The following is a 57,671-nucleotide window of genomic DNA, read 5'->3' as shown; positions in this document are numbered from 1 at the left end:
CTTCAAAATGCTGACCAAGTTTCAGATATTGAACAAAGATCAAATGAACGTATTATCATTAAAGACAGCTGTGACATTAAAGTATCAACAACTGATACTCAAGTAGCAGTTTCTATTCAAGCAGCTATCCAAATCGCGATTGCACTTGTCATCAACATCACAATTGCAGATGATGAACAAGCTGAATCAATCACACAAGATTTACTTCAATTCTCACAAATCCAACAAGTTAATCGTCAAACAATTTGCATTGAAAACTCCCGTGATATCGAAGTATCAACTACTGACACAGACGTAGCAGTATCTATCCAATTATTACTTCAATTATTAATCGCTATCCTTATCCAAGTGGATATTCTTTAATCTTATACCCAGTTGAGGCATAGCCAAAACGTAATTTTTCCCGTATGTTAGTAACCCAAACAACCCAAACCTCCTATATATATAAAGTAGCATGTTCACTTCACATGCTACTCTTCTTTTTTATTTGGGGCTCACGTTTCTTAACTTAAAGGATAAATTCCTTCCACTCCTGGATAAAGGGAGCAGTGATTTCGTTTGGATGTTCAATTACATCTAAGGTGTTCCCTAATTGCTTGATTTCCCCATCCATAAGTATGGCAAGTCTATCGGTAAGGTACTTTATTTCTAATAGGTCATGACTAACAAATACTGTCGTTGTTTCGGTTGCTTTTAAAATCTCCTTCAATTCTTTCAGAAGCTGCACCTTTGTAGGGAAATCGAGGGCAGAAAATGGTTCATCTAAAAACAATACTTCAGGCTCGATCACCATTGCTCTTGCAAGATTGACCCTTTGAGCTTCTCCACCAGATAAATGATAAGCATGCTTTTTGGCAAGGTGAGCAATATTAAATTTGTTTAGCCAGTATTCGACCTTCTCGTTAATTTCTCTCTTCGGTAGCTTGCGAATTTTTAAACCGAGGGCCACATTTTGATAGACTGATGTGTTTAGTAATAAGGATTGTTGTAAGGCTATCGCAAATTTTCGCTTCATTTCGATCGTGACCTTATGGGCAGAGAGCTTCGTATCCTTAAAAAATAGAGAACCATCTCTTGGGGAATCGAGTAGAGATAAAATTTTTAATAGAGTACTTTTTCCAGCTCCATTTGGACCCATAATCCCAATGATTTCTCCTTGTTCAATCGAGAGAGAAGGGATCTGAAGAATGGTTCTATCCTGAACACCATAGGTCATATTTTCTAATTTTAGTAGTGTACTCATATTTTTCGACTCCTTTGTTGCAGGAACGTTAAGCAAAATGTCACAATAAAGGCTAATGTCATAATAATGAAGGAAAGGGCAAAGGCAACATCAAAATTCCCTTTGGAAACCTCCATCACGATTGAAGTCGTTAAAATTCGTGTATCTCCTCGGATGTTACCACCAACCATCATCGCAGCTCCAACCTCAGCGATGACTCTACCAAAGCCAGCAATGACAGCTGCTAGAATAGCAACCTTTGTTTCCAACAGTAAAATTTTCAACATTTGCAGCTTGGTCGCCCCTAATGCCCGAATTTGCATCAGCATTTTTTCATCAATTTCCTGAAAAGCGCTTGAGGTGAGCCCGATTAATATCGGCAAGGATACAAGCACTTGGGCCATGACGATAGCTATCGGAGTATATAAAAGAGAGAGGTGTCCGAGTGGACCTGCCCGCCATAGGAAGATGGTAATCCAAAGACCTGCGACAACGGGAGGCAGACCCATGCCAATATTAATGAATACTAATAGTAGCTTTCTTCCAGGAAACTTGGTTAGCCCAAAAAGAATGCCAAGCGGAATTCCTATGAGAGTACTAATCAAGATTGCTGTCAAAGAAATACGTAGGGTTCTCCATGTAATTTCATAGATTTCTGGATCACCAGAAGCAAGCATTTCCATTGCGCGTCTTAATCCATTAAGTAGTAAGTCCATCGGTCTTCAACTCTCTTTTTTAATCAAAGTTCAAATGTTTTTTGGTTTTTCAAAAAAAGCCTAGCATTATTATTACACTAAGCATTTTTGTAACTATTACTCTGTATATTTATAGAACAAGGATTCTCCGTATTCTTCTTTACCAAACTCTTCAATGAAGTTTTGTGTATCCTCGTCTACGATAAATTCAACAAATGCTTTCGCGCCGTCATTATTGATTTGTTCATTTTTAGCAGGATCAACTTCCATGACATGATAAATATTTAATAAAGCATCGTCACCTTCAATGGCAATGTCCATATCTGGATAGTTTGCTTTTTGCGCTAAGTAAGTAGCTCTATCTGTTAAGACATAGCCTTGCTTTTCAGCAGCAACTTGTAGAGTATTACCCATTCCTTGCCCTGTTTCTAAATAAGAAGCATTTTCTGTTGGCGTAACATTGATTGATTTCCAAATTTCTAATTCTTTCTTATGTGTACCAGAATCATCTCCACGAGATGCAAAAACAGCGCTGCTATCGAACAATTTTTGGAAAGCTTCATTAATTGCAAGGCCTTTTACACCAGCAGGATCAGCTTTTGGACCTACGATGATAAAATCGTTGTACATGACACGCTTATAATTTTGAACATCGCCATTATCGACGAGTTCTTGCTCAGAAGCAGGAGCGTGAGTTAAAAGCACATCAGCTTCTCCGTTAACACCCATTTCCAGCGCTTGACCAGTACCTACGGCAACAGTTTTTACTTTGTAAGGGAAGTTTTCTTCAAACATTGGTATAAGCTCATCAAGCAATCCACTATCTTGCGTACTTGTTGTTGTTGCTAAAATTAAGTCAGTGACTTCTACCTGTTCTTCTGTTGCTGCAGTAGCTTTCTCTGCTTCTTTAGTCTTGTTGCTGTCTGTATTCCCACATGCTGCTAGGAATAGGAGTAAGAATGCGATTAAGGATGTTGATAATAAACGTTTAAAATTCATTTTGATATTCCTCCTATTTTTTCTCAAAAATGATTTTCCCAAATTCTTCTGTGTTATAGCCTTCAAGATTGCGAATGCTTTCTTCAAAGCTAGTCAATTGGATAATATCGAGTAAATGCTGTAGTGCTTCTTCATTCTTTTTGTTCCAGCGAAGGACTAAATCGAATTGCTCATTTTTAATTGGAATAAAGTCCAAGTTAAGCTGTTCGGCTGCAGAACGTATGCCTAAAGCAGTATCGGCAATTCCACGACTGACTTGTGAAGCTGTGGAAAGATGATTCCATTCTTCATTTTCATAACCTTTGATAGAAGAAGGTGCTATATGCTCGTTTGCCAATGTATAGTCCAATAAGAACCTAGTTCCAGAGCCCTTTTGCCGATTGACAAAAGTGATATCCTTACGTGTTAAGTCCCGGCAATCCTGAATACCTTTTGGGTTTCCTTTTGCGATCATGAGCCCCTGTTCCCGACTTGCTAACCGAATAACCGTTAGTGGTTCATGAACAAAGAACATCTTAATAAAAGGAAGATTGTAATCACCCGATGACGGGTCAAGGAGATGAAGAGCCGCTACATCACAGCTTCCCCGATAGAGCATCAACAAGCCCTCAAGACTTCCAATATAAGTAGGCTGAATCGTTAGGAAATCTGCCTGTTTCGTTACATACTTGATTAAATGCTCAATTAAAAAATCATGACTACCAGCGATTTGTAAACTAGTAGAATACTCATGTTTTTTTCCTGATGATGAATCGAGATTTTTAAATCGTTCCACCTCGGTTTTTTCAATACGCATCTTATTGCCTACACGAAAAGCTTGAAGCTCTCCTCGTTTAATAAGCTCGTAAACCGTATGCTTGGATATCTTAAATAACTTGGCAAGTTCATCTGGTGTATAGGTTTCTTCTTGCAATACAAGCCCCCCCAGCATTTTTCTCATTCCCAACTTACTAAACTTTTTGTTTAGGCACTGTGACTTTAGTTACTTTTCGTTAAGTTTTGTTTAGTTTTGTTTAAAGAGTTCACATGTTGTTCACATTATGCACTTGGATTGAAAAGCTCGCGAAAATGAAAAATATCCAATACAATAAAGAAAAAAATATAATCATATTATTAACCTGAAAAATAAAGTGGGTGAGGGAATGAAGGATACACATTTATTGTTTAATACATCAATAGGGGTACAGAAACCGGAAAGTATTCGCAATAAAAATACAAGTTGTCCATTTTGTGCGAGAGAAGAGCTTACCGATATTATTGCTGTAGAGGATTCTATTATTCTCTTGAAAAATAAGTATCCAGTGCTAGAAAATGCTTATCAAACGGTTTTAATTGAAACGGATGATTGTTCGAGTGAGCTTTCGATGTACTCAAAGGAACATTTAGTAAAATTGTTTACCTTTGCTATTAAGCACTGGTTTGAAATGGAGAAAAGTGGACGTTTTGAGTCTGTTCTATTTTTCAAGAACCATGGCCCTTTATCCGGAGGAACGATTGCCCATCCGCATATGCAACTTGTTGGATTGAAATCGATCGACTATATGGAAAATGTGACAGCTTCCGTTTTTGAAGGAAATGAAATTCACGAGGAAAATGGTGTTGTTTTTTCTCTATCAACCGAGCCAAAAGTTGGATTTTATGAATTTAATGTAAAAATGACGGACCTCAACCAAATTGAGTCCTTTGCGAACTATATCCAAGTAGCAGCCCACTATATTTTGAACGATTTTATTTTTCGAGCGAATAGCTATAACATCTTTTTTTACCATGTGGATAATGCAATATTCGCGAAAATTGTCCCGCGTTTTGTGACAACACCTCTTTATATTGGGTATTCTATCCCGCAAGTTCCAACGAATTTGGAACAGGTTAGGGACGATGTAATTAGAAGATATTTTGTAAAAATAACCAACACTTTATAAAAAGTTGTGATTTCTTTCTTAAAAAAATATAATGAAGTATTGTACAAGACCTTAAGGAGAATTCATCATGACTACCGATAAGAATACGTCCTCCAAGTTAGACTTTAATTTAATCTTTATTTTGTTTTTATTATTTGTTGCAAGCTGTATTTCGATATATAGTGCCCAATCAACAGGGCAGTATGGTGAAAACTTTTTACTAAAACAAATTGTTTGGTATGTTATTGGCGGCGGAATTATTGCTACTGTCATTAACTTTGATTCAGACCAACTGAAAAAACTATCCTGGTATGTATATGGGCTCGGTTTAGCATTGCTTGCGTTTTTGATTGTGGCGCCGGACAGTATCGCACCGGTTATCAATGGGGCAAAAAGTTGGTTCCGAGCACCAGGTATAGGTTCCCTACAGCCTTCGGAATTTGTAAAAGTGTTTTTAATTCTCGCATTGGCAAGAACGATCGTCGATCATCATGAGAAGACGTTGGATAAGACGATCCAAACAGACTTATGGCTTCTTCTGAAAATCGGGATTGTTACAGGAGCACCACTGTTGCTTGTTATGCAGCAGCCTGACTTAGGGACTTCCTTGGTACTCCTTGCGATTATGCTTGGAATGGTCTTTATTTCAGGAATCACATGGAAAATCCTTGTTCCAATCTTTGGGGTTGGCGTGTCACTGATCTCGGTTATTTTTTATTTTGTGTTGTGGAAGCCCGATTTGTTAGAGAAATATCTAGGAGTAAAAGAGTATCAGTTTGGCCGTATTTATTCCTGGCTTGATCCTTATAATTACTCCAGTACAACTGGTTACCAACTGACGAAATCACTTCTTGCCATAGGCTCAGGTCAGACGGGTGGAAAAGGCTTCGGAACGAGAGAGGTTTATTTACCTGAGAGTCATACGGATTTTATCTTTAGTATCGTTGGAGAAGAGTTCGGTTTTATCGGCTCAAGCGTTTTAATCAGCTTATTCTTTTTGCTCATTTATCACATCACAAGAGTAGGCATGGAAACGAAAAACTCTTTTTACACGTATATTTGTGTAGGAGTCATTAGCATGATTACATTCCACGTCTTCCAGAACATCGGTATGACGATTGGGGTTCTTCCAATTACAGGTATTCCTCTGCCGTTTATTAGCTACGGAGGAAGTGCGTTGATGGGGAATATGCTAGCGATTAGCTTAATCTTTTCGATTCGTTATCACTATAAAAAATACATGTTTTCGGAGTAAAGTTTTTAGAGCTTCCAGAAATAAGGGAACGGGCATCGCTTAGGATGCCCGTTCTTTTGCTTTGTCCGAAAAAAGGAACCATATCAGTAGAAATTTTCATATACTCCCCGTTTGATGCCAAGATTGGCTGAAACCGAGCAATCGTAGTCAATCAAAAGAAATTCATATAAGCGCTCCTCAAAAAACTTCTTACTCAATCACCCCAGCTTCTGTAATCATTACATGGGGCACAACCTTGACTGTAAGATTTTGCAAGTCAGACTCGAGCCATTTAGACAAATCATAATTTCTCGTCCGTGTCTTGACGAAATGACCAAATCCAACTGGATCAATTTGTTTCTCTTTAAAAATTTCAACTAATTTTGTACTTTGTTCTTTTATTTCTTCTGTAAAGGCTTTTTCTAATAGTTTAATCTGATCTGGCCTCACTTCATTTCCTGTGTACTCATTGACGATTCCTTGAACTTTTATTTTTACAGTGATCTCCAACGGAGAATGTTGACTCAAATCAAAATTATGGGTAGAACGAATACTTCGGATTGCCGCTTCCCCGTCCTTAGTTTGCACCCGATGTAATCCATTGCTGTATTTATCTACGAGAAGGCGGAAGAAGAACATTTGGTCCGGGTTAATGGTTTCAACGACTTTCCCGTGTTTAAAAAAACAAATTCCGTTTAACTCAATCTTTTCATCTGATATTTTCTTTAACTGTGGCATAAAAGGAGTTTGTCCCTCTTGATAATAAGAAAAGAGGAATTTTTGCAAATTGGTTTTTGGAAGATCCTCATTATCAATATTATTCTCTAATAAATTGGAGATAAAAGTAGCGTTGCCTCTAACTCCATAATTGCCTTCCATCAGCTCTCTTGCCTCTCCATCAACAACCGCTAAATAAAGTCCTGATCCCACGCCAGGGTCACGTTGAAAGGCATCAATTAATTCGAGAACTCCATCTTTACTAGCCAGTTCTTTTGCGAATAAGACAGCCTCCATACTTCCCGTTACGATTGGGTTGGCTGACTGAAGCTGAATATCCTGTAGGATTGATTTTTTAATCAGTGCTTTCGCCGTCAATGTTTTGTTTTCAGGAGGTTGATCCGGTTGGTAAATGGGATAAAGAATTGTCCCGCTCGTCATACCCTCTCCTGCATAATCGAATCCAATTGCCTCAATGAGATTAATATCATCTAATATTTCTTTCTTGACGCATCCGTTTAACAAAAATGCGATAGATGTCAAAATGATGATTTTATGAACCAACTTCATTTTTTTTCACCTTCTTCGCAATCAAGGTAGCTACCAGTAATAATGGAAAATAGATGAAATTAAGGTAGAACCCAACTTGTCCAACCATGTCACTCAGAAGATTAACCTGTTTACGAGTGAATAGAAAGCTAGTCGCGATTAAACAAATGATAGCTAAAATGGGGACAGTTGTTCTTTGTTTAATCGAAAATAATCTTTTAACGATACGGCTAGAGCACCATAAGGCGATACTAGCATTCGGCAAAATAATTAAGCACCAATTGGCAATGCCAATATACTCAAATCTCTCCACAAACGGCATCATAATGATTTTCCACATCGTTAAGGTTGGCCAAATGTTTTTTTGCAGTTGGTTTTCTGGAAAATATGCAAATGTCAGAATGGCCAGGTATAGACAAATCATAGTTGTGGAAAAAACAGCCAGGTGAGCCCATTTTTTCGATTTTTTTGGATCCTTTATAAAAGGATAAAAGATCAGTAGAGACTCAAACCCTAATACAGTAAGGGACATATTTTTACTACCTAAAAGAATATCGGAAATAGAATGATCTAAGATTGGAAGCAGGTTATTAAATTCGGCATATGGTAATGTGAATAAAAAAAGTGCAAATACGTAGAAGGGGAGGACAATCCCGAAAAAAGCCATCCCTGTTACCGTTCTGAAGCCTCCAAAAATAATGTAGACAACTACACTGAGAAGGACTAAGGAAAACCAAAAGGTCGCTAAGTCAGTAAACATCCATACTTGAATAATTTCCACATAGGTTCGAATGACGGTCACTGTTAACAAGAGGTAGTAGAGAATAAAAAAAATGCCGAATATTTTACTGACGATTTTGCCAAAGACAAATGTATGGATGGAAATCATATCGCCATTTACGGTTTCTAACATTTTAAAAAGAGCCCATAACACGATATGGACACCTATTCCGACAAGGATAATCGATATCCAGGCATCGTGCCCAGCGTTTTTGGCGATAATTCTTTGAAACCCTAAAATACCGATCCCGAATTGCATCTTTTGCACGACAAAGAAGACGAGAAAAGGAGAGATTTTTTTGTTTTCAGGAATGCTTATACTCATGATGCAAAACCTCTATTCATCGATATCTTGTTTCTGTTTAGCATCTCTTTCATTCAATCGTGCCGGTTGCTTCGAACGTAAAAAAACTGGGCGTTTGGCTTGGTTTTTAAATGACAGCCTCACAAGAGCATCCTTCATATCCTGTCCCCTCGGTGGATATAAGGGTTCTAAATAGGGTCTCCCGAGGGAGGTTAAGCGGATAAGATGAGTCAACATGATACAAAAAGATAATACTATCCCAACCAATCCCCACAACTCTGCAAATAATAGAAATGGAAACCGCAGTAGACGAATTGTATTACCCATTCTATACACAGGGGTTGTAAAAGAGGCAAGGGCAGCTAAGGCAATGATAATCAAGAGGACATTGCTTGTTAAACCAGCCTCTACGCTTGCTGTTCCAATAACAATCCCTCCTACGATACCGATTGTTTGGCCGACCTTGGTCGGTAGTCTAGCTCCGGCTTCTCGCAATAGTTCAATCGTTAACTCAAGAAAAAGTGCCTCAAGTATCGGTGGAAAAGGAATCGCTCGTCGAGACGCAACCAATGCACTCAATAGATCCCGAGGGATAAGCTCATAATGATAACTTAACGTTGCCACATAAATCGGTGTTACCAAAATGGAAAAGGTTACGGCAAAAAGGCGAATCAATCGGAAAAAGGATGATACGATCCAGTTAAGAAAATAATCTTCAAAAGAACTGAACAATTCTACTAACGTCGTTGGTCCGATTAAAGCGTGGGGTGAACCGTCAACGATGATGGCTACTTTTCCTTCAATAATACCCGCGGTTACACGATCCGGCCTTTCGGTATCCAATATCTGTGGAAATGGAGAATTTTGATTATCTGAGATGATTTGAACAATAAAGGAACTATCCGTAATTCCGTCAATGTCAATATCCTGTAACCGTTGGCGTACCGTATTTACATTTTCTTGATTGGTAATCTCTTCAAGATAAATGATCGCGACTTTTGTTTTTGACACTTTTCCGATCGTTAATTCTTCAATAATCAGCTCTTTTACAGGAATTTTTTTTCTGACAAGATTCAGATTTTGTTTCATTGATTCGACAAAGGCTTCCTTCGGTCCAATGACGCTAAATTCGACCTCAGGTATACCAATGTTTCTTCCTACTTCTCTTTGCGCAGAAAAGAAACACAATTGTTCCTCGTTTCCCACGACTTGGACAAGAACATTACCATTAAACAGTTTATTTTCAATATCTTTTGCATTCGTAGAAATCTCTGTTTCAGCAATGGGAATCAATTCTGGAACATCATCAAGGTGGTAAAGCTCCCCATGTAGCAAATAGGGAAGAGCCTCTTTGTGAATGATTTTTTCATCGGTGAGGCTTGCGATGAAAGTTAAATAAAACTCAACTTTTGTTTTTTCGTTTGTAAAATGAAGATGCCTGTAATCATTAGATTTGGACAAGACTTTTACTAGGGCTTCTTTTTCAGTGTTCTTTTTCTTGAATGGAATTTTCATTGGAACAGGTCCCCTTATCCAAAAAGCTACCCATATTGTTTCCTTTTTTGGTATGATTATCCGAATTCTTGCTTGAAAAAAAGACAAGAGCCCGTTGTCTAAACGGACTCTCCGAAATATGAGCGGTATCTAAATGATTAAAGATGTGGACCCCCTTGGATGAGGGAAGGGCGATCTTGAGCAAAAATCTCTGATTTAATCTTTAGCGTTTAAATTGATCGTTCTGGCTGTTCTTTTTATCCTTATGTGCCTTTTCAGCTCCTGGACCTGCATTGCCTTCCACACTAGCGGCACTGACTCCTGCCTTGGATGGATCTTTCTGTTTTTTACTCATTTGAACACCTCCAAATACAAAGTAACACCTATAACATTTCCTAATTAGCATGGACTTATGAATCAAGAAAATTTTCAAAAAATTTATTGCGGAAAAAGTCTAAATATTTTATGATGAGATTATCTAGAATGTTTCATGATGTCCTTTTTTGAAGTGAAGTCATGAAATAAAATTTATGCCAAAAATTTTTTTATCACAAAAATGAATGAGTATTCATTCAAAAATAAAAGGAGGAGAAGTCATTGGTCCAACAAATCAAAAAAGCAGCAGTTTTGGGCTCTGGTGTCATGGGTTCTGGGATTGCCGCGCATTTAGCAAACATTGGAATCCCAACCTTGTTATTGGATATCGTACCTCGTGAATTAACAGATGCCGAAAAAGTAAAAGGGTTAACCCTAGAAGATAAGCAAGTACGTAATCGAATTAGTGAAACAGCTATTCAAAAACTATTAAAGCAAAAACCTGCACCACTTACTTCAAAGAAGAATCTTACCCTTATTCAAGCAGGGAACTTTGAAGATGACCTTGTGCTCTTAAAAGATGTGGACTGGGTAATCGAAGTCGTTGTTGAAAATCTTGCAATCAAAAAGCAGATTTTTGAAAAGGTTGATAAGTACCGTAAACCTGGAAGCATCATCAGCTCCAACACATCAGGGATTTCTGTTGAAGCGATGGTAGAAGGTCGCTCTGAGGACTTCCAAAAGCATTTCCTAGGAACGCACTTCTTCAATCCACCACGCTACTTGAAACTATTAGAAGTGATTCCGACAAAGCATACAGATACTGAAGTTCTTTCTTTTATGAAAACATTTGGCGAAGACGTTCTTGGCAAAGGTGTTGTTGAGGCAAAGGATACTCCGAACTTTATTGCGAACCGCATCGGTACGTATGGGTTACTCGTGACTGTTCGCGAAATGATAAAAGGTGGCTACAGTGTCGGTGAAGTAGATTCTGTGACGGGTCCACTAATTGGAAGAGCGAAGAGTGCAACCTTTAGAACCCTTGATGTAGTCGGTCTTGATACATTTGCTCACGTGGCAAAAAATGTGTACGACCAAGTAGAGGGAGCAGAAAAAGAAGTATTTGAAATTCCAACCTTTCTTCAGAAAATGATCGAAAATGGCTGGTTAGGAAGCAAGTCTGGCCAAGGATTTTTCTTGAAGCAAGGAAAAGAAATTCTCGAATTAGATCCAGCAACACTAGAATATGGACCACGGAAAAAACTGCAAGCACCGTCAATTGAATTAGCAAAGCAAACAAAAGGCGTAGCGAATAAATTGAAAGCGCTTGTTTATGCAAAAGATCGCGCAGGAGAGCTTTTATGGAGTATTTATAGTCCAGTATTAGTATACTCAGCAGACCTCCTTGGGCAAATTGCAGACGATGTCGTTGCAATCGACCGGGCGATGAAGTGGGGTTTCGGTTGGCAGCAAGGTCCATTTGAAGCATGGGATGCGATTGGCGTTGAGAAATCCGTGCAAAAAATGGAAGAACAAGGCTTAACCGTTCCTGCTTGGGTGAAAGATATGCTTGCCAAGGGCTTTACTTCTTTTTATAAGGAAGAAGAGAATGGAGACTTATATTTCTACCAAAATGGTGAGTATAAATTAGTAGAAGAAAATCCAAAGGTTATGAATCTGGCAAAAATCAAAAAGCAAAAAGGTGTCATTAAAAAGAACACTGGTGCGAGCTTAATTGATATTGGCGATGGCGTAGCGTTACTTGAATTCCATTCAAAGAGCAATGCAATCGGCTTGGACATTTTGCAGATGATTAACTTTGCTATTGATGAAGTGGAAAAGAACTACAAAGGGCTAGTGATTGGAAACCAAGGCAAGAATTTCTGTGTAGGTGCGAATCTAGCGATGATCCTAATGGAAGCACAGGACGATGTATTTGAACTTGATATGGTTGTTCGCCATTTCCAACAAGCGAGCTTAAAAATTAAGTACAGCAGTAAACCAGTTGTGGCCGCGCCGTTTGGCATGACACTCGGTGGAGGAGCAGAAGTATGTCTTCCTACTGCACATATCCAAGCTTCGTCTGAAACGTATATGGGTCTTGTTGAAGCAGGAGTTGGTCTAATTCCTGGTGGAGGCGGAAACAAAGAGCTTTATATCAAGCATTTGAACAGCCTGCCAAATGGAGTTGAATTTGATCTTCAAAAGGTAGCGAACGCTGTATTTGAAACGATTGCGATGGCGAAGGTCTCTACTTCTGGTGAGGAAGCACGGGATAACAACTTCTTAAACAAGGCTGATGGAATCAGTGTAAACGGTGACCATCAAATTTATGATGCTAAGCAAGCCGTTTTAGCCCTTTCTGAGCAAGGGTATACACCGCCAGTACGTAAGAAAGTACCAGTTGTTGGCGAACCTGGTTACGCAACGTTATTACTAAGGGCACAAGCAATGCTCTACTCAGGCTATATTTCGGAGCATGACATGAAAATTGCGAAGAAGCTTGCGTATGTAATTGCAGGTGGAAAGGTTCCATATGGCACAGAAGTAGATGAGCAATATTTGCTAGATTTAGAGAGAGAAGCTTTCTTAAGCCTAGTGGCAGAGCCGAAATCTCAGCAACGTATGCAGCATATGCTTTTAAAAGGAAAGCCATTGCGCAACTAATTAATGCCTATAATCATAAAAGAATTTCATATAAATAGGTGTATTCACAGTCTATAGATAGATAGTTTCGTAATATGAATGAAAGAGAGGGAATGAGATGAGAGAAGCGGTAATCGTAGCAGGAGCCCGTACTCCGGTCGGAAAAGCGAAAAAGGGCTCACTTGCGAATGTACGACCAGACGATTTAGGGGCTCTTGTGGTTAAGGAAACGTTAAAAAGAGCGGGCAATTATGAAGGAAATATCGATGATTTGATAATTGGGTGTGCGATGCCAGAAGCGGAGCAAGGTTTGAATATGGCCCGCAATATCGGGGCACTTGCTGGACTTCCTAACACAGTACCGGCAGTAACGGTGAATCGTTATTGTTCATCAGGCCTTCAAACGATTGCTTATGCTGCTGAAAAAATTATGATCGGTCATGCAGACACTATCCTAGCTGGTGGAGCCGAATCCATGAGTATGGTACCAATGATGGGGCATGTGGTTCGTCCAAATGCAAAATTGGCTGAAACTGCGCCTGAGTACTACATGGGTATGGGACATACAGCTGAAGAAGTGGCGAAGAAGTATGGAATTTCCCGCGAGGACCAAGATGCTTTTGCTGTACGCAGTCATCAAAAGGCAGCTAGAGCCATTCAAGAAGGAAAATTTGTGGATGAAATTGTTCCTGTTGAAGTAACGAATCGTTATGTGGACAGTAACAACAAGCTTGTAGAAAAAACATTTTTATTCAGCCAAGACGAAGGTGTCCGTGCTGATTCTACAGTTGAAACACTAGCGAAGCTTCGCCCAGCCTTTTCTGTTACAGGTTCTGTTACAGCAGGGAACTCTTCACAAACAAGTGATGGAGCAGCGGCGGTTTTAGTGATGGATCGAGAAAAAGCTGAAGCACAAGGCTTAACTCCTCTCGTGAAGTTCAGATCCTTTGCCGTTGGTGGCGTACCACCTGAAATCATGGGTGTTGGTCCTGTTGTAGCGATTCCAAAAGCGTTGAAGCTTGCTGGATTAGAGCTATCTGATATTGGCTTATTTGAGTTAAATGAAGCATTTGCTTCTCAATCTCTTCAAGTTATTCGAGAGCTTGGCTTAGATGAAGAAAAAGTGAACGTCAATGGAGGCGCCATTGCACTTGGCCATCCACTTGGCTGTACAGGTGCAAAATTAACGCTATCTCTCATTCACGAAATGAAACGTCGTAACCAACAATTTGGTGTGGTCACGATGTGTATTGGTGGAGGAATGGGTGCAGCTGGAGTATTTGAATTATTGTAGTCAAATTTTAGGGGAGTGATTCTTGCTCCCCTCCTAAATAGAATGGAGGAATAATCACATGTCAAATCAAACTGAAAACCTAATTAAAGGTGGAAGCTTTCTAATTGAAGACGTGAACTACGATCAAGTATTCACACCAGAGGATTTTTCTGATGAGCAAGTAATGATTGCAAAAACAACAGAGGATTATGTTGTCAATGAAGTATTACCTGAAGTACCTTATCTTGAAAAGCATGAATTCGATCGTTCTGTAAAGCTATTAAAATCAGCAGGAGAATTAGGACTTCTTGGTGCAGACGTACCTGAAGAGTACGGCGGTCTTGCATTAGATAAAGTAAGCTCAGCCCTTATTGCTGAAAAAATGGCGATTGCTGGTGGTTTCGGAATCACACACGGAGCACACGTAGGAATTGGATCACTTCCAATCGTGTTATTCGGAAACGAAGACCAAAAGCAAAAATATCTTCCAGAACTTGCAACTGGTGAAAAGATTGCAGCTTACGCATTAACAGAGCCAAGCTCCGGATCAGATGCACTAGGCGCAAAAACTGTAGCGAAATTAAATTCAGCTGGTACTCATTATGTGTTAAATGGAGAAAAACAGTGGATCACAAACGCTGGATTTGCTGATGTATTCGTAGTTTATGCAAAAATTGATGGAGATAAATTCTCTGCATTTATCGTCGAAAGAGAATTCCCAGGAGTTTCTACTGGTGCGGAAGAAGATAAGATGGGGATTAAGAGTTCATCTACTCGTACATTGATTCTTCAGGATGCACAGGTACCTGTGGAAAACCTTTTAGGTGAAATTGGCAGAGGTCATATCATTGCCTTTAATATCTTGAACATCGGTCGTTACAAGTTAGGGGTTGGTGCTCTTGGTGGAGCGAAACGTGCTTTAGAAGTAACGATTCCATACACAAACCAACGTCAACAATTCAAAACACCGCTATCTTCTTTTAACTTAACAAAAGAGAAGATTGCTACTATGGCTTCCAAGCTATATGCGGCTGAAAGCTCCATTTATCGTACGGTTGGATTATTTGAAGAGCGTATGAGCAAACTGACTGAAGAAGAGGTTAACGGTGGAAAAGCTGTTGCTGCTTCAATCGCTGAGTACGCAATTGAGTGCTCATTAGGTAAGTTCTTCAACACAGAAGTTCTTGACTATGTTGTGGATGAAGGTGTTCAATTACACGGCGGTTACGGCTTCATGGAGGAATATGAAATTGCGCGTGCGTACCGTGATTCTCGTATCAACCGTATTTTCGAAGGAACAAATGAAATTAACCGTTTACTAGTGCTTGGAACATATTTGAAGAAAGCTCTAAAAGGTGAACTTCCATTATTCCAAAAGGCAATGGCGCTACAAGAAGAATTGATGATGCTAATGCCTGAAGAGCCAGGTGATGAGCCGTTAGCGCAAGAAAAAATGTTAGTGAATAATGGTAAGAAAATTGCCCTACTTGCTGCGGGCTTAGCTGCTCAAAAATTCGGCAAAGAAGTTGAAAAAGAACAAGAAATCTTTGTTAATATTGCTGATATTGTGGCGAATGTATATGCAATGGAATCTACAGTGCTTCGTACGGAAAAAGCGATTGCGAAGAACGGCCTAGAAAAGAGCAACCAAAAGCTTCTTTACACTCAAATCTTCTGCCAAGAAGCATTCAATAAAATTGAAGCAGATGCAAAAGAAACATTAGTTGCTGCTGAAAGTGGAGATATGCTACGCATGATGATTTCTACCCTTCGTAAGCTAACTCGCCACACACCAATAAATGTGATTGCGAAAAAACGTGAAGCTTCTGTAAAACTTATTGATGCTGAAAAGTACGTGCTGTAAGAAAAAAATTATGTTCCGAGGCTCCCCTTTTACAAGGGGAGCTTTATAATTTTCGTGAATCATTGTGATGATTATTCCAATATGGTACTATGCAAATAGAAACTTTTAGCTAAGGCTGTTTTCGTAAAGAGTGTTGTTAAAATCCTACTGCCGATTTTAACGTAGAAATAGCTATTTGGTGCATCGTAACTAGTTTGCAAGCTCTTTTCTAAATGATTTACGACTAATTATCATTGACAACAAAGATATTGTTTTTTTGCTCCAAAGCAATAAAGTTTGAGAAAAGAGCTTTAGCAAAATGGATAACATTACAGGGGTAGGTGAAATTATGGGATTAACCTTTTACTGGTATCCGAAATGTGGGACATGCCGTAATGCGAAGAAATGGCTAGATGCCCACAATGTTTCGTATCAAGATGTACATATTGTTGAAAATACGCCTTCTCGAGAAGAGCTTGAGAAGCTGTATAAAAAAAGTGGTTTAGACCTTAAAAAGTTTTTTAACACAAGTGGTATGAAGTATCGTGAACTTGGGTTAAAGGATAAGGTGAAAACTGCCTCTGATGAGGAACTCCTTGATATTCTTGCTTCTGATGGCATGCTGATCAAGCGTCCATTACTTACTGATGGAGAAAAGGTGACATTAGGCTTCAAGGAAGAGGAGTATGAGAAGTTCTTTAGTTGATGGGTATGGTAAGACACTTATATCAAAGTATGTAATGTAAAACTACATATAACAATCAATTGATAATGGAGGGGTTAACATGGCTACACCAAAAGAATTACGTTATTCAAAAGAACATGAATGGGTAAAGATTGAGGGAGAACAGGCACGTATAGGGATTACTGATTTTGCACAATCAGAGTTAGGTGACATCGTTTTCGTTGAGCTTCCTGAAATAGGAGATGAAGTGACAGCGAACGAGCCTTTTGGAAGTGTGGAATCCGTTAAAACTGTTTCTGAGTTATACGCTCCAATCAGCGGAAAAGTTGTTGAAATTAACGAAGAATTAAACGACAGTCCTGAATTTGTTAACGAATCTCCATATGAAAAAGCATGGATGATTGTAATTGAACCAGCTGATGCTTCTGATGTAGAAAAATTAATGTCTGCAGCAGAATATGCAAGCATGATTAATGAAGACTAATTTAAACTGCGCTCCTTTTTAGGAGCGTTTTTCATTTATTTTGTCATTTTTTGAAACACTAACTAAAAACAACCTGTCAGTTGTTTAAAAGAAGGAGAAAAGTATCATTCCTTGTATTTTTTACAAAAAGGCAGGAGATGAACTCTCCGTTCTCGAAAACATATAATAGTAGTTACCATAATGGCAAAAGGTGATATAGATGAATGATATGTACGCAGAGAAGATTATTATCGTTGAAGGAACGACTGATAAGCGAAAAGTACAAAGCATTGTCAAAGAACCTGTTGAAATTATTTGTACAAACGGAACGATAAGCATCTCACGATTAGATGAACTAATCGAGTATATTACGGGAAAAGATGCGTACATTTTAGTGGATGCCGATGCTGCTGGCGAAAAGCTAAGGAAACAATTCATACGTGAGCTTCCAGAGGCAGAACATCTTTATATTGATAAAATGTATCGGGAGGTTGCCACGACGCCGGAACATCACTTAGCGACTGTTCTTTTGGCAGCAAATATCGATGTCCATGCTGAATTTTTGGATAAATGAGATGGTGAGGAACTAAATGCAAGAATGGAATAAAGATGAAATCAACGAAAAATTAAAGGGAGAGGGCAATTTTATCTTATACCTCTATACTCCCTTGTGCGGCACTTGTCAGGTTGCTGGAAAAATGATTGAAGTTGTAGCAGAGTTATTTCCTAACCAAATGTGGGGGAAATGCGATTTAAATTATATTCCCCAATTGGCATTAGAGTGGGAAGTGGAAAGTGTCCCCTGTTTGCTGATTTTCCGGGAATCAGAAATTATTGAGAAATTATATGCGTTTCATTCGGTACCATTTTTATATGAAGTGATTAAACAAAAGACTCTTATCTAGGGTCTTTTATTTTTGTGAAAATTTTGTTTACTTTCGGATGTGGAGAGATTATGATATTTAGGAATACGAAATAATCACAAGGAGATTACTCTCATGCCATTTTTGAAAGAATGGTCTTCACAAATAAAAAGCTACAATCAAAACATAAGATTGACGATATTAGCCAATGTTTTTGTACAAATTGGTTTAGGCGTTTTTATGGTGATTTATAACTTTTACGTTCGGGAGCTTGGTTATGATGAGCAAGTAAATGGCCAGGTTATTTCAATGACATCATTAGCGACAGCTTTGATCCTTGTCCCAGCTGGGATATTCAGTGACCGTTTTGGAAGAAAGAAAATGATGCTTTTTGGAGTAGTCCTATCAGGACTCATCTTAATAATGAGAGGAATTTTTGAAGGGCAATCCTTATTGGTTAGTTTGGCTTTTGCAACGGGTTTAACGATAGCGTTCTTTCAGGTGTCAGCCATCCCTTGGTTGTCGGAAAACTCCAAGCCTGGTCAGAGAGTATACCTATTTAGTATTTTTTCAGCCGTCATGACAGGTGCGAGTGTGATCGGGAATTTATTCGGTGGAATATTAACGGATTTCTTCGCTGTTTATTTTTCACAATTGGTAAGTATTCGCCTCACCTTACTAATCGCAGGAGGAATTTTTCTTATTGCCTTAATCCCAATCGCAAAATTTCATGAAGTAAGGGAAGTGAAGAAGGAAAGAGAAATAAAGATTCCATTTAGGGAAAAGTTTCGCTCACAACGGGAGGGTTTCAAAATTATTCTCTTGTTTGCCGTAGCCCAATTAATCATCGGTGTCGGAGCTGGATTAGTCATTCCTTATTTGAATCTCTATTTTGCTGATCGATTCTTCGCATCCAATTCAGTCATTGGACTCATTATATCTCTAGGTCAAGCAGCTACTGCGGTCGCGATGATTATTGGTCCATTAATGGTAAAACGGTTCGGAGAAGTTAAAGCGGTTGTAATCTTACAATTGTCATCATTGCCGTTTCTTCTATTAACCGCCTATACCGAAAATTTGTGGCTCGCTGCCGTTGGGTTCTTGTTTAGACAAGCACTGATGAATGCAGGTAATCCAATTCAGACGTCGTTAATGATGTCGAGAGTCGACAACTCGGTAAAAGGCTTAGCTAATTCTGTAAACCAGATGGTTTTTAATCTTGGATGGGCCATTATGGGACCTGTCTCAACGGGAATTGTGATAGCGCACGGTGCATATTGGGGCTACGCGATCGTTTTCTCGATTACGGCTAGTCTTTATTTAGTTGGCTCACTTTATTTTTTAAGAGTGTTCAAAAGTCTAAAACCAAGTGGAACTCCTTCGACAGTAAAGGCTGCTCAATAGCATGAAACTACATATTTCTTGGGAAATGTTGTAGATTCTTCATCCCTTACGAAATGTTTGTCGAACAAAAATAAGAGGGAATGAAAGAGAGCTAGCCGAATATATGTATGAAACCAGCAACACTTAGGAGGACTTACCTTGTTGGAATTATTGCGTGTAATGGTGGAGGAAGTAAATACAAGAGGTCATCTTACCTCATTATTAAAAGGCAATCAATTGACCGTTCTTTTACGTTCAGAAGAGGAAGAAGTCATATTAAAAATAGAAGATAGTCAGTTATTCTTGAGTCAAGATCAGGAAGAAAGAGTGGATGTTATCATCTCGGGAACGCATTCAGTACTAACCGAGTTGGTTTCAGGGAAGATAAAACTTAGGACTGCCAGTAAAAATAATGAGATCGAGCTAAAGTCTACTATGAGAGCTTCGTTATTCATAGAGTCTTTGTTCATACTCGCTATTCCGAAACAAAATCAATTCATTTTGGGATAAAACTTTTTCGTTGACACCCTTATTTTCGCATGATAATATAACTATCAGATTATTATTTCTATAAAAACAATTACATAGCTCGCTCTTATCAAGAGAGGTGGAGGGAAGTGCCCTATGAAACCCGGCAACCGTCAATGTGCGACATTGAAATGGTGCCAATTCACACAAAGCAGATTGCTTTGATAGATGAGAGAAAGGAATATTGATATTTCATGCCTTTCTGCTTGTCTGCAGAAAGGCATTTTTAATTTTAGGAAACTTGAAGTACAGCTCCTAGAATTTTGAATGAAAATGAATTGGGTGCTAAAGATAAGTTTAGCAAGATAGTAATTGCTTATAATTCTGGGCAAATTGATGAGGATAATCGGAAATATGCAAGGGGTGAACAACACTTGATTTCAATACAAAATGTTAAAAAGATCTATTCTTCTATTCGCGGAAAAGTGACAGCTGTTGATGATGTCAGCATTGAGATAAATGAAGGCGAAATATTCGGAGTGATCGGCTACAGTGGTGCAGGGAAAAGTACATTAATTCGAATGTTGAATGGACTCGAGCTTCCAACTGAAGGTTCCGTGACAGTAGCTGGTAAACAGGTTTCAAAGATTAGAGGCAATGAGTTAAGAAAGGCTCGCCAAGAAATTAGTATGATATTTCAGCATTTCAACTTATTGTGGTCTCGTACAGTCAGAGAGAATATCGCGTTTCCATTAGAAATCGCTGGTATTCCAAGAAGTCAGAGACAAAAACGAGTGGATGAGTTAATCAAGCTTGTTGGCTTAGAAGGTCGAGAAGATTCATATCCTTCCCAACTAAGTGGAGGTCAAAAGCAAAGAGTTGGAATAGCAAGAGCATTAGCAAATAATCCAAAAGTTTTGCTGTGTGATGAAGCGACATCAGCCTTGGACCCACAAACGACTGATTCGATTCTAGATTTGTTAGTTGATATTAATAAACGCTTGGGATTAACGATTGTTTTAATCACTCATGAAATGCACGTCATTCGTAAAATCTGTCATCGCGTTGCTGTCATGGAAGAGGGAAGAGTTGTAGAATCAGGGCCGGTTCTTGAAGTATTTAAGAACCCACAGCAGCAAATCACGAAACGATTTGTTCAGCAGGTGACAGAGCCTGAGGAGACAAAAGAAACGATTGAACATTTACTTGAGCAATATCCACAGGGAACGGTTGTTCAACTTGGATTTGTCGGAGAATCAGCAGAGCAACCGATAATGACCAATTTGATTCGTAAGTTTGATGTAACGGTTAATATATTGCAGGGGAAAATTTCGCAAACTCAGAATGGTTCTTATGGAACATTGTTCATACATCTAGATGGAAATGGAACTGAGGTATCTAATGCTATTGAATTTATTAGAGCCCAGCAGGTTGGAGTAGAGGTGATAAAAAATGGTTAATGAACTCTTTCCAAATGTAAAATGGGACAGAATGTGGGAAGCAACTGGAGAAACGCTCTATATGACAGGGATCTCCGTTCTAGCAACCTTTATTCTAGGTATTCTATTAGGGTTATTACTGTTTCTCACTTCTAAGGGAAACATCTGGGAAAATGGCTTTATTAATAAAATTATCAGTGCTTTTGTGAATATCTTCCGTTCAATCCCATTCATCATTCTTATTGTATTACTGATTCCTTTTACAAAGTTATTGCTTGATACAATGATTGGGGAAAATGCTGCACTACCTGCATTAATTGTTGGATCTGCACCATTTTATGCAAGAATGGTTGAAATTGGTCTAAGAGAAATCGACAAAGGCGTGATTGAGGCAGCAAAATCAATGGGAGCAAAGACTAGCACAATTATTTTCAAAGTATTGCTTCCGGAATCAATGCCAGCGCTTGTCTCAGGGATTACCGTTACAGCGATTGCCCTTGTTGGCTACACTGCCATGGCCGGTGTCATCGGTGCTGGTGGTCTAGGGAATCTTGCTTACCTCGATGGGTTCCAACGTTCTCGAAATGACGTAACTTTAATGGCAACCATTATTATTTTGATAATCGTTTTTATCCTCCAAATTATTGGAGATTTAATAACAAACAAATTAGACAAAAGATAAGGAGTGGAAAGAAATGAAAAAATGGCTTACGATTTTATTGCCTTTTGCACTAATTCTATTTTTAGCAGCTTGCGGGACAAACAAAGATGAAGAAGCAACTGATGGTGGCAACGCTGATGATGCAAAAACAGAGGAAACAAAACTAGTCGTAGGTGCTTCTAACGTGCCTCACGCAGAAATTTTAGAAGAAGCAAAGCCTTTACTTGAAGAAAAAGGCATCGAGCTAGAAATTGAAACATTCCAGGATTATGTTCTTCCAAACCAAGCATTAGATGCAGGGGATTTAGATGCAAACTATTTCCAACACATCCCTTACTTAAATGCTCAAATTGCTGAAAATGGTTATGATTTTGTGAACGCTGGCGGCATTCATATCGAGCCAATCGGTGTGTATTCTAAGAAATATAAGAGCCTTGATGAACTTCCAGAAGGAGCTCACATCATCATCAGTAGTTCAGTTCCTGACCATGGACGTATTTTATCCCTACTTGAAAAAGAAGGTTTAATTACTCTTAAAGAAGGCGTAGAAAAAACAGAAGCGACAATTGACGATATCGTTGAAAATCCAAAGAAATTGGAATTTGATGCTGAATATGAAGCATCTTTACTACCTCAAATCTTTAACAATGATGAAGGTGATGCTGTACTAATCAACTCAAACTATGCAATCGATGCTGGGTTAAATCCGATTGAAGATTCCATCGCAATCGAAGAAAGTGATTCTCCATATGTAAACGTCATTGCGGTTAATAAAGGTGATGAAAACAGCGAAGCAATTAAAGCTTTAGTTGAAGTACTTCATTCTAAAGAAATTCAAGACTTCATTTTAGAAAAATACGAAGGTGCTGTTGTTCCAGTATCTGAATAATGATGTGGGGTATCTCTTTTTAGAGGTACCCTTTCATATTGTAAGGATTTGGCTTCGATTGTAAGGATGCGCTAGGTAATCTTTGGATATGGAGTCTCAGTGGGTGTGAGGAGAGTATATCTCTATATATCGTCTTTGTGTAGTCAGGTATGGCTTTGCTAGCATAATAGATGTAACTAAACCGAAAGGAATGGTACCCTATTAGTTTTTTGAATCTGAACTACACAGGTGAAATGGAAAAGGCGATGCACAGTGCTCATAAGGTGACTTACGCAGCGTATAGTCAAAAGCTAGAAGTTCGCATGAAAGTAGAGCGAAGACGGGAAAAGGATTATATTCGATCTCAACGTCTCGTGGCGGATTTGGATAGAAGACAGCTCAACAGACAAATATAATGAAATGAGAAACCAGCGTATCTATATTTTGTGACGCTGGTTTTTAATTGTGGGTAATATGTGGAAAAGCTTCTAGAGATTTATTGCGGTGAAGCGTTTGGAGGAAAAACGAATAGGTTATCCACATGAATTAGCCAGTGTGGACAAAAATTTCTGAATTGACCAAAAAGATATCCACAAAATTGCCTATTGTGAACAAGAAAATGGCGAAAATCCAAAAATTGTCCCCAAGAGCACTCACCAAAACAAGGATATCCACATAAACTTCCGTTAAAAACAAAAATTCCGAAAAAACAAACAAGATATCCACTGAGTTATTCAGTTTTCCACCATTCTCATTCTGTATTTATCAATTCAGTATTATTCGAACCATTTTAATTCCCTTCTAATTGAACTTCATTCTCAATTAGAACACGCATACATACATAAAGTGGTTATGGAAAAAATATATTGAACAAATTTTTGAGACGAGTGAAAACCATAGCAATTAATCCAACGATTGTAGGAAATACATAGGGAGATGGGAGAGATATTTTTACGATATATTTTAATCGGTTTTAACATTGCTAAAGAGTTGCTATCAAATTTCATTTGTTATAAGATTGTAATGAGAATAAAGTGAGAATAACGATTGGCAAAACCAATCGAGTTAAAAACTTTCTTTTAATTTACGGAGGTATTATTATGTCAGGATCTACTTTAACAATTAAAGACCTTCATGTTTCTATTGAAGGTAAAGAAATATTAAAAGGTGTAAACCTTGAAATCAAAGGTGGAGAGATCCACGCAATCATGGGACCAAACGGTACAGGTAAATCAACTTTATCTTCTGCTATTATGGGACACCCAAAATATGAAGTAACTAGTGGTAGCATTACATTAGATGGAGAAGACGTTCTAGAGATGGAAGTTGACGAGCGTGCTCGTGCAGGTCTTTTCTTAGCAATGCAATATCCAAGTGAAATCAGCGGTGTTACAAATGCTGACTTCTTACGTTCTGCAATCAATGCACGTCGTGAAGAAGGCGATGAGATTTCATTAATGAAATTCATCCGTCAAATGGATTCTCAAATGGAATTCTTAGAAATGGATCCTGAAATGGCTCAACGTTACTTAAACGAAGGGTTCTCAGGTGGAGAGAAGAAGCGTAACGAAATTCTTCAATTAATGATGATCCAACCAAAAATTGCAATCCTTGATGAGATTGACTCTGGTCTTGATATCGATGCATTAAAAGTTGTATCAAAAGGTATTAACGAAATGCGTAGCCCTGATTTTGGTTGCTTAATTATCACTCACTATCAGCGTCTACTTAACTACATTACTCCTGACCATGTCCATGTTATGATGCAAGGTCGCGTTGTTAAATCTGGTGGTCCTGAGCTTGCAACTCGTTTAGAAGCTGAAGGATACGACTGGATTAAGAAAGAACTAGGCATTGAAGACGAAACAGTTGGGCAAGAAGCATAAGTGTTAGGAGGATCGAAATGACAACTGAAATTAAATTACCATTTGATAAAGAGTATGTTAGCTCTTTCTCTAAAGAGATGGGTGAGCCTGAGTGGCTAACAGCTCTACGTCTAGAAGCTCTTGAGAGCGTGGAAACTTTACCACTACCTAGACCAGATAAAACAAAAATAGATAAATGGAACTTTACACAATTTGAAAAGCATATTGTGAAAAGTGATGATTTCGCATCTTTACATGATCTTCCTTTTGATGTGAAAGCTCTAGTGGATGTTGATGTAGAAGAGCAGAATCTATATATTCAACGTAATAACCGTCCTTCTGTTCTAAAAGTTTCAAAGGAACTTCAAGAAAAAGGCGTTATTTTTGTAGATATCTTCACAGCAGCAAGAGAACACGGAGACCTTTTACAAAAATATTTCATGAAGGATGCCGTGAAGGTTGACGAGCATAAATTAACAGCTCTTCATGCAGCATTATTAAACGGAGGCGTATTCTTATACGTTCCAAAAAATGTTGAATTATCTTCTCCAATTCAATCTGTATTTATTCATGATGAAGTAGAAGCAAATATGTTCAACCACGTATTAGTTGTGGCTGAAGATAATAGCTCTGTTACTTACGTAGAAAACTATATTTCTACTGTTGATTCATCTAATGGAATCTTCAATATTGTGACTGAAGTAATCGCGAATACAAACTCAAAAGTTCAATATGGTGCGGTTGATACGATTGCTAAAGGAACTACTACTTATGTCAACCGTCGTGGCCATGCTGGTCGTGATGCAAGAATTGAATGGGCTCTTGGCCTAATGAACGACGGAAATACGATTTCTGAAAATACAACAAATCTTATTGGCGACGGTTCTTTTGCTGATACAAAATCTGTTGTTGTTGGACGTGGCGAGCAAACTCAAAACTTCACAACAAAGGTTGTTCATTTTGGTAAAAATTCCGAAGGCTTTATTTTGAAGCATGGTGTTATGAAGGATCAAGCAAGTTCAATTTTTAACGGTATTGGTAAAATTGAGCACGGTGCTTCTAAGTCTAATGCGCAACAGGAATCTCGTGTTCTTATGCTAAGTGAAGGTGCGCGTGGGGATGCGAACCCAATTCTTCTAATTGACGAAGATGATGTAGTAGCAGGACATGCTGCTTCTGTTGGACGTGTTGATCCATTACAGCTTTACTACATTATGAGCCGTGGAATTTCTCAAAAAGAAGCGGAAAGACTAATCATTCATGGATTCTTAGCGCCAGTTGTGAATGAACTTCCAATTGAAGGAGTTAAAAACCAACTGCGTGAAGTGATTGAAAGGAAAGTAAAATAATGAATATCTCGGATGTTCGTTCTTATTTTCCGATTTTAAATCAGGAAGTCAATGGCAATCCCCTTGTATATTTGGATAGTGCAGCTACTTCTCAAAAGCCTATCCAAGTCATTGAAGCTGTAGATAAGTATTATCGTGAATACAATTCGAATGTTCACCGTGGTGTACATACACTGGGAACAAAAGCGACAGATGGATACGAGGGTGCAAGGGATAAGGTAAGAAAATTTATCAATGCCAAATCGACTCAAGAGATTATTTTTACAAGAGGAACAACGACAGCGCTGAATACTGTTGCAGCAAGTTATGGTAGAGCGAATCTTCAAGAAGGTGATGAGATTGTCATCACTTATATGGAGCATCACAGTAATATCATTCCTTGGCAGCAGCTTGCAAAAGCGACAGGTGCGACGTTAAAATATTTGCCTCTTCAAGAAGATGGAACGATTTTACTTGAAGATGTTCGAAAGACAGTTAATGCCAATACAAAGCTTGTATCGGTAACAATGGTTTCGAATGTTCTAGGTGTGATGAACCCAATTAAAGAAATTACCCAAATCGCTCATAGCAATGGTGCGGTAATGGTCGTGGATGGTGCGCAGGCAGCTCCGCATATGAAAATTGACGTTCAAGATCTAGACATCGACTTCCTTGGTTTTTCTGGTCACAAAATGTGTGGTCCAACAGGCATTGGTGTTTTATATGGGAAAAAACAGCTTCTTGAAAACATGGAGCCAATCGAGTTCGGTGGCGAAATGATTGATTTTGTTGACCTATATGATTCCACTTGGAAAGAGCTTCCATGGAAGTTTGAAGGTGGAACACCGATTATTGCTGGAGCGATTGGGTTAGGTGCGGCGATCGACTTTTTAACAGAAGTAGGTTTAGACAATATCCAAGCACATGAGCATCGTTTGGCAGTATACGCTCTTGAAAAAATGTCTACAGTTGAAGGGATGACCATTTATGGTCCAAAGGATGCAGCGAAACGAGCGGGCCTTGTTACCTTTAACTTAGCAGATGTACATCCGCATGACGTAGCGACTGTACTGGATGCTGAAGGAATTGCCGTTCGCGCTGGACATCATTGTGCGCAACCATTAATGAAATGGTTAAAAGCATCGGCAACAGCTCGTGCCAGCTTCTATCTGTATAACACAGAAGAGGAAATTGATAAGCTCGTATCTGGGCTTCTCAAAACAAAGGAGTATTTTTCGGATGTCTTCTAATAATTTAGATCAATTGTATCGACAAGTGATTATGGATCATTATAAAAATCCTCGTAATAAGGGTGTTTTAGAGGATGACAGTTTAACGATAAATATGAATAATCCAACCTGCGGCGACCGTATTCAATTGACGCTTAAGGTGAATGATGGAAAAGTAACGGATGCGAAATTTGAAGGTGAAGGTTGCTCCATTTCAATGTCTTCTGCGTCTATGATGACTCAAGCGATTAAAGGGAAGGATATAAAAGAAGCTTTAAAGCTTTCAACTATTTTTTCCGATATGATGCAAGGGAAAGACTATGACGATGGTATTGATTTAGGTGACATTGAAGCACTTTCAGGCGTATCCAAATTTCCAGCTCGAATTAAATGTGCCACTTTAGCGTGGAAGGCAATGGAAAAAGGCCTAAAGGAAGATGAACAATAATAGAATAAGGAAATAAGGGATTGTGATGGTGCATCACCCCTTATCCCTTATATGAAGGAGGAAGACGACGATGGCAAAAAAAGCGCCTGAGATCGGTGATTATAAATATGGCTTTCATGATAAAGACGTTTCCATCTTCCGATCAAAACGTGGTCTTACACGTGAGATTGTAGAAGAAATTTCTAAAATGAAGCAAGAGCCTCAGTGGATGTTAGATTTCCGCTTAAAGTCATTGGAGCATTTTTACAAAATGCCAATGCCACAATGGGGTGGAGATTTAAACTCTTTAAACTTTGATGAGATTACGTACTACGTAAAACCATCTGAGAAAACAGAACGCTCTTGGGATGAAGTTCCTGATGAGATTAAGCAAACTTTCGATAAGCTTGGAATTCCAGAAGCAGAGCAAAAGTATTTAGCTGGTGTATCTGCTCAGTATGAATCTGAGGTTGTTTACCATAACATGCAAGAAGACCTTGAAAATATGGGAATCGTGTTCAAGGATACAGATTCTGCCTTAAGAGAAAACGAAGATATTTTCCGCGAGCATTTTGGAAAAACGATCCCACCTACAGATAACAAATTTGCTGCATTAAACTCAGCTGTTTGGTCTGGTGGATCTTTCATCTACGTACCAAAAGGCGTAAAGGTTGAAACGCCTTTACAAGCGTACTTCCGTATTAACTCTGAGAACATGGGACAATTCGAGCGTACTCTTATCATCGTTGATGAAGGCGCACATGTTCACTATGTTGAAGGATGTACAGCTCCTGTTTATACAACAAACTCACTTCATAGTGCGGTTGTTGAAATCATCATCAAAAAAGATGCATATTGCCGTTACACAACAATCCAAAACTGGGCAAACAACGTTTATAACTTAGTTACAAAGCGTGCAGTTTGTGATGCTAATGCAACAATGGAATGGATTGACGGAAACATCGGTTCAAAATTAACAATGAAATACCCAGCTGTTATTTTGAAAGGTGAGGGCGCTCGTGGTATGACTTTATCGATTGCAATTGCAGGTAAAGGTCAGCACCAAGATGCAGGTGCGAAAATGATGCATTTAGCACCAAATACATCTTCAACGATTGTTTCTAAATCAATTTCCAAGCAAGGCGGAAAAGTAACATACCGTGGTATCGTTCACTTTGGACGCAAGGCTGATGGCGCACGTTCTAATATCGAATGTGACACATTGATTCTTGATAACAAGTCAACTTCAGATACAATTCCTTACAACGAAATCCTAAACGACAACATCTCTCTAGAGCATGAAGCGAAGGTTTCAAAAGTATCTGAAGAACAATTATTCTACCTCATGAGCCGCGGTATTTCTGAAGAAGAAGCAACAGAAATGATCGTAATGGGCTTCATCGAGCCATTCACAAAAGAACTTCCAATGGAATATGCAGTTGAAATGAACCGTCTCATCAAGTTCGAAATGGAAGGTTCAATTGGATAACATCATGTAAAAAAGCTAGGGGATTCCCCTAGCTTTTTTATTGTTTAGCTATGTTAAAGGTGGTTGCTGAATTTATTTCATTGAAAAATAGAAGGAAAAACTCCGTCTAAATCAAGAAATTCACCTATTTCTCTTTAAATAAGAGGAATTTTTCCGGTTAAGCTATACATTTTTCATGATTTTAAGGCTATTTAGGTCATTTAGCGGAAAAACTCCGCCTATTTCAGATATTAACCATTAATGTTTCAAAATAAACGGAATTTCTCCGGTTAAGTGGGACACTTCACTAAGAACTAAAAATCAACATTGAACAATAAACTGAGCCTATTTTAAAACATTTAATCCCAATTATCATTCCTATATTATGTTAAAATTTACATAATATATCAGTTTGGAGGAAGAAGATATGAACCGAATGTCATTTGAACCGCCAACAGATCATTATGATAACAGAATTGCAGCTATTGACGAAAAAATTTGTAATTTAATAAAACAACGGAAAGAGCTATCAAATAACAACCCGGGTTTCCCGACTAAAAATCTTATTTCTAATTGGAGTGAAAAATATCATTTTTATGAGGGATTTTTAAACAGTATTTTTTCTAATTTCTTACACGAAGAAATTTTTAAACCAATTGTAGAGCCTCAGGGATTTCTTAAGAATATACCAATATTAAAGTCATTTGAAAAAGATAGTGTATTTTATTCAGTAACATTTGTACGTCAATATGAAAATGCAAGTGTCGTTCATTTTAATATTGATAAAGAAGAGATTGATGAAGAAATGCCTGGAAGGTTTCAAAGATTTACTCACTTTGAAATGTCTATAGAAAGTAATGGAACTGAATATGAATCCCGAAATATAGGAGGAGGAGGCTCAGGTACCCATGAGACATTTACATTCATTGTATCGCCAGCTTTACCTGACGATATATCAAAATTTAAATTAGTCTTTAAGGAGTATGAAGTGCCATTCCAAAAACCAACGGGATTTGAATTTATTATATAAGAATACATTAGTGTTTGCATCTTCAAATCATTTTGCCTAAATAATATTGAAAAAATATAGCTGCTGTCGTGTGATCATGCAAAAATGTAAAAGTTGTAATGCCCAATTTCGAAGGGCTAGTATATATGAATCTCTTTTTGGCGGGATATAGACCAATTGTACGTAAGCAATTGTAATACTGAACACAATATAACAGTAATTGGAAGACTTATGTTTGTATCCATAACTATCGTTCCAATGTTGTTATTTGGAGAATTTTTTTCACCCTTCGATAATGTCCTTACGAAATTGAGAGTAGGAGTTGCAATTTTGTTATTTGGTTCGATGTCTGCACCATATCTGGTTCAATTCAAGAATGTAGATCTACTATCATACTTTAATTAAAAATATAAGAGATTAAAGTTTATTGATTAATAGGAAAAGATGCTCTCTAACATTATATGAGTATGATATTTTCTATGAAAAGAAAAGGATACAGATGTATAGGTATAGGTTTAGTTTGGATTCTGACATTTGGTGATATTCTATATCGTTTGGTAGAAATAGTTGTTAGTAGTAGAAATTCATATTGTTAAGAAAGTCTTCATTTCTAGCTAAGTTTTATTGTGCTAGAGAGAAGATTTTTTTGATTGTGTGACTCGTTGATTGGAACGGAGGGTGACGACTCCAGCGGGAAAAGCGGGAAAGTCGAGACTTACTGGCGCTAACGCCTTCCAGCTTGGCCCCGCCCGCGGAAAGCGTTCACCCGTAGTGGAAATCAATCTACATTTTTATTCAAGAATAATTTTTCAATAAAATACCCAACTTGCCGAAGGCATTCAAAAAATGAGAACTATTACCTATTTCTATCATGATAAAGAAAATTCTGTTTTCTTTATCAAATCTATCAAATATAATCTGAATTGAGTAGGGTGGTAATCAAGGTAGTGAGGAGGGAGCCGAACGAATTGAAAAATGAAGCCGCTTACACTCATAAAATCATATGCGGAGGTTAGACAAGTGAAAAGCATAAAGATCAAATCTATTTTATCAACAATGCTCATTTTACTACTGGTCGTATCAATTGCGATTCCGTCACTTGCGAAAACACAAAGTAATCAAACAACTGCTTCAAATACTGCAGAAGCAACCGAAAGCTTTGAACTCGTTGCTAGTAAAGCTCAAAAAATTGCTCGAGTTACAGGAAGAACACTTGAGGGAGAAACCATCCCGAATCCTAGTAATACTCCCGAAAACTATGGCCTTACAGCAACTGACTTAGGAATTGTCTGGGATGCTACAACTGACCCAGAACACAAAAAAGTAATGGTTGCCTTTGGAGATTCTTATGACGATGGATGGGGCGGCTTCGGTGGTGGCGGTACTGGCTGGAGAGGAAATCTATTAGCCTTATCAGAAGACACTGACCTTACAGATGGACTAACATTCTCATCAATGATTGCTGATGAAGATACTCCTAACTATGCAAAAGAAATCATTTATTCTGCTCATGATACTTCAGGAAGCGGTGATTTTACAGCCATTCCTACTGCTGGAGTAACCGTTGGTGACAGACATTTTATTCATTACATGCAGATCCGTAACTGGGGTGCAAACGGTAGATGGAATACGAACTTTTCTGAGATTGCATACTCCGATGATGAAGGACAAAATTGGACAAAGTCCGGAATTAAGTGGGGGGCTGATAGTAAGTTTGCCCAGGCAGCTTTTTTAAACGATTCTGTAAACGTTTACATGTTTGGGACACCAGCTGGACGCTTTGATGCAGCGTATTTAGCGAGAGTGAAGCCTGAAAATATGCTTGTGAAAGAAGAATATGAATACTGGAATGGTTCTGAATGGATCAAGAACAATGAAGCAGCTGCAGTCCCAGTCATTGAAGCTCCTGTGAGCGAATTGTCTGTTGCCTATAATTCGAAATATAAAAAGTATATTATGGTCTATCTCAATGAAAACCGCTATGCACTTGTGATGAGAAGCTCTGATAGCTTAACTGGTGGATGGTCAGATGAGGTTGAAATTGCAACAGGTGCAGAGTTCCCAGGTCTATACGGTGGATTTATTCATCCATGGACAAATGATGGGGATGATTTATACTTTGTGATGTCAGAATGGGGTCCATATAATACAGTCTTAATGCATTCAACATTAAGCAAGGGCACACCTGTGGCAAACCTTATTGAAGATCCATCCTTTGAAAAACAGAAATCAAATACAATTTCTACGCCATGGGTAATTGAAGGCAATAAAAATGGTGGAGTAGATAGAGGAGCTAAAACTTCACGAGCTGGAACGAACAATGTCTATTTGCGTGATACTACAGGCTGGAATGCTTTCACACAAGATGTTGCTGTTCAACCAAACACAGTATACAGATTGACTGGTTACGTGAAGACATCACAAAATAATGCGAATGGCTATTTTGGAGTCCGAGGTTCTGCAGGTGATATTTTAAAAGAAGTGAAGTTTGGTAGACATGACAATTATGAGAAGCTTACCGTTCAATTCAATTCCGGTAATAATACAACAGTAAGAATTTTTACAGGTATGCATTCTGGTGGTGATACGTGGATACAAGCGGATGATTATATGCTAGTGCCTGTTGATCAAACAGCTCCGGAAATCACGCTCAAAGGTGATGCTAATATTGAATTAGAATTAGGTGAGTCATTTACGGATCCTGGTGCAACTGCCATTGATAATTTAGATGGGGACCTTACTTCTAAAATTGAAGTATCCGGTGAGGTAAATACGGATATTGTCGGAACCTACACATTGAAATACAATGTAACTGATTCTGATGGAAACAAAGCAGCTGAGGCTACGAGAACTGTTAAAGTAACTGGAGAAGAATACACAGTTAGCAATGCGGTCTTCAGTGGAAGTGATGGAGCAGAGTTAAAATACTTACCGACAAAGGGTATTGTTATGGCGAATGCTGATATCCGAAATAACTCTAGCGATGAAAAGACAATTACATTAGTATTTGCGCTCTACAACAAAAAGGGTGAAATTGAGAATCTTTCTGGAATCACACAAGCCATTCCTTCCGGTGGAGTAGAAAAGGTTTCGGGTGGCTTTAAAATGCCTGGAAATAATTCTGGCTACACATTGGAAGTATTTGTAGCAGATTCTCTGATTGACTTGAACAAATTATCAAATGTAGCAAAATTAGCTCAGAAATAATAATTATTATCTAGAAATCCAGTGTTTATCGAAGGTGGGACTATAGTCTCACCTTTTTCCATTTTCAAGGAGTCTGTCGAAATTAAAAAATTTATTTGAAAAATTTAAAAAAGGTATTGCTATAATCTTCATCTTGTCATACACTCTAGTTAAACGTTTACACGATTTTTGTTTACACAAATTTTTTTAACAGATGGTTAAACGTTTACATATTTCTCAGAAAATATATTTTTTTAAGACAACTGTAAACGATTACAGGTTGACAATTTTCTAAAAAGAGATCTCATGATAAGAGATTTTAGCAGGTAGTTTCACAGATTTTACAACCTAAGTGAGAGGGGAAAACTATGGATCTATTAAGCTATGTGAAAAACGCGATTGATGTAGAAGCTGATTCAATAAAGAAGTTATCAGAGAACGTCGGTCCAGAATTTGAAAGCGCCATCACGCTGCTTGCAAATTGTAAAGGAAAAGTGGTCATTACTGGTGTAGGGAAGTCAGGTCATATCGGTAAAAAAATCGCTGCTTCCTTAGCAAGTACCGGTACTCCTGCATTCTTTGTTCATAGCACGGAAGGTGTGCATGGGGATTTAGGAATGATTCAGGAGAATGATGTGGTCATTATGATTTCCAATAGCGGTGAAACTGGTGAAGTTTTAAGTCTCCTGCCATCTATAGGTAAAATAGGCTGTAAAAAAATTGCGATTACTTCTAAATCAGAATCAACTCTTGCAAAAGCGTGTGATGTAGCACTCGTTTATCAGTATGATCGAGAAGCTGACCCGCTTGGTCTAGCTCCAACGACAAGTTCTACCTTAACTCTTGTCATAGGTGATGCGTTGGCAGTTGCCCTTTCTATCTTAAAAGGATTTAAGAAAGAGGATTTTCATCTCTATCATCCAGGGGGAAGTCTTGGGAAACAATTATCAGAAAAGGCGAAATAAAATAATAAATTTTTATGTATAATACTATCAGACGAATAATTTTATGCAGAAAGGAACATAGAACATGACATTTTTAGGATCATCTTTAAGAGACTTATACCGCAAGCGAGACAGTAAGAGAAGAAGAGCCTCTAGTTATGATACAACAGGGGGAAATAGAGATTATTTAAAAATTTACCCTGGAGAGAAAATTGATATTTGTAACCTTCAAGGTGCTGGATGTATCACACATATTTGGATGACCATGGCTCCATTAAATGATGTTATGGAAGAATATTTACATCGTAAAATTGTTATTCGCATGTACTGGGATGGAGAAGAAAACCCAAGTGTGCAAGCACCAATTGGAGACTTCTTTGGAATGGGTCATGGGATTACAAAGAACTTTGTATCTGCTCCATTACAAATGAGTCCTGAAAATGGAACAGCGATGAACTGTTGGTTCCCTATGCCATTTGGTGAAAATGCAAGAGTTGAAATTGAAAGCCATGCAGATGAGCCAATCAAGTTTTACTTTTACGTAGATTATGAGGTTTATGATAAAGAAATCGATAGCCAGCTGCGCTTCCATGCTCTTTGGACAAGGGAGTTAACAAAGGGTATTGAAGGTGAAGTTTCAAATGCGTTGTATTGCTTCGGTGGTAAAAATACGACTGGTGACGAGAACTATGTCATTTTAGAAGCAGAAGGAAAAGGTCACTATGTTGGCTGCAACCTTAACATTCACAATTTACGCTTCACACAAGAGTGGAACTGGTATGGTGAAGGAGACGATATGATTTTCATCGACGGAGAGCCTTGGCCGCCTTCACTTCATGGAACTGGAATGGAAGACTATTTCAATACAGCATGGTGTCCACAGCAGGAACAAAGCACACCGTACCATGGTATTATCCTTGGTGGCGGACCGAACTGGTCTGGTAAGATTACTGCATATCGTTATCATATTGAGGATCCGATTATGTTTGATAAATCTATTAAGGTATCGATTGAACATGGTCATAACAACAATCGAAGTGATGACTACTCAAGTACGGCTTACTGGTATCAAACAGAACCACATAAGACGGTTCATCCAATCCTCCCTGTGAAGGAAAGATTGCCATTACCAGATACCCTACCGTTCAATCCGGATGACTTGAAAAAATGCTTTGATTATTAATTAAAGAAGAGATCCTTTGAATCTCGTAAATTACGTATTTTCAAAGGATCTCTAAATGACAGATTGTGACAAAAAATTTAATAATCAAGAAACTCAAAAATAATATTGATAAGTTATAATTCGTATAATATCATATAAGTAAGCGTTTTCAGTTTGTGGCCATTCGTTGTATGTAAACGATTACAGATATTGAGTTCTGAACTTTTTGACTAATCAAGAAGGTAGTAACAAATCCTGAGTACTTACCAGATTACGAGAATTACTGCATTGCTTTTTAAAAAGAACACATCTTTCTACCCGGTTGTTGAAGGGGGTGGTTGCTTTATTGAATGTGTAAACGTTTTCTGAAATGAAGGTTAATACCTACTTGTTAAGAGAACTTCGCCCGAAGTTATTCTTATAAAAAACAAAAAAATAAGGGAGGCAATTTTTTATGAAGAAACCTAAGTTTTTAGCATTTATGTTAACAGTTTTATTCATTATTTCTTCCGTACTTACTGGCTGCTCAGGTACTGGTCCTGCTGGGACAGAAGAGGCAGAATCAGGTGATTCAAAGGATTCATCTGGTAAAACAGTTCTTAACTTCTGGACACCACAATGGGGAGAAGCAGATGCTGAGTGGTGGGAAAAGAATATTGAGGCTTATAACAAATCACAGGATAAAGTTGAAGTTAAACTTGAAATCGTTCCTGGGGATGCATGGGATCAAAAAACTGTTGCTGCACAGGCTGCAGGAACTAGCCCTGATATAGCAACAATGAACTATAATAAAATCATTTTCTCTGCTGAGCAAGGAAAAATATTACCATTAGATGAATATACAGACCCAGCTATTTGGGATGACCTTTATGAAAACATTGCAGACTTCGTTACTTTAGATGGTAAACATTATGCTTATCCAATGTTAGCTGAACCATCTGCAGTATTGTTCTACCGCAAGGATTTGTTTGAAGAAGCTGGCTTAGACCCTGAAAAGGCTCCAGTTACTTGGGATGAATTAATTGAATACGGTAAAAAGTTGAAAAAAGGGAATGTCTTCGGTTTAGCGGCTGCAGGAAACGCTGCTGAGTATGGCTGGACACATTGGGGCTTCCAAGCAATGGTAGGACAGCAACCAATTAGTGAAGATTGGTCTGAGGCAACAATCGTAAACGAGCCAATGAAAGAGTTAATCACTTTCTGGAATGACATGTATCAATCTGGAATTGTTCCAAAACAGCCATTAGGCGGATATACAGACATTAAGCCACTTGCTGAAGGCCAAGTAGCAATGCAAATCAACGGTTCTTGGGCAATTGGACAATTAAGAAATGACTATCCAGATCTATTAGATAATATCGGTGTTGCTGTTGTTCCAACAAACGATGGAAACCAAGATAAGCCAACTGCTTCATTAGGTGGATGGACTTTAACAATTGATGGAAATTCTAAGCATCCAAAAGAAGCTGCTGAATTTATCCAGTGGTTATTAGCTGGTGACGAGCAAATCATGGTGGATTTCTTCAAAGATGTAACAAAATTCTCTAAGTTTACTGCACGTAAATCTGTTGATGAAGTGTTAGCGCAAGATGCTGAAGGTGCAAATGATCCATGGAGAAAATTAATTGCAGAAGAAGTTGTACCATATGCTGTTGCTGAGCCTATCTACGCTTGGGAAGTTAGTATGGCCTATGCTACTGCTTTAGAACGCGTAATGCTTGAAGGGCAAGATGTAGAAAAAGCTCTACAAACTGCTGAAAAAGAAATCAATGACTACATTAAAAATAATAACTACGCAGGAACCAACCCGAAAAAATAATAATTAAATAATTTATTGGGGTCTGGGGAGCAGTGTTACCAGGCCCTGATTATTAGGATGGTGAATTCAAATGAATAAGACTTTAAAAAAGAACGATATGAAGACAGCATACGTCATGTTACTACCAATTGTTGGTCTATTAACAGTCTTTGTTGTCATCCCACTAATTTATGCCATCTTTGTTAGCTTCTATCAATGGAGCTTTTACCAAGACTCTATTTTTGTAGGGTTTTCCAACTATTTGCTCGTATTAAAGGATCAAGCCTTCTATAGAGCGATGTGGACAGGTATAAAATTTGCCTTAATTGTTATTCCTATTCAATTTGTTGCCGCATTCCTATTTGCGCATTTAATTAAAAATTTATCTGCAAAAGTTGGCGGTTTCGTAAAAACTTCAATCTATATTCCACACGTAATCTCTGGGGTTGTAGCTTCAATCGTGTTTATGTTCATTTACAACTACAACGGAGGTTTAGCAAACTACATTGTAGGCTTATTTGGAAGTGAACCAATTCCATTTCTTGCAGATGTAAAGTATGCCTTAGGTAGTATTTCACTTCCAGCTATTTGGCTTGGATTTGGTTTCACCACTCTCATTATCCTTGCTGGTATCAATGATATTCCAGATTCTTATTATGAGGCAGCAGAAATCGACGGTGCGAATACATTTCATAAAATGATTTTCATTACATTGCCTTTATTAAAAAATGTATTCTTGTACATTATTGTTGTCGGACTTACAGGTGCTATTCAACAGTTCGATTTACCGTATGTCATGACCAATGGTGGACCGCTAAATTCAACGATGACACCAAATCTATTTATATATACCCATTTCAAAAATGATCCTTACATGGGATATACCATTTCAGCAGCGTTATTACTATTTGTCATTATCGGTGTAATATCTGCTCTTATGTTTAGATTGGTTAATTCTAAGAAAGTGGAAGATTGATCAAGTACTTTGGAGGTGAGTAAAAAATGAAGAAAACAAAAAAGACTCTATTAACCATTGCAGGATTATTAGTTGCCTTAATATCGATTTTTCCACTATTTTGGATGGCACTTGCCGGTTTTAAACCAAAGACTGAGGTTCTTGGTTATCCATTTAAATTCTTTCCAACAGTGTGGGATTTCTCCAACTATAATGAGCTCCTGCATTCAACCGAATTTATCCGCTCCATGGGTGTTACCTTTGTAGGGGCTATCATTTTTACAGTGCTTGTAATTTTTGTCAATTCAATGGCTGCATACTCATTTGCTCGCTTGAATTTTCCGTATAAAAACACGTTGTTTATCTATGTCATTATGACGATGTTTATTCCGTCAATGGCGATATTAATTCCTTCTTATATTGTTGTTGCGAAACTAAAAATGCTTAATACACTGACTGTGCTTATCCTGCCAGGGGTGGCTTCAGCTGTCAATATGTTCTTAATGCGCCAATTTTACTTAGGTATTCCAAAAGAGTTAGAAGAAGCTGCTGTCATTGATGGAGCTACAAAGTTTGGCATCTATCGCCATATCTTCTTACCATTATCCGTACCAGTATTCGTTTTAGTAGGGATTGGTTCATTTTTAGGATTCTGGAACTCACTAATCTGGCCAATTATGACAATTTCAGATGAAAGATTATACCAAATCATGCAGACATTAGCATACTTCCGTTCAGCACAAGCAACAGAATGGGCGATGATTATGGCTGGTTCTACAATGGCCGCAATCCCAACAATCATTCTATTTGCTGTCTTCCAAAAGTATTTAATCGAGGGAATCAAGCTCTCTGGTATCAAATAAGTCTCGTAATAAAATGATAGATTCAAAGGATGATGACGATGATTTTTCTCGAAAATGATTTCATATCGATTTCTTTTCATAAGGAAACAGGTTCGATTTGCAGTTTAATAGATAAACAAAAGAAAATTGAATACATTCCCGAAAAGTTATCATCCGTCCCTTTCCGGGTGGAACTAGAGGAAGAAACGATTACCGACTTTCATCGTTTTTCCTATGAAGCCGATAAAGAGCGTTTGGGCTATAAATTTGTATGGGAATTGGCTCCGGATCTTGCTTTAAAGGCAAGAGTCTGGATTCAGGATGATTCGAACGAGGTATCGTTTGACTGTGAATTACAAAATGATTCAAGTAAGTCCATCTATACACTCGAATATCCGATTATTCCGAACATAGGAAATATAACGGAGCAAGGGGAAGATGATTATCTCGCTCATAGCTTTGCAACAGGCTTTCTTATCCATAATCCACTGAAAAATTTTACAAGTGAGTGGAATGGATTTAGATACATGCCATACCCTGAAGGTTTTTCAGGTTCAACGATGCAATTTTTTAGCTACTATGGCAAGGGCCAAGGTGGACTTTACTTTGCAGCCTATGATGCTGATAGCTACACAAAATGGCTGAACTTTTATAAGAATGAGCAAGGATTCCTTGAGGCTACCTTCCTGGATAGCTGTGAAGATATTGGTCCTCATAAAGGAATCACGGTTAACTATCCAATCGTTATAAAAACATTAGAAGGCCATAACTGGTATGAGGCCGCGGATATTTATAAAGATTGGGCAGTTAATCAATATTGGTGCCAAAAAGGCGAACTTTCTAAGACGGATGATAAATGTGACTGGCTTTTAGATGATGTGGGGCTTTCTACATTTGGAATTAATGCTGGAGCGGACAGAGCTGAGTGGATTGAGAAATATCATGAACATATTGATACAAAGATGCTTCATATTCTTGGTCCTGACTGGACGAACAAAATCCAAAGCTTTGGAATGGGGATTCCAGGAGGATATAAGGATTGGTTTCCGACAAGATTTAATGAAGCGACTTTGAACGCGATCAGAGAAAATGGGGATAAGTTTGCCCCGTTTGAGTTTGATTACTTATTTAATCTTTTTGGTGCGGATGGGATCAAAGGAAAAAGAGCACTTCAAGAGATTCCTAGAGACCCGTCAAAAAGTATTGACCAATATAAATTCCCATTTGTATGCCCAGCAGACCCATATGTCCAAGACCTTCATGTTCGCAGGGATGAAACACTTCAATTAGAAAGCAATGTGGATTCTATCTATTATGATATTTCCGCTAATAATATTATGAAACTATGTATGGATGATTCTCACGGTCATACAAAGGGTGCTGGAAGACAGATTACTCAAGCCTACCGCGAGAATTATATCAATACAAAAGAGGCGATGAGCCGTGCTGCTGATGGACGATACATTCCAATGGGGACTGAAATGATCAACGAAGTATTCTTGGATGTATTAGATTATTATCAGACACGTGCTGGTGGGGCACCTGCTGCGCCATTAGAAGGCTATAACGTCCGAGAATTACTCAAAAAAGGCGAAGCAGAGTTAATCCCGATGTTTACGTATGTATACCATGAGTATGGTGCTGTTCGTTTAGACGGTTGGGGAAAAATTGTTGAAGAAATTGGCGACCTGTTCTATTTCCACGTGGCTCGTACGTATTTATGGGGCGGCTTATACGAATTAAACTACGAATATAGTCCAATGGAAGTCATCAATGAAAAAGAAAACTCTGTAGATGAGCATTACTATCCGTTTGAGGCAAGAGGTTATGGATTCTCACAAGCTAGGGCTGAATACATTTCGAAATTTGCTAAGCTTCGGACAGGAGCAGGGAATAAATATTTAGCCTATGGAAGAATGTTAAAGCCATTTGAGTTTGAGGTTGAAAAGGTTAACCTTAATTGGTTTATCTACAACTGTGCCAAAGATCATAAGGAATACAATGATACAGGTGAATTAGTAGTTGACTCTATTATTCATTCTGCATGGCAATATCAAGATGAGAGTATTGGCTTATTTTTCGCCAATGTAAGTGATGAAGCAAAAACGATTCAAATTAAGTTAGACTTAGCTTCATATTTTGCGACTGACTCTGTCAAGGTTGATCGTATGACCGAAAATGAGAAGGTTGAGCTGCTAACAATGAATCCTAAGGATAAACAAACAGTGGATGTTCAAATCCCGGCAAAAGGCTATATTCTGCTGGAAGTGAACTAAGGCGCGTATTCACAATTTGAAGGTGGAATACAGATGTTGAAGAAAATGACAACCATGCAAAAATCAGCGTCACTAATAGGGATTATCGTCCTTGTCGTTGGGATCTATCTGTTTATGAATCTCCAAAACTCAACCAGCAAGGATAGTCCGAAAGCCAAGATTAAAGACATTGAAGTAACTGAGATTGCTGCGATAACTGGTCAAGATTCCATGAATAAAACCGAAGAACAGTATGATATCGCTGGTACGGATCTCGGAAGTATTTTTGATATGGATGGAACGTTTTACTACGTTTTCGGTGATACGTTTGGATCCGGGAGTGCAGTGCCTCCTGGTACCGGTCCATCAACGAATTGGCGATCGAATACGGTTGGATTTTCGAAGGATATGGATCCGACTGATGGAATTGAGTTAGATGGTTTCTTAGCTGATGAAAATGGTATGGCGAAAGAACTCATTCCTTCTAAAAAGACGCAAGGTTATCACTTAACATCCATTCCGACCTATGGGGTAGCTGTGGATGGAAGCATGTATCTCTACTATATGGCAGTAGACGCTTGGGGCGATCCAGGAGTATGGGTGACTTCGTATTCGGGTGTCTACAAGTCAAATGATGCAGGGGAAACATGGGCACCCGTGGAGGAGTTAACCTGGGAAGGGGACAGTAATTTTACTCAGGTCGCGATTGTAAAACCTGAACAAAACGAAGTTCTTGGCGATGATATTTATTTTTACGGGGTGAAAGCAGGAAGATACAGCCCGATTCAGCTCATGAAAGTGAATAAGGATAAAATCGAAGACAAGAACAGTTATCAATACTTTACTGGAACAGATGCAAATGGGCACCCGCAGTGGTCGAGTGAAGAAAAAGAGGCCAAGTCTATTTTAGAAACAACAGCGGGTGAACTATCTGTTGTGTGGAATTCGGATTTAGAGCGCTGGATTATGACCTATATTAACGGTGAGACAACGAATATTGATTTCGTTGAAGCAGAAAATCCATGGGGACCATGGACCGAACCAAAAGTGATGGTAGCACAAAAGGATTTCCCTGGTTTATACGGCTCGTACATGCATCCTTCTTTTATCAAAAATGAAGGAAAAACAATGTATTTCACGATGTCGCGCTGGGGTACCTACAATAGCTACATGATGAAAGCAGAATTAGAACTAGAATAAATACTAGAGAATGGAGTGACACATTATGTTTAACGGATTAGGAATGGGATTAGGGAATCTATCACGTTTATCAAAAGCAAAAACACGTTCAATCAGCCCTGAAAATTTCACTGGTGAAAAAGGCAAAGGTGGGATGGCAACTGAGGGAACAGGTGCAGAGTGTGCTAGAGATTTAGGACAAGGCTGGAAGGTTTCACCGTCTGTCCATGTAAAAGCAAAGTCAACGATTACGATGGCAGAAATGGATGGACCAGGAGCAATCCAACATATTTGGCTAACTTGCTTCCCGCCTTCTTGGCGATATCTGATTCTTCGTATGTATTGGGATGGAGAAGAAACACCATCTGTAGAAGTACCGATTGGTGATTTCTTCTGTAATGGTTGGGGCGAGCGCAGTAATGTTAGTTCGATTCCTGTAGCTGTGAATCCGGCTGGTGGAATGAATAGCTATTGGGAAATGCCTTTCCGTAAATCAGCAAAAATTACGGTTGAGAACATTTCTGACAATGATGAGGTTCTTTATTATCAGGTGGATTACACATTAACGGATATTCCAGAGGATGCTGCTTATTTCCATGCGCAATGGAGAAGAAGCAACCCACTACTATACAAAGATGTTCATACCATTCTTGATGGTGTAAAAGGACATGGACATTATGTTGGTACCTACATTGCGTGGGGAGTAAACAACACAGGCTGGTGGGGAGAAGGCGAAATCAAGTTCTATATGGATGGGGATAAAGAATATCCAACGATCTGTGGAACAGGAACAGAAGACTACTTCGGCGGCGCATGGAATTGGGAGCAACCAAAAGGTGAATACGGTACGTACTCAACGGCTTATCTTGGAATGCACCAGGTAATCAAGCCGGATGGACTGTATCAAAGTCAGCAACGCTTTGGCATGTACCGCTGGCATGTAATGGATCCAATTCGTTTCGAGGAAGATTTAAAAGTGACTATTCAAGCATTAGGTTGGCGTTCAGGACATAGATATCTGCCACTTCAGGATGATATTGCTTCGACTGCGTTCTGGTATCAGGCTGAACCACATAACGCTTATCCAACACTTCCAAGCAAGGATGATTTAGAAGTTATTTAAAACAGAATAGATAAAGAAAGTGTAAAGGCAGCGATACCTTTACATTTTCTTTTATCCAAATAGCACTGTTACATTGAAAAATAGGCGGAAAAATTCCGGTTAAATCAAGAATTTAGTCTATTACTCTACTAATAAGCGGAATTTTTCCGGTTAAGCCATACATTTTTCATGATTTTAAGGCTTTTTAGGTCAATTAGCGGAAAATCTCCGCCTATTTCACTAAATAACTATTATTCTTTCGAAATAGAAGGAATTTCTCCGGTTAAGTGGGTACAGTACACCTGTCGAAAATCCAAATAGGAGTTGAAGACTCATGGCACGATCATTGATAACCTATAATTTCGAATATGAAAAAAAGCTCAATGTTTGTTTTATCGGAGCCGGTGGACATTCTTTCCGAAATATTTATCCGACTTTTCAATACGCACCGATTCATTTACTTGCCATTTGCGATCAGGATTCTGAGAAAGCGGCTTCTTATGCAGCTCAATTCGGTGCAAAAGCTCATTATACGAATCATTTAGAAATGCTGGAAAAAGAGAAACCTGATGCTGTCTTTATTGTAACCTCTTACCATCCTGATGGTAGAGTCCAAGCAACAGACCTTGCATTGGATTGCTTAAAAGCCGGTGCTCATGTATGGATGGAAAAACCAACCGCATCAAGTACAGAAGAAATTCAACAGCTAATCGCTGCCAGCCAACAACACAACCGCTATGTCATGACTGGTTTGAAGAAAACGTTTTTCCCTTCGATCGAAAAGGTGAAAGAAATTATTCAAACACCAGAGTTTGGGACAATTTCCTCCATCTACATTCGATATCCTCAGCATATGCCACCCTTCGAAGAACGAAAGGATTTACGAAATTTAACAAGTTTGCTTGATCATATCTTTCATCCTGGCGCGATTATCCATTATTTAATGGGCAAGATTGAATCTCTTTCCTACGAATGGGAGCCCGTGAATGGAGGAAGCGTAACAAATTTCCGCTTTTTAACTGGAGCGGTTGGGACTCTACATTTAACAGCTGGAATATCTGGAAGTAGTCCGCTTGAGAGGCTAGAAGTGATCGGTGAGGGAGCCAATATTGTCGTGGAAAACGGAGTGAAGGTCACCTATTACCGAAAGGCAGCTCTTCCAGCATATGGACGGGATTCCTCCTATTTAGTGGATAATGAAGTCGCGCCTCTTCATTGGGAACCAGAATTTTCGCTCGGACAGCTCTATAATAAAAATCTTTTTTATTTGGGATATGTTCAAGAGGTTAACCATTTTTGTGAGAGCATTCTAACAGGAAACGCGCCACAAAAGGGTACGTTAGAAGAATCATTGGAAATTCTTAAGCTATTTCAAGCATACAGATTTACTGAGCCTGGGAAAAGGGCGGTCATCAATTCATAATTGGAGGTGGGCCATTAATGGCGACGATAACGAATTTATCAGAACAAAAGCATTTGTTAGAAATGGATTGGGGAAAAATTCAATGGCTTTGTGGTCAAGAGATTGATTCAGATGCTGAAATGACCTTTGGAATGGTCTATATTCATGCTGGGCAGTCCAACCATAGGCATTACCATCCAAATTGTGAGGAGCTTATCTTTGTCCTTTCAGGTGAGTGTGACCATACATTAGGGGACGAAACCGTTCATTTGTCACCTGGGATGATGTTGCGCATTCCAAGAAATGTACCGCACAATGCAACAGTGACGAGCTGGGAGCCATGCCGGATGATGATTGCTTATTCTGCTCCTGATCGAAAAACAGTGAATGCGTAAGAAGTAAAACAATCATACTTTTCGGGGGTTACATACATGCTTCCACTAATTGCAGTGACAGATGTTGTGAAGGAATATGGTGCTGGCGAAAACAAAGTCCAAGTTCTTTCAAAAATTAATTTATCGATTTTACCGAATACATTAGTGGCTTTAAAAGGAAGATCAGGTTCTGGAAAAACGACGCTCATTAATATAATGGGTGCTCTAGATCAACCCACAGATGGAAAAGTACTCTTTGAAAATAGCGATATCGGCCAGCTTTCAGAGAAAGAAAGAACGGAGTTTAGAAGAACGAACATCGGTTTTATTTTTCAATCATTTGGGCTAGTCCCATTAATGACAGTGGAGGAGAATATTGAATTTGGCCTTCGCGTTGCAGGTACACCAAGGGAGGAATGGGCAGAGCGGGTGCAGGATGCATTAGAGGTTGTCGGCTTAACCAAACGAGCTAGTCACCATCCTTTTGAACTATCTGGTGGGGAGCAGCAGCGTTGTGCAATTGCTAGAGCGATTGCGCCTTCTCCTTCCATTATTTTGGCTGATGAACCAACCGCGGAACTAGATAGTAAAACTGCTTTTCAAATCATTACAAGATTTAAGAAGCTGGTAGAAGAAAAGAAAACCACGATCGTTATGACAACACATGATCCAGCCATTCTAGAAATGATCGAGCATGTTTTTGAATTGGAGGATGGCAAAATTGCGTAAAGCTCAACAAAAGTATTCAAAACTCGTGACAAGTATATCTATGTGTGTAATCGTTTCCAGTTTATCGGCTTGTTCTTTCTTGCCGAAAGAAGAGGCGGTGCTTGCACCTCCTTTAGTAGAGCCTGCAAAAGTAGAATACGATGTCGTCGATGTGAAAACAGGCAGTATTATCAAAAGTCTTAAAGGAGCAGGGACCTTAACACCTGTCGATAATCACACCCTATCTTTTTCAGAATCAGGTGCAAGAATTAAAAAATTCCACGTTAGCGAAGGAGATGTGGTGAAAAAAGGGCAACTTCTTGTAGAGGTCGATACAGCTACTCTCAGTTTTGATGTGAAGCAAGCAGAACTTGATCTAAAAAAGGCGGAGCTTCAGCTTAAAGCTCTACAGAGTCAAAATGCCCCACAACTCACGATTGATATTGCTAAATTGGACCTTCAGTCTGTTAAAAACAAAGTGCAGTACATGAGGGAGCAATTAGCGAAATCACAGCTCAAATCACCGATAAATGGAATCGTCACCTTTGTAGGCGAACAAAAAGCAGGCGATCCCGTTCAAGCTTTTGAATCGATTGTCCAAGTGGCTGATACAAGCAACCTACAGGTTTTATACACTGCACAAAGTGTAGAACAAATCGCGGATATCAAGCTCGGCATGACTGCGAATCTTACGAGTAATGGCAAACCGATCACAGGGAAAGTTGTGCAAACGCCAAAGGATGTTCCACTAGATATTATGGAAACCAATGCAGAGCTTTATCAAAAAAGTATTCTAATGAGTCTGGCTGAACTGCCAAAGGATGCAAAAGTCGGTGATTTAATCGATTTTGAAGTCGTTACCCAGCAAAAAGAAAAGGTACTTGTTATCCCGAAAAACGGTTTAAGGCTGGCGATGGGAAGAAACTATGTCCAAGTTCTCGATGGCAACACGAAAAGAGAAGTGGATATTGAAGTAGGAATTAGTACGGATACAGAGGTTGAGGTCATAAAAGGTCTCAGTGAGGGAGACAAGGTTATTTTAAAATAGGAGGAATGTGCCATGGCGATCTTAAAGATTATCATACGTAAAATACTTAATAATCGTTGGCTTGTTGGCAGTCTTTTCCTCGGTTTATTAATTACGTCTTCGCTCGTATCGAGTATACCTACGTATTCCTCTAGTGTTCTATCAAAGCTGTTACTAAAGGAACTAGAAGATTACCAAGTGAAAAATGATAAATACCCAGGAGAGTACTCTTATCTCATCCAACTTCCGAGTGCTGAGGAGGATCAAAAGAGTCTCGTAAATGAGCTAAAGAAAACAAGTACAAATCTGACGAATGAGGTCAATCTGCCAATCGAAGCAACGCTCACGATGATGAGTACGGCACCACTCGCAATTGCATATGAGGACCCAAGCCAGGCGTCTTTAAAGGAGCAAAAATTTGGGAGCATTCTTTCTTTTAGTGATCTGAAAAAACATATTGAGATCACCGATGGAAATTGGCCGAACGCACCAACGAAAGACGGAATCTATGAGGTTTTAGTTCCGGAGAGTGCGTTGAAAAAGCGTGATATTGTCTTAAATACAACTTTTTTAGCGGGAAAGGGCAATGAACAAATTGTCGTTAAGCCCGTGGGGACGTTTAAGGCAAAGGATGAACGAGATCCTTATTGGTTTACTTCCCCTGATTCCTACAATGAGGATTTCTTCCTGCCAGAAGAAATTTTCGAAACAGCTTTTGTGAATGGAGATTCTCACAAGATCGAATCGATTCGTTTTTATACAGCATTTGATTATCATGCAGTCACGATAAACCAACTGGAATCATTAGTTGGGATGGAAAAAAGAACAAAGGCCGCTGTTAGTGAATTGACGGATGGCAAGCTTATTGTGAATTTTCCAGCGCAAAATATTATCACGAGTTATTTTGATAAAAGCGGTCAGCTGCGTACGATGCTTTGGTCGTTGAATGTTCCGTTGTTTATTATGCTCGGAATCTATCTTTATATGGTTACGAAGTTAATCATCGACCGTCAGCGGAATGAAATTGCGATTTTAAATAGTCGGGGAGCTAAACGAGTACAGATTCTACTTATTTATTTAATTGAAATTGGACTACTCGCTACCGTCGCTTTTCTAATGGGACCATTTCTAGGATTATGGCTCTGCAAAATCTTAGGTGCGACCAATGGATTCCTAGAATTCGTCCAACGTTCATCCTTACAAACGAAGCTATTAAAGGAATCGTTTCTTTATTCCTTCTTGGCAGTGATCGCTTGTATCTTTATGATGATGATCCCGATTTATCAGGCGTCAAAACAAAATATTGTTCATCATAAACGAACAGCTTTCAGAGTCGTTGGAAATGTCGGTTGGTATACGGTATTTATCGAAATTGCTCTTCTAGGGATTTCTGTTTATGGATGGACAATTTTTAATCGTCGCCAAAAAGAATTACTAGCGATGGGGGATACTGCAAATTCCTTTACCGTTGATCCGTTACTATTCTTTGTCCCAGCGGCTTTCATCATCGGATTAGGCTTATTAACACTACGAATCTATCCTTTTTTATTAAAAGGAATTAATAGACTAGGGAAAAAATATTTCTCCTTATCTTTTTACAGCACGCTTATTCAGGTTAGCCGTTCAGCCAAGCAGTATCTCTATTTAATGTTATTTCTTATTTTAACGATTGCAGTTGGCGTATTTAGTGCGAGTGCAGCGAGAACGATTAACAATAATTTAGAGGAACAAATTCGCTATGGCAATGGTGCCGATGTAGCGGTTCAGGTTCGTTGGGATAGCGTGACCTCAGGAGGAGTTAGTTCCCCTGTAGGGCCAACAGGTTCTCCATCAGAGACTAGTACGGAAAATCAAGAGGCAGAAGAAGCTGTGACTGGAGTAAGAGAGACGATCTACGCAGAACCACCGTATGATCCATTTTTGAAATTGAAGTCGGCAGAGCATGTCACTAAGGTTTTTCAAAAAGAAGATGTCACGATTGATGCAAAAGGGGAATCGATTTCCTCTGTTAATATGATGGCGATTGATTCGAAGGACTTTGGTGAGACAGCTTGGTTTAAGCCATCCTTATTGTCGCATCATTGGTATCAATATTTAAACTTACTCGCAAAAGAACCAAGTGCTGTCCTTTTATCGAAAACGGCTGCATCAAATCTCGGAGTGAAGGAAGGCGATTACTTAACGATTTCTTCGAATGGCACAACTCCGGTTGAATTTGTTGTCTACGGAATTATTGACTATTGGCCAGGATTTAATCCACTGCAAACATCAGAGGATAAACCAGCTTCGACTTTAGTGGTGGCGAACTTGTCCTATGTCCAAAATATGATTGGACTTGAGCCGTATGAGGTTTGGTTGAAGGTGAAAGAAGATGCTACGAGAGAAACGCTTTATGAAGAATTGAAAGAGACTGGACTACCTTTAACAAATGTAGCAGATGTACAGCCTCAATTAGTTGAAATGAAAAATAGTGCCTTTTTATTAGGGATCAACGGAACTTTATCGCTAGGATTTTTAATCTCGATTATGGTTACCTTCATTGGTTTCTTGATTTATTGGATTTTAACAATGAAGTCGCGAAGTTTGCAATATGGGATTTATAGAGCGATGGGAATACCACTTCGTCAGTTGATTGCGATTTTGCTCTATGAGCAATTATTAACCTCTGGAATTGCCTGTGCACTAGGTATCGGGATCGGAGGCATTACGAGCACCTTATTTGTGCCAATGTTTCAGTTGTCCTTTAACCCGAAAGATGTCGTACCGCCATTCCAAGTCGTTTTTGATGCGGGGGACGAGTGGACGATCTATGGATTTGTTCTGGTTACCCTGCTGATTGGACTGTCAATTTTAGCGATTATATTAAAAAATATCCGCATTTCTCAAGCGATTAAGTTAGGTGAAGATTAATGATTCATTGCAGCAATCTCATGAAAATTTACAAGCTTAATGATGACATTGAAGTGATTGCCTTACAGGGGTTAGATTTGGACGTTGAAAAAGGCGAACTGATGGGCATTATCGGGAGCAGTGGAAGCGGGAAATCGACCTTGCTTAATATTCTTGGAGGATTAGATCGTCCTTCTGCTGGAAAAATTCTCGTCGATGGGAAGGACCTATTAAGGGTCACGGACAAAGAACTCGTAGACTATAAGCTCGAAACGGTCGGATTTGTTTGGCAAAACAATGCAAGAAACCTAATTCCCTATTTAACAGCGGTAGAAAATGTGGAGCTGCCGATGCTGTTAAAAGGCCGTCATAAAAGGGAAAGAGCGATAGAACTGTTAGAGATGGTTGGAATGGGACATCGAAAACATAATCGCCTCAATCAGTTATCTGGTGGAGAGCAGCAAAGAATTGCGATTGCGATCGGACTTGCCAATAATCCGCGGTTGTTACTAGCGGACGAACCAACAGGAAGCGTTGATGGGAAGACAGCAGATGTTATTCTGGATGTTTTTCGTAATCTAAATAAATCTTTAGGACTTACGATTGTCATCGTCACCCACGATACCCAGTTAATGAAAAAGATGGACCGGGTTGTGGCGATCCGCGATGGGAAGACATCGAGTGAAATCTTAAGACGAAATATCTATGAAAATTATTTAAATGAAATGGAAGAAGAAGCAGCAGAAGAGTCTCATGTGGAATTGGCTGTCCTAGACAGCGCAGGTCGGATTCAAATCCCGAGTGATTATTTAGAGGAACTAGGGATGAAAGACCTTAATAAGATGCGCATTGAGCTAGAAGAAGGCCAAATAGTCTTGAAGAACCCAAACATAAGATAATTCGCACTCGGTTGGCGATTTCCCTCTACTGATTGCGCCTTTTCAATCTTACTGAATGGAGGTTACAAAGATGAAGAATGAAATCTATATTGGTGCAGGTTATTATCCTGATCACTGGCCGAGGGAAAGATGGCCGAAGGATATTGCGTTAATGAAGGAAGCAGGAATCAAGATTTTAAGATTAGCAGAGCTATCTTGGTCGTTTTTAGAACCGAGGGAGGGGGAATTTGATTTTTCCTGGCTCGATGACTTTATCGAACTAGCACATGCGGCGGATATTCAAATTCTCCTCAGTACGCCGATTGAGGCATCACCGGTGTGGTTACGTCATAAGCATCCAGAGGTAGTTAGACATGATAAGTTCGGTCGAATTCATGGTGAACGAGGAATGCATTGTCATAACAGCCGTGTTTTCATCTTTTATGTGAATCGTATTGTGACAAAAATGGCTGAGCACTACGCTTCGAATCCTGCAGTTATCGGCTGGCAAATTGATAATGAGCTTCGAAATGTAGATTGTTATTGTTCGGATTGTAGGGAAGCTTTTCAAAAATGGCTTGAGGAACGTTACGGAAGTCTTGAGGGACTGAATAATGCATGGGGGACATGCTTCTGGAGTCAGGTGTATAACAGTTGGGAAGAAGTGACGCCACCTTCAGCCGATCAATTGACGATTTCCGTTAGTCAAATTTTTGATTTTACGCGCTTTGGTTCGGATTCAACAGTGAACCATTTAAATCGTCAAGTAGACATTATTAAGAGTTTTGCTCCACACCATGCTGTTACCCATAATATGCTTGGCTGGTATCCGAATTTAAATGCCTATGACCTTTCGAAAAAGCTAGACTTTATCGGTTGGGATTCGTACCCAAATGTGGATGGAGACAACCATATCGAGTGTTTTTTACATGACCATTATCGGGCTGCCAAACATAAAGCTCATTGGGTACTAGAACAGAAAAATGGCTATTTTAATTACAGTGACTATAATTTAGCGATTGAACCTGGATTAGTTCGCCTTTGGACCTATCAGGATATTGCTAGAGGGGCGAATGGGGTCTTATTTTACCGCTGGAGGTCAAATAAATATAGTGGAGAACAGAATCCAAATGGCTTGCTGCGCCATGATGGAAGCCCAAGAAGACCTTATTATGAAGTGAAGCAGCTGACAGAGGAATTAAGCCGTTTTGAAACAGAGCTTGTAGATACTACTGTTGAGGCGCCGGTCGCGATTATCTATAGTTATGATCAGATGTGGGCTTTTGAAGCGCATAAGCAATATAAGAATTTTGAACACAGGGAACATTTGCTTACCTATTACCGTGCTTTAACAAAGCTAGGATTGACGGCTGACCTCATCGACCCAACTACTGATCTATCAAAATATAAGTTGGTTATTGCTCCATCCATGGCAATGGTCAGTGATGAAATCTATGAAAATTTTAATCGATATGTTGAAAATGGGGGTTGCCTCATTATTGGGGCACGAAGCGGAATGAAGACATGGTCGAATACTACGCATGAATTGCCATGGCCAGGATTATTGGCTGAAATGGCTGGAACGATCGTCGATGAATTTGAGGTACTTCCTGACATTTATGCCAATGAGATCACGTATAAAGGGAAGGAATATCCTGTTAAGGTGTGGTTAGATATGCTGGACAATCAAACCGCCGAAACACTAGCTGTCTACACACAGAAATTCTATGCGGGTCGGACAGCGATTTCGAAAAACTCACATGGTGCAGGACTTGTCTATTATGTCGGAGTCATGGGAAATAATGAATTGGCTTACGATTTCTTGGCTGATGTGGCTGAAGAATTAAAGCTGACCGTTACGAATGTTCCAAAGGAAGTTTATTTGACAAGACGTGTGAATGAGCAGGATTGCTTTACTTTTTATATGAATGTAAATCGGGAACCGGTTACGGTCGCTGTCAATGAAGCGGGTACTGACGTGATTACGGAACAACCAGTGTCAGGTGAAGTGGTCATCAATGGATTAGATGTCCTTATCGTGAAATCCCCTAGGAGGAATTAATATGTCTACTTGGTTGAATGATTGGATCGAAATCGATGAGACCCTAAATCTTTCGCTATCAGAAACGCAAACGAGTAAATATAAACGGGTAGTTGTCGATGCGAAATGGAACCTTCCGTCTCAAGAAGTAAACACGATTCAATTAAACATGAAGTTGAAGGATGCCGCTATACAGTGCATGTGGAAACCGCATTTGGCACCAGCAGAAGATATGGTTATTGGTGATCAGGTTTTTCGTTCACCAGTGATGATTTTTGAAAAAGAAGATAAGCTGTTCGCTTTGGTGCCCGATCTTGATTTTATCGAGTCTGGCAGAGTGACTCCTCATTTCATGGACTATGTTGAGCCAGAACGAACACTATTTTATGGTATAGGCCATTATGAAAAAACAAAGCATGTGTATTTTAAAAGAATAGAAGAATCTTTTCATGTTGAGCAAGGTGATACTTTATTTCGCTTCCATTTAGTCGAGTGGATTGATTCCAAGGAAAAGAGAAATTTTCTCCCGGTTACAGAATATCTGTGGGAGAATTTTGCTGAAAAAAGGATGCGACAAACAGAGTCTTCACTGAAAGACATTGAGAGTTACGCCAAACATACGTATAACTGGGCGTTTCATAATTGGGAAAATGTTGTTTGGAATGAATTTGAGCTGGAACAAAAAAATGTCGGTGGATGTGTCTTTATTGTTCGAGGGGCTCAGTCTCCTGGAGTGGGACAGGAAGACAATTGGCGTGAAAAGAAAAGCTTGTGGAATCAGGCTTGGTTTTCTAGTCTAAGAAGTGCCTATGGATACTATCTGTGGGGAAAACAATGGAATGATGCCGATATGGTCCGCAGGGCAGAGCTTGCCAAAAACTTTGCTTTATCAGCTCCACAGAAAAATGGATTATTTCCATCTGTTTATTGGGCGGGTGCAGATAATCAATGGGAGGCCGGAAGCTGGGGACATTCAGACCGCAGACCTGAACATCATGACCAATATGCTCATTTATTGGATATGTCTTGGACATGTATTTGGATGCTGAAATGGTATGAGGATATTGAGCAAGACTTAGGAATATTAGAGTATACGAGGAACTATATTACGAGATTGTTGACACTACAGGCAACAGATGGTAGTTTTCCGGCTTGGGTACATGAAGAAACTGGGGATGTTTCCCCTTTTCTAAAGAATAGCCCTGAGACGTCTATCCATGTTTGGCTACTGGCAAAGTTTTGTCAACTTACGGGAGAGAGTCATTATTTACTTTCTGCAATAAGTGGAATGAACTTTGTTTTGAATGAGGTTCTACCTGAAGGCAGATGGGAGGACTTTGAAACGTATTGGTCATGCTCACGTGCATGGGAGGAAAAACAATACGGGGTAAAGGATAAGCGTAGCGGTTTGTACAATCAATGTAATTTCTCTATTTATTGGACAGCTGAAGCATTGAAAGAGTTATATTTGGTCACGAAAGATGAAACGTTTTTACGAGAAGGGGAAAAAGTCTTAGCTGAACTTTCGCTATATCAAGCGATTTGGGAGCCTGAATTTTTACATTTACCTGTTTTAGGTGGATTCGGAGTTATGACCTCTGATGATGAATGGAATGATTCCCGCCAAAGCTTGTTTGCTTTAACCTATCAGGACTACTATAAGCTCACGAACAAGGAAGAATATAAGTATCGTAGTTTTTGGGCAATGAAGGCCTCCTTCTATATGATGTATTGTCCGGAGAATCCGACTGTAAAAGAAATTTATGAAAAAACATTTCCTCATTTTGGAGAGAAGGACTACGGCTTTGAGATGGAAAATGCTCACCATGGTGAGAACGATGAAAAGTATGCAGGTGAGTTCACCATCTTTGATTGGGGCAATGGGTCTGCGTCTGCTTCTTTGGCTGAATTGCTTTTGAAGAAATAGAGATAATCCCGCGCATACTTCTGCGCGGGATTATTTTATTTATGAGCGTTGCATGCGGACATCATTCACTAGATTCTTGAAATAGTTGTCTTTATAAAAGGTTCATGCGGACGTTGTTCTCTGGATTCTTGAAATAGTTGTCTTTATGAACGGCTCATGCGGACATAATTCTCTAGAATCTAGTAATAATTGTCTTTATGACCGGTCCATGAGGACATTAATCTCTGGAATCTAGTAATAGTTGTCTTTATGAACGACTCATGCGGACATAAATCTCTGGAGTATAGCAATAGTTGTCTTTATGAAGCGTTCATGCGAATATCATTCACTGAATACTGAACAATAGTGTCTTCATGAACCGTCAAAACAAAGAGTTACCACTAAAAAGCTATCCCATGTGTAACTAACCAATCACACTTGGGACAGCTTATCCTTTATTCTTTTATAACCGGGAATTCACCAATTCGTAATCGTGCACATCCATAAGGAACAAGCTCGAGCGTTTCAACCTTAGCATTCGGATAAGGTACTGGATTTAATGGAGGCTCACCGGCTGAGTTGTTTTCCATCACCCAATTTGCAACCTGTCGTCCCTTAGTTACGAGTTTGATTGGAGCAGATTCTGTTTTAAAAGGCTGATACGAAACCTCTTCCACTTTCACTTCAAACTCGGCATTCTTTAATAAGCCTAATCGCCATGGGGTTGTCGGATAGAGCTCCCAATCATGGAAACGTTCACGTTCCTGCACTTGTACCCATTGTTCACCAATCGGTAATGCATAGACAAGTGGTCCACGGTTTACAGCAATCGCGTAATTGTTCCGGCTCTCCTGCGTCACTTCCATTGGTAAAAATACTTCGATTTGATCCCCAGACTGCCATTCTCGTTCTATACGGGCAAATCCATTTTCGACTTTAACCTGTTGAAGTTCATTATTCACCTTCACTTGGAATCCAGAACACCAGCCTGGAACATGTAATAAAAGAGGGAAGCGTGCAGTGTTCGAAAGCTTAAGGTTGATTACAACATTTTCACGAAACGGATAATCACTATCCACTGTTATGTCTAACTCAGTGTTACCGGCAACAGTAGTTTGTACACGGCATGGTGTATAGGAAACGGCTGCAACACCACCATCATTTGTAGCCATCCAAAGGCTTGCAGCTAATTTTGGCCAGCCCTGATGCATATTGGAAGTACAGCAACCGAAGTTTGGTTCTAGACCAAACATATTTGCTTCTTCATTATTCACCCACGTACGTTTAGCTGAATTACACATCACCTGATTGACCTGCTGATCATACTGATGTGAATCCCATTCTGGCGAAATCGTTGCAGGTAGGGCATTGAAAGCCACTTTTTCGAGAATGTCTGCAAATTTTCCATCCCCTAGAATACGGACAAGATTCTCCATGCTAAACATATACTCAACCACTGCACATAGCTCCACACCTTGGCTCGGATGTGTACCAGAGAGCCACTCATCCCCTGAAAACATTCCATGTGCCTGCCCATGGTGGGTCATTAAGCTTTCAATTCCTTGGTAGACAGCTTCTTTTTCCCATTCATTTTTCGTTTGACGGTAAAAAACAGCTGGCGTTTTTACGCCCATAGCAACATTGACAACATGTGTGCGATGGTCCCATTGGTTTTGTTTGCGCCAGAACGGGAACTTGGCAAAAATTTCACTCCAGTTTGTTGATTGCTCTCGTACGATTTCCGCAAGTTCTAGTAAGCTAGCATCCTCAGTCCGTTCATAGAGCCAATGAATCGATAATAAAAGGTCGGCTCCACGTGCTTGAGCCCATTCTTTTAAAGGATATTTGACTATGGCTTCTTTAAGAAAGTTAAAGTAACGGCTCATAAAAGGAATTACCCGTTCATCACCAGTGGCCTCATGATATTGTGTTAGTACTTTTAACATAATCATTTCCTGCCACCAATCCTGGTTATCACCCAAAACCGCGTTAAGCTGGATTAAGTTACTAGGTCCAAATGAACCATCCTCACGTTGGCTATTCAAAGCCCATTCAATCCATGGTTGAACCTTCTCGATAAGTTTTTCATCATCTAAAAGGTAGGCTAACGGCAGCAGCCCGTCTAAATAATAGGGGCCTCTTTCCCAGCTGTCACCAGAGCCACCTAACCAGCCGTTATTAGGTCCTACATCTTCCCAGTGTTCATCTAAATGACCAGTAAATCCATTGGCCTGAATTTCTAATTGATTTTTTAACCATCCAGTTGGTTTAATGCTTCCAAGTGGTAAGGATTTGAATGAACTTTCAAGTAATGTTTTTGAGATTGTTTCGGTCATTACCTACACCTCTTTTATTAAAATTAATACATCTACAAAATCAGTGTAATGGTATAATGGCAATAAATATATGCAGGATAATAACAAGTTTTTGCACAATCCTAACAAGGAAGTGAATTGCTCATGCTTCACGTAACCGCACCGCCGTTACCCGTCCTATTGGACGCAGGCGAAGATACATATGAAAAAGGTCAATCCCATCCGAATCGTCATCGTATTGGGGTATTTGATGTGCTTGTTGTCACGAAAGGCACTTTGTTTATGCAGGAGGGTGAGCAAAAATATGAAGTGAAAAGTGGTCATTGCCTCATCCTTTATCCAGATCGTCATCACTTTTCTTATCAGCCCTGTGAGGAAGAAACGCATTTTTACTGGTTTCATTTCGTCACACCGAAGGAATGGAAAGAATTAAAGGAAACAAGCCTCATTCAAAACATGGCGGAAGGTGAACAAAGCAGGAACCCTTTTACCGAGTTTCCTTTTGGGATTGTTGTACCAAACTTTTGCTTGCTCCATAACTGGAAGGTCGCAGCAGAACTTTGCCAACAAATCGTCAAAA

Annotated in this window: 49 protein-coding genes and 1 riboswitch (2 of these 50 cut by a window edge); of the genes, 40 read left to right on the top strand and 9 right to left on the bottom strand. The window is 39.1% G+C overall.

The annotated features are described in order from the left end of the window. Positions 1-363, top strand: the 3' portion of a protein-coding gene (locus FAR12_RS00840) for a spore coat protein (RefSeq protein ID WP_126405344.1). It extends 177 nt beyond the left edge of the window; the window shows 363 of its 540 coding nt (coding positions 178-540); the start codon falls outside the window, past its left edge; the stop codon is at positions 361-363. Positions 364-508: 145 nt separating this feature from the next. Here FAR12_RS00840 and FAR12_RS00835 read toward each other — a convergent pair whose 3' ends face one another. The 4 genes from FAR12_RS00835 to FAR12_RS00820 form a co-directional block, all read right to left on the bottom strand. Then, entirely contained in the window at positions 509-1,243 is a 735-nt protein-coding gene (locus FAR12_RS00835) for an ABC transporter ATP-binding protein (RefSeq protein WP_126405343.1), read from the bottom strand. Further along, positions 1,240-1,938, bottom strand: coding sequence for an ABC transporter permease (locus tag FAR12_RS00830; protein WP_126405342.1), 699 nt, complete (start codon positions 1,936-1,938; stop codon positions 1,240-1,242). The genes FAR12_RS00835 and FAR12_RS00830 overlap by 4 nt, the downstream gene beginning before the upstream one ends. Positions 1,939-2,034: 96 nt before the next feature. Then, positions 2,035-2,916: an ABC transporter substrate-binding protein gene (locus tag FAR12_RS00825; RefSeq protein WP_126405341.1), complete on the bottom strand. Its 882-nt coding sequence runs from the start codon at positions 2,914-2,916 to the stop codon at positions 2,035-2,037. 13 nt (positions 2,917-2,929) lie between these two features. Beyond that, positions 2,930-3,829 (bottom strand): substrate-binding domain-containing protein, encoded by a 900-nt coding sequence (locus tag FAR12_RS00820; protein WP_126405340.1) that lies wholly within the window; start codon positions 3,827-3,829, stop codon positions 2,930-2,932. 229 nt (positions 3,830-4,058) lie between these two features. Between FAR12_RS00820 and FAR12_RS00815 the strand changes: the two genes are divergently transcribed. Further along, positions 4,059-4,838 carry a DUF4931 domain-containing protein gene (locus FAR12_RS00815; RefSeq protein ID WP_126405339.1) on the top strand — a complete coding sequence of 260 codons (780 nt, stop codon included), beginning with the start codon at positions 4,059-4,061 and terminating at the stop codon, positions 4,836-4,838. Between the two features lie 67 nt (positions 4,839-4,905). Further along, entirely contained in the window at positions 4,906-6,072 is a 1,167-nt protein-coding gene (locus FAR12_RS00810; RefSeq protein ID WP_126405338.1) for an FtsW/RodA/SpoVE family cell cycle protein, read from the top strand. A gap of 189 nt (positions 6,073-6,261) precedes the next feature. Here FAR12_RS00810 and FAR12_RS00805 read toward each other — a convergent pair whose 3' ends face one another. The 4 genes from FAR12_RS00805 to FAR12_RS00790 all read right to left on the bottom strand — a co-directional run bounded on the left by FAR12_RS00805 (position 6,262) and on the right by FAR12_RS00790 (position 10,250). Then, a complete protein-coding gene (locus FAR12_RS00805) occupies positions 6,262-7,338 on the bottom strand; it encodes a Ger(x)C family spore germination protein (protein WP_126405337.1) in 1,077 nt (358 codons plus the stop codon). Continuing rightward, positions 7,322-8,422 (bottom strand): GerAB/ArcD/ProY family transporter, encoded by a 1,101-nt coding sequence (locus tag FAR12_RS00800; protein WP_126405336.1) that lies wholly within the window; start codon positions 8,420-8,422, stop codon positions 7,322-7,324. Before FAR12_RS00800 ends, FAR12_RS00805 begins: the two co-directional genes overlap by 17 nt. Before the next feature lie 12 nt (positions 8,423-8,434). Then, entirely contained in the window at positions 8,435-9,916 is a 1,482-nt protein-coding gene (locus FAR12_RS00795) for a spore germination protein (protein WP_126405335.1), read from the bottom strand. A gap of 202 nt (positions 9,917-10,118) precedes the next feature. Beyond that, the gene (locus tag FAR12_RS00790; RefSeq protein ID WP_126405334.1) at positions 10,119-10,250 is read right to left on the bottom strand and encodes a YuzL family protein; all 132 of its coding nucleotides are present in this window, start codon (positions 10,248-10,250) and stop codon (positions 10,119-10,121) included. 242 nt (positions 10,251-10,492) lie between these two features. Here FAR12_RS00790 and FAR12_RS00785 point away from each other — a divergent pair, with 242 nt between their 5' ends. From FAR12_RS00785 to FAR12_RS00615, 36 genes are all read left to right on the top strand, one after another. Further along, on the top strand, positions 10,493-12,877 hold the full coding sequence (locus FAR12_RS00785; RefSeq protein ID WP_126405333.1) for a 3-hydroxyacyl-CoA dehydrogenase/enoyl-CoA hydratase family protein: 2,385 nt from the start codon (positions 10,493-10,495) through the stop codon (positions 12,875-12,877). 97 nt (positions 12,878-12,974) lie between these two features. Continuing rightward, entirely contained in the window at positions 12,975-14,150 is a 1,176-nt protein-coding gene (locus FAR12_RS00780) for an acetyl-CoA C-acetyltransferase (protein ID WP_126405332.1), read from the top strand. Positions 14,151-14,208: 58 nt separating this feature from the next. Next, a complete protein-coding gene (locus FAR12_RS00775) occupies positions 14,209-15,993 on the top strand; it encodes an acyl-CoA dehydrogenase family protein (protein WP_126405331.1) in 1,785 nt (594 codons plus the stop codon). Positions 15,994-16,321: 328 nt separating this feature from the next. Continuing rightward, complete coding sequence (locus tag FAR12_RS00770) at positions 16,322-16,678, top strand: arsenate reductase family protein (protein ID WP_126405756.1); 357 nt, start codon at positions 16,322-16,324, stop codon at positions 16,676-16,678. Between the two features lie 79 nt (positions 16,679-16,757). Beyond that, entirely contained in the window at positions 16,758-17,141 is a 384-nt protein-coding gene (gene gcvH, locus FAR12_RS00765; protein WP_126405330.1) for a glycine cleavage system protein GcvH, read from the top strand. A 199-nt stretch (positions 17,142-17,340) separates the two neighbouring features. Continuing rightward, the gene (locus FAR12_RS00760; RefSeq protein WP_126405329.1) at positions 17,341-17,694 is read left to right on the top strand and encodes a toprim domain-containing protein; all 354 of its coding nucleotides are present in this window, start codon (positions 17,341-17,343) and stop codon (positions 17,692-17,694) included. 16 nt (positions 17,695-17,710) lie between these two features. After that, positions 17,711-18,025: a thioredoxin family protein gene (locus FAR12_RS00755; RefSeq protein WP_126405328.1), complete on the top strand. Its 315-nt coding sequence runs from the start codon at positions 17,711-17,713 to the stop codon at positions 18,023-18,025. Between the two features lie 93 nt (positions 18,026-18,118). Further along, positions 18,119-19,387, top strand: coding sequence for an MFS transporter (locus FAR12_RS00750; protein ID WP_126405327.1), 1,269 nt, complete (start codon positions 18,119-18,121; stop codon positions 19,385-19,387). 138 nt (positions 19,388-19,525) lie between these two features. Further along, the gene (locus tag FAR12_RS00745; protein ID WP_126405326.1) at positions 19,526-19,876 is read left to right on the top strand and encodes an SCP2 sterol-binding domain-containing protein; all 351 of its coding nucleotides are present in this window, start codon (positions 19,526-19,528) and stop codon (positions 19,874-19,876) included. An 82-nt stretch (positions 19,877-19,958) separates the two neighbouring features. After that, positions 19,959-20,069: riboswitch (SAM riboswitch) on the top strand. Positions 20,070-20,268: 199 nt separating this feature from the next. Next, the gene (locus FAR12_RS00740) at positions 20,269-21,294 is read left to right on the top strand and encodes a methionine ABC transporter ATP-binding protein (protein WP_126405325.1); all 1,026 of its coding nucleotides are present in this window, start codon (positions 20,269-20,271) and stop codon (positions 21,292-21,294) included. Further along, positions 21,287-21,955, top strand: coding sequence for a methionine ABC transporter permease (locus tag FAR12_RS00735; RefSeq protein ID WP_126405324.1), 669 nt, complete (start codon positions 21,287-21,289; stop codon positions 21,953-21,955). The genes FAR12_RS00740 and FAR12_RS00735 overlap by 8 nt, the downstream gene beginning before the upstream one ends. Positions 21,956-21,968: 13 nt before the next feature. Further along, entirely contained in the window at positions 21,969-22,823 is an 855-nt protein-coding gene (locus FAR12_RS00730; RefSeq protein ID WP_126405323.1) for a MetQ/NlpA family ABC transporter substrate-binding protein, read from the top strand. Between the two features lie 209 nt (positions 22,824-23,032). Then, complete coding sequence (locus tag FAR12_RS23175) at positions 23,033-23,218, top strand: YuzK family famiily protein (RefSeq protein ID WP_170972029.1); 186 nt, start codon at positions 23,033-23,035, stop codon at positions 23,216-23,218. 684 nt (positions 23,219-23,902) lie between these two features. Beyond that, positions 23,903-24,688, top strand: coding sequence for a Fe-S cluster assembly ATPase SufC (gene sufC / locus FAR12_RS00725; RefSeq protein WP_126405322.1), 786 nt, complete (start codon positions 23,903-23,905; stop codon positions 24,686-24,688). Between the two features lie 17 nt (positions 24,689-24,705). Further along, entirely contained in the window at positions 24,706-26,016 is a 1,311-nt protein-coding gene (gene sufD / locus FAR12_RS00720) for a Fe-S cluster assembly protein SufD (protein WP_126405321.1), read from the top strand. Further along, positions 26,016-27,245, top strand: coding sequence for a cysteine desulfurase (locus tag FAR12_RS00715; protein ID WP_126405320.1), 1,230 nt, complete (start codon positions 26,016-26,018; stop codon positions 27,243-27,245). Before sufD ends, FAR12_RS00715 begins: the two co-directional genes overlap by 1 nt. After that, a complete protein-coding gene (gene sufU / locus FAR12_RS00710; RefSeq protein WP_126405319.1) occupies positions 27,235-27,672 on the top strand; it encodes a Fe-S cluster assembly sulfur transfer protein SufU in 438 nt (145 codons plus the stop codon). Before FAR12_RS00715 ends, sufU begins: the two co-directional genes overlap by 11 nt. 70 nt (positions 27,673-27,742) lie before the next feature. Beyond that, positions 27,743-29,140, top strand: coding sequence for a Fe-S cluster assembly protein SufB (gene sufB / locus FAR12_RS00705; RefSeq protein WP_126405318.1), 1,398 nt, complete (start codon positions 27,743-27,745; stop codon positions 29,138-29,140). 406 nt (positions 29,141-29,546) lie between these two features. Further along, a complete protein-coding gene (locus FAR12_RS00700; protein ID WP_126405317.1) occupies positions 29,547-30,149 on the top strand; it encodes a hypothetical protein in 603 nt (200 codons plus the stop codon). A gap of 999 nt (positions 30,150-31,148) precedes the next feature. Further along, entirely contained in the window at positions 31,149-33,335 is a 2,187-nt protein-coding gene (locus tag FAR12_RS00695; protein ID WP_170972036.1) for a DUF4185 domain-containing protein, read from the top strand. Positions 33,336-33,682: 347 nt separating this feature from the next. Beyond that, entirely contained in the window at positions 33,683-34,279 is a 597-nt protein-coding gene (locus tag FAR12_RS00690) for a KpsF/GutQ family sugar-phosphate isomerase (protein WP_126405315.1), read from the top strand. 64 nt (positions 34,280-34,343) lie between these two features. Beyond that, positions 34,344-35,441 (top strand): glycoside hydrolase family 172 protein, encoded by a 1,098-nt coding sequence (locus FAR12_RS00685; protein ID WP_126405314.1) that lies wholly within the window; start codon positions 34,344-34,346, stop codon positions 35,439-35,441. 433 nt (positions 35,442-35,874) lie between these two features. Continuing rightward, positions 35,875-37,239: an ABC transporter substrate-binding protein gene (locus FAR12_RS00680; protein ID WP_126405313.1), complete on the top strand. Its 1,365-nt coding sequence runs from the start codon at positions 35,875-35,877 to the stop codon at positions 37,237-37,239. Positions 37,240-37,309: 70 nt separating this feature from the next. Then, entirely contained in the window at positions 37,310-38,194 is an 885-nt protein-coding gene (locus FAR12_RS00675; RefSeq protein WP_126405312.1) for a carbohydrate ABC transporter permease, read from the top strand. A gap of 26 nt (positions 38,195-38,220) precedes the next feature. Continuing rightward, the gene (locus tag FAR12_RS00670; RefSeq protein WP_126405311.1) at positions 38,221-39,036 is read left to right on the top strand and encodes a carbohydrate ABC transporter permease; all 816 of its coding nucleotides are present in this window, start codon (positions 38,221-38,223) and stop codon (positions 39,034-39,036) included. A 38-nt stretch (positions 39,037-39,074) separates the two neighbouring features. Further along, positions 39,075-41,291, top strand: a complete 2,217-nt coding sequence (locus tag FAR12_RS00665) for a DUF6259 domain-containing protein (protein ID WP_126405310.1) — start codon at positions 39,075-39,077, stop codon at positions 41,289-41,291. A 33-nt stretch (positions 41,292-41,324) separates the two neighbouring features. Next, the gene (locus tag FAR12_RS00660; protein WP_126405309.1) at positions 41,325-42,470 is read left to right on the top strand and encodes a glycoside hydrolase family 183 protein; all 1,146 of its coding nucleotides are present in this window, start codon (positions 41,325-41,327) and stop codon (positions 42,468-42,470) included. Between the two features lie 25 nt (positions 42,471-42,495). Then, positions 42,496-43,572 (top strand): glycoside hydrolase family 172 protein, encoded by a 1,077-nt coding sequence (locus FAR12_RS00655; protein WP_126405308.1) that lies wholly within the window; start codon positions 42,496-42,498, stop codon positions 43,570-43,572. Positions 43,573-43,885: 313 nt separating this feature from the next. Next, entirely contained in the window at positions 43,886-44,974 is a 1,089-nt protein-coding gene (locus FAR12_RS00650) for a Gfo/Idh/MocA family protein (protein WP_126405307.1), read from the top strand. Positions 44,975-44,991: 17 nt separating this feature from the next. Continuing rightward, on the top strand, positions 44,992-45,348 hold the full coding sequence (locus FAR12_RS00645; RefSeq protein ID WP_126405306.1) for a cupin domain-containing protein: 357 nt from the start codon (positions 44,992-44,994) through the stop codon (positions 45,346-45,348). A gap of 36 nt (positions 45,349-45,384) precedes the next feature. Next, on the top strand, positions 45,385-46,056 hold the full coding sequence (locus tag FAR12_RS00640) for an ABC transporter ATP-binding protein (protein ID WP_126405305.1): 672 nt from the start codon (positions 45,385-45,387) through the stop codon (positions 46,054-46,056). Continuing rightward, positions 46,049-47,083 (top strand): efflux RND transporter periplasmic adaptor subunit, encoded by a 1,035-nt coding sequence (locus tag FAR12_RS00635; protein WP_170972034.1) that lies wholly within the window; start codon positions 46,049-46,051, stop codon positions 47,081-47,083. Before FAR12_RS00640 ends, FAR12_RS00635 begins: the two co-directional genes overlap by 8 nt. Positions 47,084-47,095: 12 nt before the next feature. Continuing rightward, positions 47,096-49,972: an ABC transporter permease gene (locus FAR12_RS00630; protein ID WP_126405303.1), complete on the top strand. Its 2,877-nt coding sequence runs from the start codon at positions 47,096-47,098 to the stop codon at positions 49,970-49,972. After that, positions 49,972-50,850 carry an ABC transporter ATP-binding protein gene (locus FAR12_RS00625; protein WP_126405302.1) on the top strand — a complete coding sequence of 293 codons (879 nt, stop codon included), beginning with the start codon at positions 49,972-49,974 and terminating at the stop codon, positions 50,848-50,850. Before FAR12_RS00630 ends, FAR12_RS00625 begins: the two co-directional genes overlap by 1 nt. 70 nt (positions 50,851-50,920) lie before the next feature. Next, positions 50,921-52,891, top strand: a complete 1,971-nt coding sequence (locus FAR12_RS00620; RefSeq protein WP_170972033.1) for a beta-galactosidase — start codon at positions 50,921-50,923, stop codon at positions 52,889-52,891. 1 nt (position 52,892) lies between these two features. Further along, positions 52,893-54,797 carry a hypothetical protein gene (locus FAR12_RS00615; protein ID WP_126405300.1) on the top strand — a complete coding sequence of 635 codons (1,905 nt, stop codon included), beginning with the start codon at positions 52,893-52,895 and terminating at the stop codon, positions 54,795-54,797. A 434-nt stretch (positions 54,798-55,231) separates the two neighbouring features. Here the strand turns inward: FAR12_RS00615 and FAR12_RS00610 are convergent, their stop codons facing one another. Beyond that, positions 55,232-57,112, bottom strand: a complete 1,881-nt coding sequence (locus FAR12_RS00610; protein ID WP_126405299.1) for a beta-L-arabinofuranosidase domain-containing protein — start codon at positions 57,110-57,112, stop codon at positions 55,232-55,234. 123 nt (positions 57,113-57,235) lie between these two features. Here FAR12_RS00610 and FAR12_RS00605 point away from each other — a divergent pair, with 123 nt between their 5' ends. Then, positions 57,236-57,671 carry the 5' portion of a helix-turn-helix domain-containing protein gene (locus tag FAR12_RS00605; RefSeq protein WP_126405298.1) on the top strand. It continues 437 nt past the right edge of the window, so only the first 436 of its 873 coding nucleotides appear in the window; its start codon is at positions 57,236-57,238; its stop codon lies off the right edge, out of view.

The sequence above is a fragment of the Bacillus yapensis genome (genome assembly GCF_005280205.1).
GTDB lineage: Bacteria > Bacillota > Bacilli > Bacillales > Cytobacillaceae > Robertmurraya > Robertmurraya yapensis.
This window is presented reverse-complemented; position numbering and strand designations above follow the sequence as displayed.

What these genes read in the sequence shown, in the direction of transcription:
- FAR12_RS00675 (WP_126405312.1), top strand. Translation starts at nt 37,310, where the DNA reads ATGAATAAGACTTTAAAAAAGAACGATATGAAGACAGCATACGTCATG.
- FAR12_RS00660 (WP_126405309.1), top strand. Translation starts at nt 41,325, where the DNA reads ATGTTGAAGAAAATGACAACCATGCAAAAATCAGCGTCACTAATAGGG.
- FAR12_RS00670 (WP_126405311.1), top strand. Translation starts at nt 38,221, where the DNA reads ATGAAGAAAACAAAAAAGACTCTATTAACCATTGCAGGATTATTAGTT.
- FAR12_RS00755 (WP_126405328.1), top strand. Translation starts at nt 17,711, where the DNA reads ATGCAAGAATGGAATAAAGATGAAATCAACGAAAAATTAAAGGGAGAG.
- FAR12_RS00640 (WP_126405305.1), top strand. Translation starts at nt 45,385, where the DNA reads ATGCTTCCACTAATTGCAGTGACAGATGTTGTGAAGGAATATGGTGCT.
- FAR12_RS00630 (WP_126405303.1), top strand. Translation starts at nt 47,096, where the DNA reads ATGGCGATCTTAAAGATTATCATACGTAAAATACTTAATAATCGTTGG.
- FAR12_RS00825 (WP_126405341.1), bottom strand. Translation starts at nt 2,916, where the DNA reads ATGAATTTTAAACGTTTATTATCAACATCCTTAATCGCATTCTTACTC.
- FAR12_RS00780 (WP_126405332.1), top strand. Translation starts at nt 12,975, where the DNA reads ATGAGAGAAGCGGTAATCGTAGCAGGAGCCCGTACTCCGGTCGGAAAA.
- sufD (WP_126405321.1), top strand. Translation starts at nt 24,706, where the DNA reads ATGACAACTGAAATTAAATTACCATTTGATAAAGAGTATGTTAGCTCT.
- FAR12_RS00805 (WP_126405337.1), bottom strand. Translation starts at nt 7,338, where the DNA reads ATGAAGTTGGTTCATAAAATCATCATTTTGACATCTATCGCATTTTTG.
- FAR12_RS00655 (WP_126405308.1), top strand. Translation starts at nt 42,496, where the DNA reads ATGTTTAACGGATTAGGAATGGGATTAGGGAATCTATCACGTTTATCA.
- FAR12_RS00760 (WP_126405329.1), top strand. Translation starts at nt 17,341, where the DNA reads ATGAATGATATGTACGCAGAGAAGATTATTATCGTTGAAGGAACGACT.
- FAR12_RS00615 (WP_126405300.1), top strand. Translation starts at nt 52,893, where the DNA reads ATGTCTACTTGGTTGAATGATTGGATCGAAATCGATGAGACCCTAAAT.
- FAR12_RS00830 (WP_126405342.1), bottom strand. Translation starts at nt 1,938, where the DNA reads ATGGACTTACTACTTAATGGATTAAGACGCGCAATGGAAATGCTTGCT.
- FAR12_RS00700 (WP_126405317.1), top strand. Translation starts at nt 29,547, where the DNA reads ATGAACCGAATGTCATTTGAACCGCCAACAGATCATTATGATAACAGA.
- FAR12_RS00625 (WP_126405302.1), top strand. Translation starts at nt 49,972, where the DNA reads ATGATTCATTGCAGCAATCTCATGAAAATTTACAAGCTTAATGATGAC.
- sufB (WP_126405318.1), top strand. Translation starts at nt 27,743, where the DNA reads ATGGCAAAAAAAGCGCCTGAGATCGGTGATTATAAATATGGCTTTCAT.
- FAR12_RS00815 (WP_126405339.1), top strand. Translation starts at nt 4,059, where the DNA reads ATGAAGGATACACATTTATTGTTTAATACATCAATAGGGGTACAGAAA.
- FAR12_RS00620 (WP_170972033.1), top strand. Translation starts at nt 50,921, where the DNA reads ATGAAGAATGAAATCTATATTGGTGCAGGTTATTATCCTGATCACTGG.
- FAR12_RS00610 (WP_126405299.1), bottom strand. Translation starts at nt 57,112, where the DNA reads ATGACCGAAACAATCTCAAAAACATTACTTGAAAGTTCATTCAAATCC.
- FAR12_RS00715 (WP_126405320.1), top strand. Translation starts at nt 26,016, where the DNA reads ATGAATATCTCGGATGTTCGTTCTTATTTTCCGATTTTAAATCAGGAA.
- FAR12_RS00795 (WP_126405335.1), bottom strand. Translation starts at nt 9,916, where the DNA reads ATGAAAATTCCATTCAAGAAAAAGAACACTGAAAAAGAAGCCCTAGTA.
- FAR12_RS00790 (WP_126405334.1), bottom strand. Translation starts at nt 10,250, where the DNA reads ATGAGTAAAAAACAGAAAGATCCATCCAAGGCAGGAGTCAGTGCCGCT.
- gcvH (WP_126405330.1), top strand. Translation starts at nt 16,758, where the DNA reads ATGGCTACACCAAAAGAATTACGTTATTCAAAAGAACATGAATGGGTA.
- FAR12_RS00775 (WP_126405331.1), top strand. Translation starts at nt 14,209, where the DNA reads ATGTCAAATCAAACTGAAAACCTAATTAAAGGTGGAAGCTTTCTAATT.
- FAR12_RS00750 (WP_126405327.1), top strand. Translation starts at nt 18,119, where the DNA reads ATGCCATTTTTGAAAGAATGGTCTTCACAAATAAAAAGCTACAATCAA.
- FAR12_RS00665 (WP_126405310.1), top strand. Translation starts at nt 39,075, where the DNA reads ATGATTTTTCTCGAAAATGATTTCATATCGATTTCTTTTCATAAGGAA.
- FAR12_RS00735 (WP_126405324.1), top strand. Translation starts at nt 21,287, where the DNA reads ATGGTTAATGAACTCTTTCCAAATGTAAAATGGGACAGAATGTGGGAA.
- FAR12_RS00770 (WP_126405756.1), top strand. Translation starts at nt 16,322, where the DNA reads ATGGGATTAACCTTTTACTGGTATCCGAAATGTGGGACATGCCGTAAT.
- FAR12_RS00800 (WP_126405336.1), bottom strand. Translation starts at nt 8,422, where the DNA reads ATGAGTATAAGCATTCCTGAAAACAAAAAAATCTCTCCTTTTCTCGTC.
- FAR12_RS00680 (WP_126405313.1), top strand. Translation starts at nt 35,875, where the DNA reads ATGAAGAAACCTAAGTTTTTAGCATTTATGTTAACAGTTTTATTCATT.
- FAR12_RS00810 (WP_126405338.1), top strand. Translation starts at nt 4,906, where the DNA reads ATGACTACCGATAAGAATACGTCCTCCAAGTTAGACTTTAATTTAATC.
- FAR12_RS00835 (WP_126405343.1), bottom strand. Translation starts at nt 1,243, where the DNA reads ATGAGTACACTACTAAAATTAGAAAATATGACCTATGGTGTTCAGGAT.
- sufC (WP_126405322.1), top strand. Translation starts at nt 23,903, where the DNA reads ATGTCAGGATCTACTTTAACAATTAAAGACCTTCATGTTTCTATTGAA.
- sufU (WP_126405319.1), top strand. Translation starts at nt 27,235, where the DNA reads ATGTCTTCTAATAATTTAGATCAATTGTATCGACAAGTGATTATGGAT.
- FAR12_RS00690 (WP_126405315.1), top strand. Translation starts at nt 33,683, where the DNA reads ATGGATCTATTAAGCTATGTGAAAAACGCGATTGATGTAGAAGCTGAT.
- FAR12_RS00730 (WP_126405323.1), top strand. Translation starts at nt 21,969, where the DNA reads ATGAAAAAATGGCTTACGATTTTATTGCCTTTTGCACTAATTCTATTT.
- FAR12_RS00645 (WP_126405306.1), top strand. Translation starts at nt 44,992, where the DNA reads ATGGCGACGATAACGAATTTATCAGAACAAAAGCATTTGTTAGAAATG.
- FAR12_RS00650 (WP_126405307.1), top strand. Translation starts at nt 43,886, where the DNA reads ATGGCACGATCATTGATAACCTATAATTTCGAATATGAAAAAAAGCTC.
- FAR12_RS00685 (WP_126405314.1), top strand. Translation starts at nt 34,344, where the DNA reads ATGACATTTTTAGGATCATCTTTAAGAGACTTATACCGCAAGCGAGAC.